At 59.5% G+C, this 54,628-nt stretch carries 64 protein-coding genes and 1 pseudogene; 31 read left to right on the top strand and 34 right to left on the bottom strand.

Annotation, left to right across the window (positions count from 1 at the left end; genetic code table 11):
• Positions 1-47 precede the first annotated feature (47 nt).
• The 4 genes and pseudogenes from LU671_RS25885 to merR all read right to left on the bottom strand — a co-directional run bounded on the left by LU671_RS25885 (position 48) and on the right by merR (position 2,154).
• On the bottom strand, positions 48-638 hold the full coding sequence (locus LU671_RS25885; protein ID WP_003465041.1) for a TetR/AcrR family transcriptional regulator: 591 nt from the start codon (positions 636-638) through the stop codon (positions 48-50).
• An 81-nt stretch (positions 639-719) separates the two neighbouring features.
• Positions 720-1,397, bottom strand: a complete 678-nt coding sequence (locus LU671_RS25880) for a GntR family transcriptional regulator (RefSeq protein ID WP_016487046.1) — start codon at positions 1,395-1,397, stop codon at positions 720-722.
• A gap of 69 nt (positions 1,398-1,466) precedes the next feature.
• Positions 1,467-1,664, bottom strand: a pseudogene (locus tag LU671_RS25875) (SDR family oxidoreductase); the annotation flags it as partial.
• Positions 1,665-1,755: 91 nt separating this feature from the next.
• A complete protein-coding gene (gene merR, locus LU671_RS25870; RefSeq protein WP_003089120.1) occupies positions 1,756-2,154 on the bottom strand; it encodes an Hg(II)-responsive transcriptional regulator in 399 nt (132 codons plus the stop codon).
• Positions 2,155-2,228: 74 nt separating this feature from the next.
• Here merR and LU671_RS25865 point away from each other — a divergent pair, with 74 nt between their 5' ends.
• The 3 genes from LU671_RS25865 to LU671_RS25855 are packed head-to-tail and all read left to right on the top strand — an operon-like array spanning position 2,229 to position 3,087.
• The gene (locus LU671_RS25865; protein WP_003089115.1) at positions 2,229-2,579 is read left to right on the top strand and encodes a mercuric transporter MerT family protein; all 351 of its coding nucleotides are present in this window, start codon (positions 2,229-2,231) and stop codon (positions 2,577-2,579) included.
• A gap of 12 nt (positions 2,580-2,591) precedes the next feature.
• Entirely contained in the window at positions 2,592-2,867 is a 276-nt protein-coding gene (gene merP / locus LU671_RS25860; RefSeq protein WP_003150552.1) for a mercury resistance system periplasmic binding protein MerP, read from the top strand.
• 7 nt (positions 2,868-2,874) lie between these two features.
• A complete protein-coding gene (locus LU671_RS25855) occupies positions 2,875-3,087 on the top strand; it encodes a GDCCVxC domain-containing (seleno)protein (RefSeq protein ID WP_003089113.1) in 213 nt (70 codons plus the stop codon).
• Between the two features lie 12 nt (positions 3,088-3,099).
• Here the strand turns inward: LU671_RS25855 and LU671_RS25850 are convergent, their stop codons facing one another.
• From LU671_RS25850 to LU671_RS25840, 3 genes are read right to left on the bottom strand one after another with little or no spacing between them, the layout of a single operon-like run.
• Positions 3,100-6,093 carry a Tn3 family transposase gene (locus LU671_RS25850; protein ID WP_003299771.1) on the bottom strand — a complete coding sequence of 998 codons (2,994 nt, stop codon included), beginning with the start codon at positions 6,091-6,093 and terminating at the stop codon, positions 3,100-3,102.
• A gap of 3 nt (positions 6,094-6,096) precedes the next feature.
• Positions 6,097-6,507: a putative toxin-antitoxin system toxin component, PIN family gene (locus LU671_RS25845; protein WP_003150546.1), complete on the bottom strand. Its 411-nt coding sequence runs from the start codon at positions 6,505-6,507 to the stop codon at positions 6,097-6,099.
• Positions 6,507-6,746 carry a ribbon-helix-helix domain-containing protein gene (locus LU671_RS25840; protein WP_003089107.1) on the bottom strand — a complete coding sequence of 80 codons (240 nt, stop codon included), beginning with the start codon at positions 6,744-6,746 and terminating at the stop codon, positions 6,507-6,509. Before LU671_RS25840 ends, LU671_RS25845 begins: the two co-directional genes overlap by 1 nt.
• Positions 6,747-6,994: 248 nt before the next feature.
• Between LU671_RS25840 and LU671_RS25835 the strand changes: the two genes are divergently transcribed.
• The 4 genes from LU671_RS25835 to LU671_RS25820 all read left to right on the top strand — a co-directional run bounded on the left by LU671_RS25835 (position 6,995) and on the right by LU671_RS25820 (position 11,478).
• On the top strand, positions 6,995-8,677 hold the full coding sequence (locus LU671_RS25835) for a Mu transposase C-terminal domain-containing protein (protein ID WP_011494284.1): 1,683 nt from the start codon (positions 6,995-6,997) through the stop codon (positions 8,675-8,677).
• A gap of 2 nt (positions 8,678-8,679) precedes the next feature.
• Positions 8,680-9,588: a TniB family NTP-binding protein gene (locus LU671_RS25830; protein WP_011494285.1), complete on the top strand. Its 909-nt coding sequence runs from the start codon at positions 8,680-8,682 to the stop codon at positions 9,586-9,588.
• A 20-nt stretch (positions 9,589-9,608) separates the two neighbouring features.
• Positions 9,609-10,802: a TniQ family protein gene (locus LU671_RS25825; RefSeq protein WP_205301790.1), complete on the top strand. Its 1,194-nt coding sequence runs from the start codon at positions 9,609-9,611 to the stop codon at positions 10,800-10,802.
• Positions 10,803-10,863: 61 nt separating this feature from the next.
• Positions 10,864-11,478, top strand: a complete 615-nt coding sequence (locus tag LU671_RS25820) for a recombinase family protein (RefSeq protein WP_047306878.1) — start codon at positions 10,864-10,866, stop codon at positions 11,476-11,478.
• A gap of 37 nt (positions 11,479-11,515) precedes the next feature.
• Here the strand turns inward: LU671_RS25820 and LU671_RS25815 are convergent.
• From LU671_RS25815 to LU671_RS25810, 3 genes are all read right to left on the bottom strand, one after another.
• Positions 11,516-12,324 (bottom strand): IS5 family transposase gene (locus LU671_RS25815; protein ID WP_099421609.1). Its coding sequence is split into 2 segments (ribosomal slippage): positions 11,516-11,994 and positions 11,994-12,324, totalling 810 coding nucleotides; the frame shifts between segments, so codons are not numbered across the junction.
• Between the two features lie 58 nt (positions 12,325-12,382).
• Positions 12,383-12,505, bottom strand: coding sequence for a hypothetical protein (locus tag LU671_RS29490; protein WP_256213827.1), 123 nt, complete (start codon positions 12,503-12,505; stop codon positions 12,383-12,385).
• A gap of 27 nt (positions 12,506-12,532) precedes the next feature.
• Positions 12,533-13,066 carry a carboxymuconolactone decarboxylase family protein gene (locus LU671_RS25810; RefSeq protein WP_020309197.1) on the bottom strand — a complete coding sequence of 178 codons (534 nt, stop codon included), beginning with the start codon at positions 13,064-13,066 and terminating at the stop codon, positions 12,533-12,535.
• A gap of 117 nt (positions 13,067-13,183) precedes the next feature.
• Here LU671_RS25810 and LU671_RS25805 point away from each other — a divergent pair, with 117 nt between their 5' ends.
• Together LU671_RS25805 and LU671_RS25800 are read left to right on the top strand one after the other, a co-directional pair.
• On the top strand, positions 13,184-14,026 hold the full coding sequence (locus LU671_RS25805; RefSeq protein ID WP_047306875.1) for a helix-turn-helix transcriptional regulator: 843 nt from the start codon (positions 13,184-13,186) through the stop codon (positions 14,024-14,026).
• A gap of 451 nt (positions 14,027-14,477) precedes the next feature.
• A complete protein-coding gene (locus tag LU671_RS25800; protein WP_003150544.1) occupies positions 14,478-15,407 on the top strand; it encodes a recombinase family protein in 930 nt (309 codons plus the stop codon).
• On the opposite strand, the gene stbB is transcribed toward LU671_RS25800, so the two are convergent.
• Positions 15,331-15,876, bottom strand: coding sequence for a StbB family protein (gene stbB / locus LU671_RS25795; RefSeq protein WP_232857345.1), 546 nt, complete (start codon positions 15,874-15,876; stop codon positions 15,331-15,333). The two genes, LU671_RS25800 and stbB, sit on opposite strands and share 77 nt — an antisense overlap.
• Entirely contained in the window at positions 15,873-16,328 is a 456-nt protein-coding gene (locus tag LU671_RS25790) for a hypothetical protein (RefSeq protein ID WP_028691949.1), read from the bottom strand. The genes stbB and LU671_RS25790 overlap by 4 nt, the downstream gene beginning before the upstream one ends.
• Positions 16,329-16,760: 432 nt before the next feature.
• Here LU671_RS25790 and LU671_RS25785 point away from each other — a divergent pair, with 432 nt between their 5' ends.
• The 3 genes from LU671_RS25785 to mobF are packed head-to-tail and all read left to right on the top strand — an operon-like array spanning position 16,761 to position 21,642.
• Positions 16,761-17,144 carry a hypothetical protein gene (locus tag LU671_RS25785; protein WP_028691948.1) on the top strand — a complete coding sequence of 128 codons (384 nt, stop codon included), beginning with the start codon at positions 16,761-16,763 and terminating at the stop codon, positions 17,142-17,144.
• Positions 17,144-18,694 (top strand): type IV secretion system DNA-binding domain-containing protein, encoded by a 1,551-nt coding sequence (locus LU671_RS25780; RefSeq protein WP_028691947.1) that lies wholly within the window; start codon positions 17,144-17,146, stop codon positions 18,692-18,694. Before LU671_RS25785 ends, LU671_RS25780 begins: the two co-directional genes overlap by 1 nt.
• Before the next feature lie 11 nt (positions 18,695-18,705).
• Positions 18,706-21,642: a MobF family relaxase gene (gene mobF / locus LU671_RS25775; protein ID WP_028691946.1), complete on the top strand. Its 2,937-nt coding sequence runs from the start codon at positions 18,706-18,708 to the stop codon at positions 21,640-21,642.
• 1 nt (position 21,643) lies between these two features.
• On the opposite strand, the gene LU671_RS25770 is transcribed toward mobF, so the two are convergent.
• The 16 genes from LU671_RS25770 to LU671_RS25700 form a co-directional block, all read right to left on the bottom strand.
• Positions 21,644-22,129, bottom strand: coding sequence for a hypothetical protein (locus tag LU671_RS25770; RefSeq protein ID WP_028691945.1), 486 nt, complete (start codon positions 22,127-22,129; stop codon positions 21,644-21,646).
• Positions 22,130-22,190: 61 nt separating this feature from the next.
• Positions 22,191-22,823 (bottom strand): KfrB domain-containing protein, encoded by a 633-nt coding sequence (locus LU671_RS25765; protein ID WP_028691944.1) that lies wholly within the window; start codon positions 22,821-22,823, stop codon positions 22,191-22,193.
• 12 nt (positions 22,824-22,835) lie between these two features.
• Positions 22,836-23,405, bottom strand: coding sequence for a phospholipase D family nuclease (locus tag LU671_RS25760; protein ID WP_231115633.1), 570 nt, complete (start codon positions 23,403-23,405; stop codon positions 22,836-22,838).
• A gap of 25 nt (positions 23,406-23,430) precedes the next feature.
• Positions 23,431-23,766: a TrbM/KikA/MpfK family conjugal transfer protein gene (locus LU671_RS25755; RefSeq protein ID WP_028691942.1), complete on the bottom strand. Its 336-nt coding sequence runs from the start codon at positions 23,764-23,766 to the stop codon at positions 23,431-23,433.
• 28 nt (positions 23,767-23,794) lie between these two features.
• Positions 23,795-24,712 (bottom strand): lytic transglycosylase domain-containing protein, encoded by a 918-nt coding sequence (locus LU671_RS25750; protein WP_028691941.1) that lies wholly within the window; start codon positions 24,710-24,712, stop codon positions 23,795-23,797.
• Complete coding sequence (gene virB11 / locus LU671_RS25745; RefSeq protein WP_028691940.1) at positions 24,696-25,730, bottom strand: P-type DNA transfer ATPase VirB11; 1,035 nt, start codon at positions 25,728-25,730, stop codon at positions 24,696-24,698. The genes LU671_RS25750 and virB11 overlap by 17 nt, the downstream gene beginning before the upstream one ends.
• Before the next feature lie 9 nt (positions 25,731-25,739).
• Entirely contained in the window at positions 25,740-27,002 is a 1,263-nt protein-coding gene (locus LU671_RS25740) for a TrbI/VirB10 family protein (protein WP_028691939.1), read from the bottom strand.
• 2 nt (positions 27,003-27,004) lie between these two features.
• Complete coding sequence (locus tag LU671_RS25735; protein WP_028691938.1) at positions 27,005-27,790, bottom strand: TrbG/VirB9 family P-type conjugative transfer protein; 786 nt, start codon at positions 27,788-27,790, stop codon at positions 27,005-27,007.
• Positions 27,791-27,817: 27 nt separating this feature from the next.
• Complete coding sequence (locus LU671_RS25730) at positions 27,818-28,492, bottom strand: type IV secretion system protein (protein ID WP_028691937.1); 675 nt, start codon at positions 28,490-28,492, stop codon at positions 27,818-27,820.
• Entirely contained in the window at positions 28,492-29,355 is an 864-nt protein-coding gene (locus LU671_RS25725) for a type IV secretion system protein (RefSeq protein WP_028691936.1), read from the bottom strand. Before LU671_RS25725 ends, LU671_RS25730 begins: the two co-directional genes overlap by 1 nt.
• The gene (locus LU671_RS25720) at positions 29,343-29,735 is read right to left on the bottom strand and encodes a hypothetical protein (protein WP_028691935.1); all 393 of its coding nucleotides are present in this window, start codon (positions 29,733-29,735) and stop codon (positions 29,343-29,345) included. The genes LU671_RS25725 and LU671_RS25720 overlap by 13 nt, the downstream gene beginning before the upstream one ends.
• Entirely contained in the window at positions 29,728-29,940 is a 213-nt protein-coding gene (locus LU671_RS25715; RefSeq protein ID WP_028691934.1) for a hypothetical protein, read from the bottom strand. The genes LU671_RS25720 and LU671_RS25715 overlap by 8 nt, the downstream gene beginning before the upstream one ends.
• Positions 29,941-29,967: 27 nt before the next feature.
• On the bottom strand, positions 29,968-30,660 hold the full coding sequence (locus LU671_RS25710) for a type IV secretion system protein (protein ID WP_036986392.1): 693 nt from the start codon (positions 30,658-30,660) through the stop codon (positions 29,968-29,970).
• Positions 30,657-33,341 carry a type VI secretion protein gene (locus LU671_RS25705; protein ID WP_054890149.1) on the bottom strand — a complete coding sequence of 895 codons (2,685 nt, stop codon included), beginning with the start codon at positions 33,339-33,341 and terminating at the stop codon, positions 30,657-30,659. Before LU671_RS25705 ends, LU671_RS25710 begins: the two co-directional genes overlap by 4 nt.
• On the bottom strand, positions 33,328-33,624 hold the full coding sequence (locus LU671_RS29825; RefSeq protein WP_011005967.1) for a VirB3 family type IV secretion system protein: 297 nt from the start codon (positions 33,622-33,624) through the stop codon (positions 33,328-33,330). The genes LU671_RS25705 and LU671_RS29825 overlap by 14 nt, the downstream gene beginning before the upstream one ends.
• Positions 33,625-33,632: 8 nt before the next feature.
• Complete coding sequence (locus LU671_RS25700) at positions 33,633-34,094, bottom strand: TrbC/VirB2 family protein (protein ID WP_047710201.1); 462 nt, start codon at positions 34,092-34,094, stop codon at positions 33,633-33,635.
• Positions 34,095-35,097: 1,003 nt separating this feature from the next.
• Here LU671_RS25700 and LU671_RS25695 point away from each other — a divergent pair.
• The 10 genes from LU671_RS25695 to LU671_RS25650 all read left to right on the top strand — a co-directional run bounded on the left by LU671_RS25695 (position 35,098) and on the right by LU671_RS25650 (position 42,497).
• A complete protein-coding gene (locus tag LU671_RS25695; RefSeq protein ID WP_028691931.1) occupies positions 35,098-35,865 on the top strand; it encodes a ParA family protein in 768 nt (255 codons plus the stop codon).
• Positions 35,866-35,875: 10 nt separating this feature from the next.
• Positions 35,876-36,820: a ParB/RepB/Spo0J family partition protein gene (locus LU671_RS25690; RefSeq protein ID WP_028691930.1), complete on the top strand. Its 945-nt coding sequence runs from the start codon at positions 35,876-35,878 to the stop codon at positions 36,818-36,820.
• Positions 36,817-37,167 carry a TrfB-related DNA-binding protein gene (locus LU671_RS25685; protein ID WP_028691929.1) on the top strand — a complete coding sequence of 117 codons (351 nt, stop codon included), beginning with the start codon at positions 36,817-36,819 and terminating at the stop codon, positions 37,165-37,167. The genes LU671_RS25690 and LU671_RS25685 overlap by 4 nt, the downstream gene beginning before the upstream one ends.
• Positions 37,164-37,571, top strand: a complete 408-nt coding sequence (locus LU671_RS25680) for a hypothetical protein (RefSeq protein WP_232857344.1) — start codon at positions 37,164-37,166, stop codon at positions 37,569-37,571. Before LU671_RS25685 ends, LU671_RS25680 begins: the two co-directional genes overlap by 4 nt.
• A 257-nt stretch (positions 37,572-37,828) precedes the next feature.
• Complete coding sequence (locus tag LU671_RS25675) at positions 37,829-38,464, top strand: recombinase family protein (protein WP_028691927.1); 636 nt, start codon at positions 37,829-37,831, stop codon at positions 38,462-38,464.
• Between the two features lie 456 nt (positions 38,465-38,920).
• Positions 38,921-39,478, top strand: coding sequence for a helix-turn-helix domain-containing protein (locus tag LU671_RS25670; RefSeq protein ID WP_051555726.1), 558 nt, complete (start codon positions 38,921-38,923; stop codon positions 39,476-39,478).
• 28 nt (positions 39,479-39,506) lie between these two features.
• Entirely contained in the window at positions 39,507-39,797 is a 291-nt protein-coding gene (locus tag LU671_RS25665) for a hypothetical protein (RefSeq protein WP_051555725.1), read from the top strand.
• Positions 39,790-40,335, top strand: coding sequence for a hypothetical protein (locus LU671_RS25660; RefSeq protein WP_036986388.1), 546 nt, complete (start codon positions 39,790-39,792; stop codon positions 40,333-40,335). The genes LU671_RS25665 and LU671_RS25660 overlap by 8 nt, the downstream gene beginning before the upstream one ends.
• Before the next feature lie 139 nt (positions 40,336-40,474).
• A complete protein-coding gene (locus LU671_RS25655) occupies positions 40,475-41,746 on the top strand; it encodes a DUF1173 family protein (protein ID WP_028691925.1) in 1,272 nt (423 codons plus the stop codon).
• Position 41,747: 1 nt separating this feature from the next.
• Positions 41,748-42,497, top strand: a complete 750-nt coding sequence (locus tag LU671_RS25650) for a hypothetical protein (RefSeq protein WP_226342966.1) — start codon at positions 41,748-41,750, stop codon at positions 42,495-42,497.
• Between the two features lie 16 nt (positions 42,498-42,513).
• Here LU671_RS25650 and LU671_RS25645 read toward each other — a convergent pair whose 3' ends face one another.
• From LU671_RS25645 to LU671_RS25620, 6 genes are all read right to left on the bottom strand, one after another.
• A complete protein-coding gene (locus LU671_RS25645; RefSeq protein ID WP_028691924.1) occupies positions 42,514-43,797 on the bottom strand; it encodes a Y-family DNA polymerase in 1,284 nt (427 codons plus the stop codon).
• Positions 43,787-44,215 carry a LexA family protein gene (locus LU671_RS25640; protein ID WP_028691923.1) on the bottom strand — a complete coding sequence of 143 codons (429 nt, stop codon included), beginning with the start codon at positions 44,213-44,215 and terminating at the stop codon, positions 43,787-43,789. The genes LU671_RS25645 and LU671_RS25640 overlap by 11 nt, the downstream gene beginning before the upstream one ends.
• Positions 44,216-46,283: 2,068 nt before the next feature.
• Entirely contained in the window at positions 46,284-46,607 is a 324-nt protein-coding gene (locus LU671_RS25635) for a hypothetical protein (RefSeq protein ID WP_028692297.1), read from the bottom strand.
• 294 nt (positions 46,608-46,901) lie between these two features.
• Positions 46,902-47,123 (bottom strand): hypothetical protein, encoded by a 222-nt coding sequence (locus LU671_RS25630; protein ID WP_028692296.1) that lies wholly within the window; start codon positions 47,121-47,123, stop codon positions 46,902-46,904.
• Between the two features lie 19 nt (positions 47,124-47,142).
• Positions 47,143-47,442: an addiction module antidote protein gene (locus LU671_RS25625; protein ID WP_028692295.1), complete on the bottom strand. Its 300-nt coding sequence runs from the start codon at positions 47,440-47,442 to the stop codon at positions 47,143-47,145.
• A complete protein-coding gene (locus LU671_RS25620) occupies positions 47,439-47,741 on the bottom strand; it encodes a type II toxin-antitoxin system RelE/ParE family toxin (RefSeq protein ID WP_028692294.1) in 303 nt (100 codons plus the stop codon). Before LU671_RS25620 ends, LU671_RS25625 begins: the two co-directional genes overlap by 4 nt.
• A 202-nt stretch (positions 47,742-47,943) precedes the next feature.
• On the opposite strand from LU671_RS25620, the gene LU671_RS25615 reads away from it, so the two are divergent.
• The 9 genes from LU671_RS25615 (at position 47,944) to LU671_RS25575 (ending at position 54,166) form a co-directional block, all read left to right on the top strand.
• Positions 47,944-48,723, top strand: a complete 780-nt coding sequence (locus LU671_RS25615) for a DUF4942 domain-containing protein (RefSeq protein WP_028692293.1) — start codon at positions 47,944-47,946, stop codon at positions 48,721-48,723.
• A 152-nt stretch (positions 48,724-48,875) separates the two neighbouring features.
• Positions 48,876-49,244, top strand: a complete 369-nt coding sequence (locus LU671_RS25610; RefSeq protein WP_028692292.1) for a hypothetical protein — start codon at positions 48,876-48,878, stop codon at positions 49,242-49,244.
• Positions 49,245-49,330: 86 nt separating this feature from the next.
• Positions 49,331-49,588, top strand: coding sequence for a theronine dehydrogenase (locus LU671_RS25605; RefSeq protein WP_258544309.1), 258 nt, complete (start codon positions 49,331-49,333; stop codon positions 49,586-49,588).
• 337 nt (positions 49,589-49,925) lie between these two features.
• A complete protein-coding gene (locus LU671_RS25600) occupies positions 49,926-51,017 on the top strand; it encodes a hypothetical protein (RefSeq protein WP_051555741.1) in 1,092 nt (363 codons plus the stop codon).
• A gap of 145 nt (positions 51,018-51,162) precedes the next feature.
• Complete coding sequence (locus LU671_RS25595) at positions 51,163-51,405, top strand: hypothetical protein (RefSeq protein WP_028692289.1); 243 nt, start codon at positions 51,163-51,165, stop codon at positions 51,403-51,405.
• A gap of 51 nt (positions 51,406-51,456) precedes the next feature.
• Entirely contained in the window at positions 51,457-53,139 is a 1,683-nt protein-coding gene (locus LU671_RS25590) for a DNA cytosine methyltransferase (protein WP_028692288.1), read from the top strand.
• Positions 53,140-53,225: 86 nt separating this feature from the next.
• On the top strand, positions 53,226-53,447 hold the full coding sequence (locus LU671_RS25585) for a hypothetical protein (protein ID WP_028692287.1): 222 nt from the start codon (positions 53,226-53,228) through the stop codon (positions 53,445-53,447).
• A 3-nt stretch (positions 53,448-53,450) separates the two neighbouring features.
• Positions 53,451-53,891: a hypothetical protein gene (locus LU671_RS25580; protein ID WP_028692286.1), complete on the top strand. Its 441-nt coding sequence runs from the start codon at positions 53,451-53,453 to the stop codon at positions 53,889-53,891.
• An 11-nt stretch (positions 53,892-53,902) separates the two neighbouring features.
• A complete protein-coding gene (locus LU671_RS25575) occupies positions 53,903-54,166 on the top strand; it encodes a hypothetical protein (RefSeq protein ID WP_134998160.1) in 264 nt (87 codons plus the stop codon).
• Positions 54,167-54,628: the final 462 nt, after the last annotated feature.

Below are 54,628 nucleotides of genomic sequence, written 5' to 3'. Positions count from 1 at the left end.
TTGCTTTATATAAATGACCAGTCGTCTTATTAATGAGGAAAAAAAACTCACTCCAATAGCCGAGGCAAGACCATCGATACGAAACGCTGCAGAGGTGCACCGTCGCGCAGGACCTTGCCGCGCATGACCGCACCTTCCCAGCCTTCGACGATGACACTGGCCAGCGCTTCGGCGTCGTGAGTTTCAGAGAGTTCGCGGCGCTGCTGCGCTTCACGCAGGCAGCTCGCGAGCAAACCTTCCCAGCGCGCCAGCACATCGGCCAGACGCTTGCGGGTTTGTTCGCTGCCATTGGACATTTCCAGGGACAGGTTGCCAATCAGGCAACCCAGGCTGTATTCATGCTCGCCGTGCTCGAGCACCAGGGCCTGGAAGAACTGGCCGATGCGCTCCAGCGGCTTGACCCGGGCGTCGTAGAAGATCGGCCCGTGGCGGGTTTCGATCGAGGTCCAGTATTCCTCGAGGATCTCTGCCGCGAAGTCTTCCTTGCTGGCGAAGTAGTTGTAGAAAGAGCCCTTGGGAATCTCGGCAGCGGCGGTGATGTCCTGGACGCCGCAGCCGTTGAAGCCACGGTTGTGAACCACCTGGCGGCCAATCGACAGCAAACGGGATCTGACTTCGAGGTTGACCGGGCGAGCCATGACAGAGACATCCAGTGATGAGAAAGTTTTAATAAACTAACTGGTCATCTATGTTTCGTCAACAGTCGAATTGACTGCCAATCAGTCCGCCTGCGCCATCTCGATGTACTCGAGCATCTTCTCGTTGCCATCGAGAATGTCACGGCAGATGGCCGCCCGTGCCGCCGCGCCATCGCGGCGCTTGAGTGCGTCGAGCACTTCCCAGTGATGGTCGATGGCCATGCGCTCGTTGAAGTTGCCATAGGCACGGGCGATCAGTGGGCCGGTGCGCATCCACAGGCTATCGAGCAAACCCGCCAGCACCGGCATGCGCGCGATGGTGGTCAGCGCGTAGTGAAATTGCTGATTGCACTTGAGAGCGGCTTGCAAGTCCTGGGCGTTGATCGCGGCGATGTTGTTTTCGATGCAGGCTTGCAGGTCTGCGAGTTCGCTGTCGGTCACCAGCGCGGCGGCCGTCTCCGCAGCCAGGCCTTCAAGCGCCAGGCGGATGCTGCGGATCTCGCCGTATTGCGCGGCGGTGAGGATGGGTACGCGGATGTCACGCGGGGTCTTGAGGATCAGCGCCTGTTCCTTGGCCAGTTGCAGGATCGCGTCGCGCACCGGTGTGACGCTGGTGCCCAGTTGTTCGGCCAGGTCGCGGATGCGCAGGCGGTCATCGGGCTGGAAACGCCCGGTGATCAGTGCCTCGCGCAGCAACTCGTAGATGCCACTGCCCAGGTAAGAGTGATTGAGGGTTTGAATAGGGTAGGGGTTGCTCATTGATCGCTCATCTGCGGCGGATGCCCGGCCCGAATGATGGAAGTTTCCGGCCGGGATTTCCAGATTATTTCAGACGTGCTGACCACCGTTGACATGAATCTCCGAACCGTTGATGTACGACGCGCCTCGGGTGCAGAGGAAATGCACCAGGGATGCGACTTCTTCCGGCTTGCCCAAGCGGTGCATGGGGATCTGCTGATCGACGATCAGTTCGGTCCCGGCAGACAGGATCGACGTCTCGATCTCACCCGGTGCAATCGCATTGACGGGGTTTGGGGAGCAATGGAACCAAAAACCAACGTAAGCTCTGAATCCCACCGTAAAGGGGCTTTCCGATCTCCAGCTCACCCGCCAGGCATTACTCTCTGATCAGTGCCTCGATGATCGGGCAGATCGTTCCGCCGTCTCCCGCATCACATTGCTGCACCAGTTCGCCTAACAGTTGCTGCATGACGACCAAGTCGGCCATCTTCTGCTCGATCAACGCGAGCTTGCGTGCAGCCCGTGCTCGCGTTTCGGCACAGGCGCACGACTCATCCAGCGTCAGCAGTCCACCGACTTCCGAGAGCGTGAAACCCAGCGCCTGAGCCCGCTTGATGAAACGCAGTCGCTTCACCATGTCCACCGGATAGCGCCGATGGCCACCCAAGGGTTTGGCTGGTTCATCCAGCAGCCCGCGTCGCTGGTAGTAGCGGATCGTCTCGACGTTCACCCCGGCGGCGTCTGCCAGCTTGCCAATGGTCAGCTCTGTGGCCATCACTTTCTCCTTGATTCCGTACTTTGGTACGGAGTTTAGAATAGCACCTAGGCAATCAGGCTCAGGAGATGGGAATGGGGATGCAACTCACCGGGAAAGGCTCGCTGGTCGCGAGTTCGCTGACCGCCATCGGTGCGTCGGTGTGCTGTGTCGGGCCACTGGTGCTGTTGGCACTCGGTGTCGGCGGTACGTGGGTGGGCGCTCTGACCATGATGGAGCCACTACGCCCCCTCTTCATCGGGTTGACTCTACTGTTCCTGGGATTGGCATTCCGCAAGCTCTACCTGGTGCCACAGGTTTGTACGCCAGGTACACCCTGCGCCGATCCGCGCACGCTCGTGCGACAGCGACTCGTGTTCTGGATCGTCAGCGTGCTGCTGCTCGGCCTATTGGCCGTGCCGTGGCTCGCCCCGCTGTTCTACTGAAGGAGATTAACCATGCGCAAACTGCTGATCGCCGTGCTTTTCGCCTTGCCCTTCGTGGCGCTGGCGGCTCCCCCGAAAACCGTCACGCTCGACGTGCAGAACATGACGTGCGGACTCTGTCCGATCACGGTCAAGAAGTCGCTGGAGAAGGTGTCCGGCGTGAGTGACGTCCAGGTCAATTTCGACCAGAAGACGGCGACCGTCACCTACGATCCCGATAAGGCCCAGCCCGAGGCACTGACTGAGGCGACCGCGAACGCGGGATACCCCTCCACAGTGCAGAAGTGAGGTCACGATGAGCGCCATTGTCCTTGAGTCCGTGCTGACTTGCCCGCGCTGCGGCTTCGCCAAGCCGGAAACCATGCCCACGGACGCCTGCCAGTTCTATTACGAGTGCAGCAACTGCAAGGCGCTGCTGCGCCCCAACCCAGGGGATTGCTGCGTTTTCTGTTCGTTCGGCTCGGTGAAGTGCCCGCCGATCCAGCAGCAGCTTGGGTGTTGCTCATAGCGTTTAGGGGGATCACAGGTCGTCGTCTGGATTACGCAGTGGCCGCAGCTCGCCGCGCGCAACTTCTTCCGGTACCGCAAAGGAATACCGCCCGAGCATGTTGATGTGCTCGTAGATCAGCGGCGATAGCCGGGCCAAATCCTCTTCCAGCACTGGATAGCCGTGCTGCTTGAGCCGTTCCACGGCCGCCGTCATGTAGAGGGTGTTCCACAGCACGATGATGTTCACCACCAGGCCCAGAGCACCGAGCTGGTCTTCCTGGCCTTCGCGGTAGCGCTGGCGGAGCTCGCCGCGTTTGCCGTGGAACACGGCGCGGGCCAGGCTGTGCCGGCCTTCGCCTCGGTTCAACTGGGTCAGGGTGGCGCGGCGCTTGGACTCGTCGTCGATATAGGTCAACGTGTGCAGAGTCTTTTCGATCCGCCCGAATTCGGCCAGCGCCTGGGCCAGCCGGGTGGGTCTATCTCCCGTTTGCAGCGTGCGCATGATGCCAGTCGCCGGCACCCGGCCGAGTTTGAGCGAGCCGGCCAGGCGCAGCAGGTCGTCCCAGTGCTCGGCGATCAGGTCGAGTTTGACCGACTGGCGGGCCAGCCCGTTGAGCTTGCCGTAGTCCGCGTCCGGGCGCGTGCGCCAGAAGCGGGTACCGCCGACATCGGCCAGCCGCGGACTGAAGTGGTAGCCAAGTAGGCGGAAGAGCCCGAACACCACATCGCTGTAGGCCCCGGTGTCGGTCATGATTTGCGTCGGCTGCAACTCGGTCTGCTGTTCCAGCACGACCGCCAGCAACACCAGGCTGTCGCGCAGCGTGCCGGGCACGGTGATGGCGTTGAGGCCGGAGAATTGGTCGGAAATCAGGTTGTACCAGGTGACACCCCGGCCGGTGCCGAAATACTTCGGATTGGGGCCGGCATGCACGGTGCGCACCGGTACGACGAAGCGCATGCCATCGGCGGAGGCGACCTCGCCGCCACCCCAGACTTGGGCCAGTTCCAGTTGGCTTTGCGCTCCGACCAGGATGGCGTTAGCCGCTGACAGGGTGTCGTCGCGGATATAATTCTGGCTGACCCAGGACAGCCGGTCACGGCGCAGCGCCGGGTTGTCGGTGCGGATCAAGGGCTCCAGGCCGGTGTTGCAGGCCCCGCCCAACAGCACCGCGCAGAGGCTGGTGACCAGGTTGTCGGCGCGTGCATTGCGTTCGGAGACATGGGTGAAGGCCTCGGAAAAGCCAGTGCGGGCGGCGATTTCCAAGAGGATTTCCGGCAGATCGACACGCGGCATCAGGTCAGACACGGCCGCCCGCAGTTGCAGCAACGAGCAGGGCTCGTCCAGCTTGTCCAGCGCCCCGAGCGACAGTTCGGTCTTGCCCTCGGTGTTCTCGCTCAGTTGAATCGCCGGGTTGTCGGGCAGGCGCGCGGCTACTGCCAGCCAGGTTGCATCCAGCTCGACGGACAAGGCGTCCAGGGTGGTTTTGGCGTCGATGGTCAGGCCCAGTGACCGGCAGATGATCGGTCGCGCCGCCAGCCATTCGGCACCGTCGAGCAGGCCAAGACGCGGGTCGGCATAGCGCCAACTGGGCGAGACGAAGACATCGCGGCGGCGCAGGGCCGTGCGCAGCGCATCGAGCGTGCAGAACACATAGGCACCCATGTCGAGGGAGCCATCTTCGCGGGTGATGTGCTTCTGCCAAGCCTTGGCCACGATCTCCTGCGGCGCGTCATCCTCTGGCTTCCGGCGCGGCAGGTTCAGTTGCAGCCACTCCAGACTAGCCGCCACGCCCTTGCCGGCCGGGCTGAAGCCGAAGCGGATGTGCTTGAGCAGGTCGGGCAGGAAGCGGCGCACGCTGCGGTAGCGCGCTTCCAATGCAAGAAAATAGACGTCATCTACCGGGCGGATCAGCGCGTTGACCTCTTCCAGGGCCTTTTCCAGGGTGGTCCTCGGCAGGTCGTTGAACAGCCGGGCGCGCACGTTGTCATCGCTGATCGAGCTGTCCAGCACGACCTTGCACGCGGCGGCGAGCGTCGCGGCCGACCGATCCAGGTCTTTCAGGCTGCGCATGCGGGCTTTCTTGTCGGCCTTCTCCGCGTTGCTGAACAGGTCGCGCAGCAAGGCCTCCAGGACTTCCAGTGCGTCGTCGTGCGCAGTCGCCTCCAGGCAGAGTGCGAAGGCCACCAGTGTCGCCATCCGCCGCGACGCCGGCAGCCGATTAATCGCGGTGACCTTGGCCGTGTTGGCGAAGCGGGCCAGGGCGGCGATACGGCTGGGAGGGATGTGCGCCGCCGCCGGCAAGGTGATGCCGATGCCGCGCACGTCATCGAGCCGGCGCAGTGCCCGAATCAACGCGGGGCCACTGACCATGACCGGGCCGGAGCGCAATTGATCCAGCCGGGAGCTGCGGTTGCCTTCGGCCACCGTCAGCAAGTCTTGCAGTTGCAATCGCTGTTCCTCAGTCACGCTGCGGCCCAGCGTAAACCAGAGGCGTTCTTCGACCCGACTGCGCAACTGGGCGATAAAGCGCTCTAGTTGAGACACACCAGGCAGGAGGACTTTCTGTGTGAACAGCCACGAGGTGGCTCGCTCAAACAGCACTCCCGGCCGGTCGGTGCCCGTCCAGCAGAGGGCATACAGCCAGCGGCTCAAGCGAAAGCCGATGCCCGGATCGGTGAAATGACGATAGCCAAAGCGGTTCTGAATATCGGTGGCATGTATCCAGCGGCGATGATCGCTATAGCGCTGGAGGCAGTCGGGGTCTGGAATCGCCAGTTGTCGGCAAAGCACCTGCAGGACTTCCACCGGCACGGCGGCGGGCTTGTCCGGCAGAACGCCAACGAAGCGGACGGTGGTCAGCAGAACGGCATAACCCAGACGGTTATGGTTACCCCGCAGCACCTGGATGGCTTCACGGTCTTCATCGCTCAGGTGGAAGTAACGTTCCAGCTCTTCACGGCTGGGCGAATCAACATAGCGGCCAAAACCGTCGCGTTGCTCTTGAGTCAGAAAACCGACCGGCATTGATCACAGCACCTCGACGCAGAACACGGCGGGCGTGACGATCCGCGTGCGTTCGATGTGCCCGCGTTGCAGCAGGCCGGCGCGGCGATCACCGGTTACCAGGTAGTCCGCATCGCCCGCCAAGGCCATGGCCAGCAAAAACGAGTCATCCGGATCATCGGCTTCGACCTCGATGGTCAGGCGCTCCAGTACCACAGCCCGTTGCAGGTTATTGATCATGGCGCCCACCTTGGCGGGCTGTAGGATGGCCTGAAGCTTGGGATAGCGGCTGGCTCGACGAATTTCATCGAGTTGCATCCGCGAGGTCACCACCTCGAAACGCGCCGCCCGCCAGGCACGGTAGATCGCATCGGGCGCGCCATGTGGCGAGATCAGGGCGCTGAACAGGATGTTGGTATCCAACACGACCCGCATCAGCGCTTACGTGCCCAGTCGAGCGCTTCGTCAACCGCGTTGGTCAATTCTGCCTCACTCAGATGGGCGTTAGCGGCCTTGGCCTGCTCAGCGCTCAGCTCCAGGATGTGTGCCCGTACCGCTTCTTCGATGAAGCGCGACAGGTCGCCCTTACGGCCGCCGCCCTGGCTGGCCAGAAACATCCGAAGCGACTGGTCGGTGTCGGCCGAGACGGCGACATTCCAGCGAATGGTATTCATAGCGTTCTCCGCTAATAGGTGTTTGTGTGTTTATACGCCAATCACAAAGGGCGATGCAATGGTTCGACAAAACGAAGGTTTTGCCGAACTCTATCGAGGAATGGCTCTGTCATTTTCAGAAGACGACTGCACCAATCAACGAGACATGAAGCCTGCTGTGCATACGGCTCCTGACAGCCCGATATCAGGACTCCTCTGCACGAAACTCGTCTATGCTCAATACTCGTGTGCACCAAAGCGAGGCGAGCATGGCGACCGATACCGTACCGATTGCCGAGCGCGGCGTAGCCACCCTGTCAGAACAGGCATGGGAGCGTGCTCGCTGCCGCGCGGAGATCATTGGGCCGTTGGCGCAGTCGGAGACGGTCGGGCATGAAGCGGCCGACGCAGCAGCCCAGGCGCTGGGTCTGTCCCGGCGGCAGGTCTACGTCCTGATCCGCCGTGCCCGGCAAGGTTCGGGGCTGGTCACTGATTTGGCTCTTGGACAGTCGAGCGGTGGCAAAGGTAAAGGCCGCTTGCCGGAGTCGGTCGAACGAATCATCCGCGAGCTACTGCAAAAGCGCTTCCTGACCAAGCAGAAGCGCAGCTTGGCGGCGTTCCACCGTGAAGTTGCGCGGGTGTGCAAGCTGCAAAAGCTGCGGATGCCGGCGCGCAACACGGTCGCGTTGCGGATCGCCAGCCTTGATCCACTCAAGACCACTCGACTTCGGGAAGGCCAGGATGCGTCCCGCATCCTGCAAGGTGTTGGCGGTGTTCCTCCGCCAGTCTCCGCACCGCTGGAGCAGGTACAGATCGACCACACAGTCATCGACCTGATCGTGGTGGACGAGCGCGACCGGCAACCGATTGGCCGTCCGTACCTGACCCTCGCCATCGACGTGTTCACCCGCTGCGTGGTTGGCATGGTGGTCACGTTAGAAGCGCCATCTGCCGTCTCGGTCGGCCTGTGCCTCGCACACGCCGGTTGCGACAAGCGCCCTTGGTTGGAAAGGTTGGACGTGGAAATGGACTGGCCGATGAGCGGCAAGCCCGCGCTGCTCTACCTGGACAACGCGGCCGAATTCAAGAGCGAGGCGCTACGCCGTGGCTGCGAGCAGCATGGCATCCGGTTGGACTATCGGCCTCTCGGGCAGCCGCACTATGGCGGCATCGTGGAACGGATCATCGGCACGGCGATGCAAATGATCCACGACGAATTGCCGGGGACGACCTTCTCCAACCCTGACCAGCGCGGGGAATACGCCTCCGAGAAGATGGCCGCCCTGACACTGCGCGAGCTGGAACGCTGGCTCGCATTGGCGGTTGGCACCTATCACGGCTCCGTGCACAACGGCCTGCTCCAACCGCCGGCCGCACGCTGGGCCGAAGCTGTCGCGCGTACCGGCGTTCCAACCGTCATCACTCGCACCACGGCTTTTCTGGTCGATTTCCTGCCCGTCCTCCGCCGCACCCTGACCCGCACTGGCTTCGTCATCGACCACATCCACTACTACGCCGATGCGCTCAAGCCGTGGATAGCTCGGCGCGACCGCCTGCCTGCGTTCCTGATCCGGCGCGACCCACGCGACATCAGCCGCATTTGGGTGCTGGAGCCGGAGGGGCAGCACTATCTGGAAATTCCATACCGTACCTTGTCGCACCCGGCTGTCACCCTCTGGGAACAACGGCAGGCGCTGGCGAAATTGCGGCAGCAAGGGCGCGAACAGGTGGATGAGTCGGCGCTGTTCCGCATGATCGGGCAGATGCGCGAAATCGTGACCACTGCGCAGAAAGCCACGCGCAAGGCGCGGCGCGACGCGGATCGACGCCAGCATCTCAAGTCAACGGAACAACCTGTCAAAACCACGCCACCAGCGGACACGGACATGGCAGACCCGCAGGCGGACAACCAGCCACCTGCCAAACCGTTCGACCAGATTGAGGAGTGGTAGCCGTGGACGAATATCCCATCATCGACCTGTCCCACCTGCTGCCGGCGGCCCAGGGCTTGGCCCGTCTCCCGGCGGACGAGCGCATCCATCGCCTTCGCGCCGACCGCTGGATCGGCTATCCGCGAGCAGTCGAGGCGTTGAACCGGCTGGAAGCCCTGTATACGTGGCCAAACAAACAACGCATGCCCAACCTGCTGTTGGTCGGTCCAACCAACAACGGCAAGTCGATGATCGTCGAGAAGTTCCGCCGCGCCCACCCGGCCAGCTCCGACGCCGACCAGGAGCACATCCCGGTATTGGTCGTGCAGATGCCGTCCGAGCCATCGGTGATCCGCTTCTACGTCGCGCTGCTCGCGGCGATGGGAGCACCATTGCGACCGCGCCCACGGCTGCCGGAAATAGAGCAACTGGCGCTGACACTGCTGCGCAAGCTCGGTGTGCGTTTGCTGGTGATCGACGAGCTGCACAACGTCCTGGCCGGCAACAGCGTCAACCGCCGGGAATTCCTCAACCTGCTGCGCTTCCTCGGCAACGAATTGCGCATCCCGCTGGTCGGTGTGGGCACACGCGACGCCTACCTGGCCATCCGCTCGGATGACCAGTTGGAAAATCGCTTCGAGCCGATGATGCTGCCGGTGTGGGAGGCCAACGACGATTGCTGTTCACTGCTGGCCAGCTTCGCGGCTTCGCTCCCGCTGCGGCGACCTTCGTCGATTGCCACGCTGGACATGGCTCGCTACCTGCTCACGCGCAGCGAGGGCACTATTGGCGAGCTGGCGCACCTATTGATGGCGGCGGCCGTGGCCGCCGTGGAGAGTAGTGAGGAAGCGATCAACCACCGCACGCTCAGCATGGCCGATTACACCGGTCCCAGCGAGCGGCGGCGGCAATTCGAGCGGGAACTGATGTGAAGCCAGCGCCACGCTGGCCACTGCATCCGGCACCCAGGGAAGCCGAAGCCCTGTCTTCGTGGCTCAACCGCGTGGCCCTTTGCTATCACATGGAAGTGTCCGAGCTGCTGGAGCACGATCTTGGTCACGGCCAGGTTGATGACCTGGACACCGCGCCACCACTGGCGCTGCTGGCGATGCTCTCCCAGCGGAGCGGTATCGAGCTGGATCGGCTGCGCTGCATGAGTTTCGCCGGCTGGGTGCCTTGGCTACTGGACAGCCTTGATGATCAGATTCCAGCCGCATTGGAAACCTATGCGTTCCAGCTCTCGGTACTGCTGCCGAGACTCCGCCGTAAGACGCGATCCATCACGAGCTGGCGTGCCTGGCTGCCCACCCAACCGATACACCGCGCCTGTCCGCTCTGCCTGAACGATCCGGAGAACCAAGCCGTACTGCTCGCGTGGAAGCTGCCCCTGATGCTGAGCTGCCCACTGCATGGCTGCTGGCTGGAATCCTATTGGGGCGTGCCAGGGCGGTTTCTCGGCTGGGAGAACGCCGACGCCGAACCGCGCACTGCCAGCGACGCGATTGCGGCGATGGACCAGCGTACCTGGCAGGCACTGACGACCGGCCACGTGGAGTTGCCGCGCCGACGCATCCACGCCGGATTGTGGTTTAGGCTGCTACGCACGCTGCCCGATGAGCTGAACACCCCGCTTTCGACGTGCGGCACCTACGCGGGGTATCTCCGCCAAATCTGGGAATGCTGCGGGCATCCGCTGCGTGCTGGGCAAAGTCTGTGGCGACCGTATGAAACCCTGAACCCGGCAGTACGGTTGCAGATGCTGGAGGCGGCGGCAACGGCAATCAGCTTGATTGAGGTGAGGGATATAAGCCCGCCAGGCGAGCACGCAAAGCTATTCTGGTCCGAGCCCCAAACCGGGTTCACCAGTGGCCTGCCGGCGAAAGCGCCGAAGCCCGAACCCGTCGATCACTGGCAGCGTGCAATCCAGGCCATTGATGAGGCCATCATTGAAGCACGACACAACCCCGAGACGGCACGCTCGCTGTTCGCGTTGGCTTCCTATGGTCGGCGCGACCCCGCTTCCTTGGAACAGTTGCGCGCCACCTTCGCGAAGGAAGGCATCCCCCCGGAATTTCTGTCACATTATGAGCCTAGCCTACCCTTTGCATGCCTTAGACAGAATGACGGGTTAAGTGACAAATTTTGACGTGCAGAGCTTCCCGATGCAAACTGTCACATAATCGAACGTATATGTGACAGGACAAAATATGCAAATTGGCTACATGCGGGTATCCAAGGCTGACGGCACCCAGGGGACGGACTTGCAGCGCGATGCGCTGGTTGCTGCCGGCGTCGATCCGGCCCACCTCTATGATGATCAGGTGTCCGGCAAGCGCGAGGACCGCCCCGGTCTGGTCGCATGCCTCAAAGCGCTACGGCCAGGTGACACGCTGGTGGTCTGGAAGCTCGACCGGCTGGGTCGGGACCTGCGTCACCTCATCAACACCGTGCACGATATGACCGGGCGCGGTGTCGGGCTAAAAGTGCTGACCGGACATGGCGCTGCCATCGACACCACGACGGCAGCTGGCAAGCTGGTCTTTGGCATCTTTGCGGCACTAGCCGAGTTCGAGCGCGAACTGATTGCCGAGCGCACCATTGCCGGCCTGGCGTCGGCGCGGGCGCGCGGTCGAAAGGGCGGGCGTCCGTTCAAGATGACCGCAGCCAAGCTGCGGCTGGCCATGGCCGCGATGGGCCAGCCAGAAACCAAGGTGGGTGACCTGTGTCTGGAGCTTGGAATCACACGGCAGACCCTGTACCGGCACATTTCGCCCAAGGGCGAGTTGCGCCCCGATGGCGAGAAGCTGCTTGCCCGCACGTGACACGATGAGTGCCACCTACGCCATCGGCTTAGAGCCGCTAACACCACCTATCCACGAAGCGTGCGCAGATGATCGCGGCTGCCAACTTCAAAAGCGCTTCGTGGATGTCAAGGCGCCTTTCAAAGCGGATTCGCAGTTTGCCAAAGCCAGCAAACCATCCGTGCGTCCTCTCCACTACCCAGCGATGTTTGCCCAGCCTTTCGCTGCTTTCAATGCCGCGCCTGGCAATGCGGCTGGATATGCCTCGCTGCCTCAGATGGGCACGGCAGCGTTTGTAGTCATAGCCTTTGTCAGCATGCAGCTTCGCTGGTCGCTTGCGAGGTCGACCCTGCAGGCCTGCAACGCCAGGGATCGCATCCAAGCACCGCTCGAACATCATGGAGTCATGTCTGTTCGCCCCGCTGACAAGAACCACCAGCGGGATGCCTCTGGCGTCTACGACGATGTGCCGCTTGGAGCCGAGTTTTCCTCTGTCGGTGGGGTTCGGGCCTGTTTCCTGGCCCCCCGGGGGCTTGGTACCGAAGAGCCATCAATACTGGCCCGGCTCCAATCGATCTGGTCGTGTTCACGCAAACGCATCAGCATGGCCTGGTGCAACCTCTGCCAAACCCCTGCTGCGCTCCAATTCCGAAGTCGCCGCCAGCAAGTCATGCCGCTGCCATAGCCAAGGGATTGTGGGAGGTCTTCCCATGGAATGCCGGTATGCAACACGAACAAGATGCCGTTGAGGGCGGCCTCATCGCTCACTGCGAGCTTGCGTGCGCCACCTTTGGCGGAGGGAGTGAAGGTGGGGATCAGGGGCTGCAACTGCAGCCACAGTTCTTTGCTAACGGGTTGTCTTGCCATGAGGGCATGAAGCATAACTGCTTCATGCGGGTCTCTTGGGCAGTGGTGTTAGCGACTCTTAGAGTGCTTTATTTTCCGTTTTCTGAGACGACCCCACATAGGGCGAAAAGTCGCCGGCCGTGACGGCCAGTGGCAGGACGAGGGCGCTGGCGAGCAGAGCGCCGGTGAGTGCGATTTTCATCGTGTTCTCCTTATATGCCTATGGAGATCAGACGGCGACCACGGGGAAATCCACCGTGGTGTCGGCGATGTGGTTGGTGTAGTTGGTGAGCGTGTTCAGCGCGACGTTGGCGATCACTTCCAGTATCAGGCCGTCGTCGAGCCCCGCGCGGCGGTAGTTGGCCATGGCGTCGGCCGACACCACGCCGCGTTGCTCGACCAGCGCGCGGGCAAAGCCGGCGATTGCATCGTCAAGTGCGTTGGCCGCCTGGCCGGTGCGGGCCGCGGCGATGGCCTCTGCCGACAGTCCGGCACCTTTGCCGATCAGGGTGTGTGCGCTCAGGCAATACTGGCAGCGATTGGCTTGACCGGCAGCGAGCGCAACGATCTCGCGCTGGGAGGCATTCAGGCGGCCGGTGCCCAGCGTTTCGGACAAGCCGAGGTAGCCATTGAGCGCCGCCGGCGCGTGGGCCAGCGTGGCGAACAGGTTCGGCACCATGCCAAGCTTGGCTTTGACGGCCTTGAGTGTGGCAGCGGTAGCGGCGTCAGCGGTGTCGATGGTCAGGGGGGCGATTTGGGTCATGTCTATCTCCGTAGTGGGTGAGGTGCAAGAGCACGTGGGCATGATCGCCCTTTGTTTGGTACGATATGGCACGTAAAGTATCAAATACGTAACCTATCGTCTTATATGGAGAGTGGAATGGCGGATCGACTGGCCGGCTTGCTCCGGCACTACTCGCTTTCGGCGCGCGTTTTTCACAGCGGCGCCTTCTGTGGGCAGCATCATTACGCGGCGCCGCATGGCTATATCCATCTGGTGCGGCGCGGCCCGATTACGGCGCGTTCGCCCGTGCATGAAGATCTGCTGGTTACCGAGCCGAGCCTGCTGTTTTATCCGCGCGTGGCGTCGCATCGTTTTGTCGCCGCCCCCGGCGATACCGCTGAGCTGTTGTGTGCGGAGGTCGACCTGGGCGCTTCGACGGGCAATCCGTTGGCCATGGCCTTGCCGTCGATGCTGCTGATTCCGTTGGCGGACTTGCCCGGCCTCGGGCCGACGCTAGAGTTGCTGTTTGCCGAAGCCGAGCGCGACCAGTGCGGTCGGCAGGCCGCCATCGACCGCTTGTACGAGTTGCTACTGATCCAGTTGCTGCGTTATCTGATGGATGGGCGGCTTGGCGCCACCGGACTGCTGGCGGGCCTGGCCGACCCGAAACTCGCGCGCGCCATAACCGCCATGCACGATGCGCCGCAGACCGCGTGGTCGCTCGAGGCGCTGGCGGCGAAGGCGGGCATGTCACGCGCGCGCTTCGCCGCCGCGTTCAAGGACGCGGTGGGCGTCACGCCGGGCGACTATCTGGCCGACTGGCGGATGAACGTCAGTTGCACCCTGCTCAAGCAGGGGCGGCCGGTGGCGGTGGTGGCCGACCGCGTCGGCTACGGCAGCCCGAACGCTCTGGCGCGCGCCTTCCGCGTGCGCATGGGCTGCGCCCCGCGCGACTGGCTGGCGCAGCAGCGCGGTGACGCGGCGCTCAGCGGTTCGTGAGTTTGAGTTCGATTCGCCGGTTCTTGGCGTAGGCGGCGCCGGTGTTGCGCTCGTCGAGCGGGTGAAATTCGCATCACGCCGGAACAACTGGCGGAACTCCAGGTGGCGATCCGTCAACGGCTGGTCAGTCTGTTCGTGCGGCGCGGCCGGCTGGACAAGGCTGAGTCAGTGGCGCAGGTAGCTGGATGACGCTGTCCCGCCCTGAGCCGACGCTCACAGGCGGGGATTTCCAGTGTCGTCATTGTCGGCTATTGGCCGGCAGCAGCCCGTCGTTGCCTGATGGATCCAACCCCTCCGCTGCTATAGTGCAGTCGGCTTCTGACGTTCAGTGCAGCCGTCTTCTGAAAACGACAGCTCGGTTCGTTAAGCTCCCCGCGCTACGGTTCAAATAACTGGTACGCTTAATCAAAGTTCAACTATTACTAACGTAGTCGAGTAAACAGTACTTTTGATGAAGATCGGTTATGCGCGAGTGAGCACTCGGGATCAGAAAGCCGACCTACAAGTCGATGCCCTGAAACAGGCCGGGTGCGAACGCATCTACCAAGACATCGCCAGCGGCGCGAAAAGCGCCCGGCCGGAGTTGGACAAACTGCTGGCCAACGTGCGGCCGGGTGATGCCGTGGTGATCTGGAAGCTGGATCGCCTTGGGCGTTCCCTCAAGCACCTGGTCGAGTTGGTCGGCGAGCTGGCAGAGCGCAAGGTCGGCTTACAGAGCCTGAATGACCCCATCGACACCACCCACGCCCAAGGCCGCCTGGTGTTCAACCTGTTCGCCTCGCTGGCGGAGTTCGAGCGCGAGCTGATCCGCGAGCGGACTCAGGCGGGTCTGTCGGCCGCACGGGCGCGTGGCCGGATCGGTGGCCGTCCCAAGGGCCTGCCAGCCAAGGCTGAGGCCACCGCCATGGCGGCCGAAACCCTCTACCGCGAAGGTCGCCTGAGCGTCAGCGCGATCGGCGAGAAGCTGCACATCTCCAAGAGCACGCTGTACAGCTACCTGCGCCACCGTGGTGTCGAGATCGGCGCGTACCAGAAGAGCGCCAGGTCACGCGACCAGCAGCCTTCGGCCGCGTCGCCGGCAGAGCCGCCCGCCGCCGAGCGGGTGGCCACCGTCACCCTGCGCCTCGCGGTGGTGAATAACAGCAAGTTCGTGCGCGGCCGGAAGCGGGCCACGGAGAACATTGAGCGCTACTGCCTGGAGCCCTATGGCATGAAGCGGCTGGATGCCGGCCACTATGAGTTGACCATTCCGTATCGGAGCGACGATGAGCTGGACAAGAGCGTGCATGACCTGCTGACCGAGATCAGCCAGGAGGCCGACATGCGCAACTGTTTTGTCGAGATGGGCGCCTGGGAAGAAGACACCGAAAAGCGTTGGTAGGGCTTACGTTGGTTTTCGGTTCCATTGCTCCCCAAACCCCGATATCGTCGGCATCATCGATCTGGACTTTGTTGAAGACGACCAAGATCTTTTTCGCCGGCACGCCGAGCGCGGCCAGGGTCTTGATGGTGTTGATGGTATCGACCTGCTGCTTTTTCTCCGGCACTGCCGGCACCAGGAAGTAATCGATATCTTCGTGGGAGCCGTCGTACTGGCCCATGAACTTGAAGAAGTCTTCAACGTTGGATGCGCCAACGTCGACCACAACCTTGTCCTCGGTCAGCAGTACCTCGGACAGTTCGCCAAACTGTTTGCCCTTGAGGCGTTCAATTTCGGCTGCGGTGTCCGACGCACCGGCGTTGATGGTTTCAATTGCAAACCGCAGACCGCCGATACGGGGCCAAAGCAGGTTATCGGAGAGTGTGGTTTTTCCGGAGTTGCCGGTGAAATTCACGGTGACGGTTCTCATGTGCGTTTCCTTCTGCTGCGCGCTGCGCTTTCATATCGATCCAAGTCCGAGGCGTTTTGATCGTCCCCGGGATTCATGAGCCTGCTCAACTCAGCCGGCCCCAAATGGGGCCGTTCGTCCGCGTCATGGCTCGGTTCTGTATCGTACGATACACCTCCTTCCTGTTCCGGCTCGACCTGCCGCGCTGGTTCCTCAAAATGTTGCGGCACTGGTGCTGGGCTTGCAGTCTTTGCCTGGTTTCCACGTTGGGCCTTGCGGTATCGGTACAGGTAGCTCTTGAGCGTATCCATACTGACCTCGATACCTTGCTCCTTGAGCACATCCAGAATCGCCTGGCGTCGTACACCTGCCCTCAGCTGCTTCTCGATCACTGGCATGACCTTGCGTATTTTCGCTGCCTTTGTCACTGGCTCAACCGCCATCAGTGCCTTCTCGATATCCTTGCCTGCCATTTTGCACCCTACCTGCACCCATATTGCATTTACCCTGTATCCTACTCACCCCCTACCTGTAGTCAAGCTATACCCCTTCTGCACTCAATCTACAGCCATACAGCACCCTTTCTGCCTACCCTTGTCCTCCGCTCGCTACGGCCTTCGGCCTAGGCACTAAAAACGCCCTTAACAAGAGCATCAATTTCGACCCTTAACAGGGTCAAAATCTCAATACACAACACGCACCTCCCTGGCGGGAGGTGGAAGCCGCGTCAGCCTTGAGCCTGAGCCGCTTTTCCAGAATTTACTACGTGATACGTTTGTATTACAAAGTATGCTTGCAGTGCAGATAAATCAAGGTTTTTGTGTGATACATTTGCATTACAGCGAATGTGCGTTACCTTTGGGCATGTCAAACCCCAATTTTCAAGGTGCATTTGAGGGAGCAACGTGGGCAAAACAGTACCCATTCGATTCAACGACGAGCAGCTGTCCAGGGTTGAAGAAGCGGCGGCACTCGCTGGCTATAAGCACCTATCGAGCTACATCCGCGACCGGGTGCTGGCCACAGACAAAGGTGGCCGGCAGGTGGATATGGACAGCTGGGCCGAGCAGCAACAGATCCTTGGCTTGCTCGAAACCATCACCCAGGAACAGGCACGGAGCAGAACCATTCAGGCCATCGTGGTCTATCTGCTGCGTCAAGGAACGGCACAGGGCAAGGTCAATGAGCTGCGCGCTCATCTCAAGCACCTGGTCAGCAGCGAGGATGCACTCGCAGCACTTTTGCCCGACCTGGCCGAGGACATTGAACGTCTATCAGGAGAGGACTGATGCACAAACAAGAGGTTGATTCCGCCGCTATGACAGCGGGCTTTGGTTTGCCGATCGCTGGCTGGTTGGCCGGCACCCAGCTGGCTCAGCTGCCACTGGCGCCGTTCCCTGCAGCGTTCAAAGAAACACTGCACAACGGCTGGCACGAACCTCTAGTGCTGGGTGCCACCATTGCCACCTCGGTTGTTGCTGCAGGCTTGTGTTACTACCTGTACGAATACTGCGACGACGGGTTCAGAGGCGAACGGTTCCAGCAATGGCTGCGTGGTTCTCGGATTCGTAACTGGCATTTCGTGGAGCGCAAGGTCAACGCTCGCAATGCCAAGACCAACCGTGAGCGCCGCAAAAAGGGGTTGGAGAATGCCAAGCCAATCATGGTCGGCAAGCTGCCGATGCCGCTGCACCTAGAAGACCGCAACACCATGATCTGCGCGTCCATCGGTGCCGGTAAGTCCGTGACCATGGAAGGCATGATCGCATCGGCATTACGGCGCAACGACCGCATGGCCGTGGTCGATCCCAACGGGACCTTTTACTCCAAGTTCAGTTTCAAGGGCGACTACATTCTCAATCCCTTTGATGCGCGCTCTGCAGGCTGGACCATCTTCAACGAGATCCGTGGCGTTCACGATTTCAACCGCATGGCTAAATCGATCATTCCGCCGCAGGTAGACCCCAGCGACGAGCAGTGGTGTGCCTACGCTCGGGACGTACTGTCCGACACCATGCGCAAGCTGATGGAAACGAACAACGCCAACCAAGATACGCTGGTCAACCTTCTGGTTCGCGAAGATGGCGACACCATCCGGGCGTTCTTGGCGAACACCGACTCCGAAGGCTATTTCCGTGACAACGCGGAGAAAGCCATCGCAAGCATCCAGTTCATGATGAACAAGTACATCCGCCCTCTTCGCTACATGGGTAAAGGTGACTTTTCGATTTATCGCTGGGTGAATGATCCCGACGCCGGCAACCTGTTCATTACCTGGCGGGAGGATATGCGCGACACCATGCGCCCGCTGGTGGCCACCTGGATCGATACCATCTGCGCAACCATCCTCAGCTCCGAGCCAATGACCGGTAAACGTCTGTGGCTGTTTCTCGATGAGCTGCAATCGCTCGGTAAATTGGAGAGTTTCGTTCCCGCTGCGACCAAGGGCCGGAAACATGGCCTGCGCATGGTCGGCAGTCTGCAAGACTGGTCCCAGCTCAACGCAAGTTATGGCCGGGACGACGCGGACACGCTGCTGTCGTGCTTTCGTAACTACGTCATTCTGGCGGCGGCAAACGCCAAGAACGCCGAAATGGCCAAGGAAATCTTGGGCAATCAGGAGGTCAAGCGCTTCCGCAAGTCTTGGACTGCAGGGCGCATGACGAGGGCCGAGGAAATCAAGCTGGAACCGGTCGTGATGGATTCGGAGATCTCGAACCTCAATGACTTGGAAGCCTACGTCAAGTTTGCCGAGGACTTCCCCATTACCAAGATCAAGACGCCTTACGTCGATTACAAAGAGCGGGCGCCGGCAATCGTCATTGGCCAAGCAGCTTGACGAGGTAAGCGATGTTCAACGTGACGCTGATCAAGGGTGACAACCAGTACGCGGCGGCAGGCTACTTTTCCAACGCCGATGACTACTACGCCAAGGAAGCCCCCGGCGAGTGGCAAGGTATCGGTGCCGAGTTGCTGGGTTTGGAGGGGCCTATCGACCAGAAGGAGCTGGCCCGTCTGTTCGATGGAAAGCTCCCGAATGGCGAACGAATGGCTAAGACCTTCGACAAGGAAACAGGCTCCCGTCGCATGGGCTTAGACCTAACGTTCTCGGCTCCTAAGTCCGTCTCAATGCAGGCGCTGATCGCCGGCGACAAGGATGTGATGGCAGCACACGACCGCGCAGTGACCAAGAGCATGGAGGAAGTCGAGCGCCTGGCCCAAACACGATTGAAGGTGAACGGCAAAACCATGCTCGAGCGCTCGGGCAACTTGGTGATAGGCAAGTTTCGTCATGAAATGAGCCGGGCCAAGGATCCGCAGATGCACACGCATGCCGTGGTCATGAACATGACCAGGCGGTCGGATGGCAAATGGCGCGCTTTGCGCAACGACGATATCTACAAGATCCAGCCGCAAGTCGATGCCATGTACAAGGGCATCCTTGCCCAGGAACTGCGTGCGCTGGGATATGAGATCCGGGTTCTGGATAACCAGGGCAACTTCGAGCTGGCCCACATATCGCGTGACCAGATCGAGGCGTTTTCCAGTCGTTCCAAAGTGATCGAGGACGCGCTGGCCAAGGACGGAAAAACCCGCGCCGATGCCACCCCGCTCGAAAAGCAGATCATTGCGATGGCCACACGGCCACGCAAGGACGAGCGCGACCGCCACCTGGTCAAAGAATATTGGGTAACCAAAGCTCGCGAGCTGGGCATTGATTTTGGCGCTCGCAGCCACCTGGACAATCGCGAATACGCGCCTCGCAAGGGCAGCCCTGCAGAATACAGCCTGCCCGAGGGCATCACGCCAGGGCAGGCCGTTGTCCAGTACGCCATCAATCACCTGACCGAACGTGAGCAAGTGGTAGGGGAAAATGACCTGCGCACCGTCGCCTTGCGACGTGCGGTCGGCCTTGCTACCCCTGATCAGGTAAACGAGGAAATCAAGCGCCTGGTCAAGCAAGGGACGCTTATCGAATCTCCGCCGACCTACCGCATGCCCAACGGCGACTTAGATTCGCCGGTACTGTCGCCTGCTGGCTGGCGGGCACACCTGCAGGAGCTGAAAGGCTGGAGTGAGAAACAGGCCCGTCAGTATGTAGACAAGGCTATCAAGCGCGGTTCGCTAGAGCCTGCAGAAAAGCGCTATACGACGCAGAAGGCCTTGAAGCGCGAGAAAGCCATTCTGGCTATCGAGCGGACAGGCCGTGGCCAGGTCACCCCGTTGATGACCAAGGAACAGGTGGCCAAGGCGCTGGAAGGGTCCACCTTGTCGGCTGGCCAATACCAAGCCGTTGAGGTGATCGTCAGCACCAACAATCGATTTGTAGGCATCCAGGGTGATGCCGGTACCGGCAAAACCTACTCGGTAGACCGTGCCGTCAAACTGATCGATTCCGTGAACGCCGCGATGGCCAGCCGGGATTCCCAACCGGGATCAGGGTACAGAGTTGTTGCCCTGGCACCGTACGGCAACCAGGTCACCGCCTTGAAGAACGAAGGGTTGGATGCGCACACGCTGGCCAGCTTCTTCCACACCAAGAACAAGGGATTGGATGCCAAGACCATCGTTATTCTCGATGAGGCCGGCGTGGTGGGCGCCCGCCAGATGGAACGGCTGATGCGGGAGATCGAGCAATCCGGCGCCCGCTTGATCCAGCTGGGTGACACCAAGCAAACCGAGGCCATCGAGGCAGGCAAGCCATTTGCTCAGCTGCAGCAAAACGGCATGCAGACCGCACGTATCAAGGAGATCCAGCGGCAGAAGGATCCCGAGTTGAAACTGGCAGTGCAGCATGCGGCCGAGGGGAAGCCCACCAAGTCCCTGGATCACCTGAAACACGTTGAAGAATTGCGAACGGCCACTGAGCGGCACCAGGCCATTGTCCGCGACTACATGGCACTGACGCCCGACCAACGCAAAGAGGTATTGATCGTTGCCGGCACCAACAAGGACCGGAAGGAAATCAACCAGATGGCCCGCCAGGCACTCGGGCTGCTGGGGAAGGGTAAACAGTTCGAAACGTTGAACCGTGTCGATTCCACCGACGCAGAACGTCGGTACGCCCCCAGCTACAAGCAGGGCATGATCATTCAGCCGGAAAAGGACTATAAACGGGCTGGCCTGGTACGAGGTGAGCTGTATGTGGTCGACCAGGCGCTGCCGGGTAATGTGCTTGTGGTCAAGGACCGTAGCGGCAACCGATACGAGTTCAACCCGAGACAGGCCACCAAGCTCAGTGTCTACAAGCTGGAGAAACCCGAGCTGTCTGTGGGTGACCTCATTCGCATCAACCGCCAGGATCCCAAGCTGGACCTCACCAACGGCGACCGCATGCGCGTAGTCAGCATCGAGGGCGGCGTGGTGCAGCTGGCTTCGCTCAAGGAGATCAACGGCCAGCCCGAACGCACCGTGAGCTTGCCGACCAACAAGCCGTTGCACCTGGAACATGCCTATTCCGCGACCGTCCACAGCGCTCAGGGTCTGACCAATGATCGCGTCATGATCTCGCTCAACACCAAGAGCCGCACCACCTCGCAGAACCTTTGGTATGTGGCCATCAGCCGGGCACGGCATGAAGCCCGCGTCTATGCAGACTCAATCAAAGGTCTGCCGGCAGCAATCGCCAAGCGCTACGACAAAACCACGGCGTTGTCGCTGCAGCAGGAACGCGAGCGGCAGCGTAGGGAGTCGATTCAACCGCGGAATGTTGCGGACGGCCAGGCGCTGGAGCGCAAGCAACGTACTCGCTTGGAAGGCCCGAGCAGCGGGCATCCCAGGATGTGAGTCAAACGCTTTTGGTGGTGCTGGCCAGCTTCCCACTATGCCCCGCCTTGTGCGGGGTTTTCAGTGGCGGGGTATCGGAACGTGGACGGTACGTGGTGATTCCAAGTTTACGCCGGCGCTTGAGGACTGCACTTGGACTTCTGCCGGCGAGTTGAGCAATCGCTGCATCGCTCAACACCCCTAGCAGGGGATCGAACACTTCGAGCGGATTGGTCTGCTGGTCACGGTGCGACGGAATGCCCAGGGATGACCGCCTGACCGTTATCGTTTGCTTGGCCACCCCTGCCAGCTGGGCCACATGCTCATCCGTGAACAGACCCAAGATGGAGTCATAGGCCTGCAGATGGCTCCCAATGCCAAGGCGTCGGCGCCGTCCTGCCACCGCGTGGATGCTAACACCCGCTGCAGTGGCGATCTGTGCGTCCGACCAGCGACCGAATAGCGGCTCGAATGGCCACAGCAGCTGATCGATTTCGTCATGAGTCATATCGAATATCGGGCAAAAAGAAAGGAGCCTACCGGCTCCTTTCTCCTTTTTCAGCTACTACTCAAAAACCTTTGCCGCCGTAGCCTTTCGGTTGGTGTGAGGGGGTTTTTAGTTCGTGCTGCAGCTGGCGTTCTTGCACGATGCCAACGCCCGAGAACGGGTAACGGATCGACAGATCCTTGCCCTGGTGCAACAACCCAGCCTTGGCACTGCTCAAGGCCGCTCGCTCATGGGCAATATGGATAGTCTTCTGTCCGTCACTGACGGCCTGAATCACCTGGTTATTGTGGAAGGCGACTATCTTGCCGTCGTAGGTCTTGCCCTGCTCAGCTGCCTTGATGGCCGGCATATCCATTGGCTTGGCCATTGCCATCGCTTCACCGGGTTTACCAGAGGCCGCGCCGGATTGCTCAGCCTTGCGCAGCTCCAGCGCATCCTTGAACGAGGCTTTGAAGTCTGCAGCGCCTGGCATATTGTCGAACGGCAGATCCTTGTAATACTGCGTGCCCTCCTTGCCAACCTGCGCAAAGACACGAGCGGCTTGCCCGCCCTGTTGAACAGTCATCACGGATTTGTCGGAAAGCTCGGCCTTGAACCAGGCTGCGCCCGCCAGCTTTGCGTCGGTGAACGTTTCCGGTTCCCTGCCCTTTTGGAACAGCTGGTAAGTGGTGGTCTGATCAGTTTGCTTGTCCATGTGCGTGCCCTCTCAGTAGCTTGGTTTGAATGCTTGGCCCTTCTCCCACCGGCTCTGCCAGTGGTTCAGGTACTGCTCAGCGAGATCGGCGTCGTTCCAGACGACCAGTGCGTTCTCACTATTGTTTCTGGCAGCTGCAGCGGTGTAGTTGTAGCTGCCGGTTTCAACTGCCTTGCCGTCAATCACCATGAACTTGTCATGGTGGATCGCGTAGGCCTTCACCGTACGGGTTGGGATGCCGGCACGGGCCAGCAATGTCAGCGCATGTTGGCCAGCGCGGGCAGCGCCACCTTGCAGATTGCCTTGATGGTCAGCCACCACCGCCACATCGACACCGCGCTGTTTGGCCGAGATCAAGGCCTTGGTCACATCGGGGCTGGTCAGCATGTACGCCGAAAGGCGAATCGAGCTTTTGGCCGCGCCAATGGTGCGCAGTACTAGATCCTGTGCCGAGCCTTCTGGCGAGAAGCCGACTTCAATGCGGCGCGCGCCATCGACCAATAGCGGTGCGGCTGCAGGCTCCGACGAAGCAGGCGCCTGGTCAGCCCAAACCAGGGAGCTGGCCACCATCGCTACGGCCAAGGAAAGGGACCTTACTGCAGTGAACTTAGAAGCCACGTTGTACGGTCCCCCATTTGTCATTGGCCGCTTTAGCACGGTCCTGGTCCTCAGCGCACTGGGCAACAAAGTCACCCCGAGCTTCGGCAGTTCTGGACGGGCTGAATTTTCCTTTTTTCGTTCGAATGATGCTGAAGTACTTGGTGACGTACTTGTCACAATCACCGTCGCGGATCATGCCCAGCAGACACAGGGTGGCCCCACAAGCTTCTGAATCGCTTTTAGAGCCGTAGTCGTAATTAGTTGGTGGCTGCGGCAATTCATTCGCCTGCACGGTACCGGCAAATGCCAGCGCAGCGAGGAAAGTCATGATTGGGGTGCGCATACGAACTCCTTTTCTCGCGTGCGAGAAATCAATTGATGATCTGGACAAATGACGGGGTGGCTTGCTGCTGTTCGGCAACAGGCTGCGCCTCGGCTTGTTCAAAGTGTTGTGGCGCAGGCTGATCGAAGCGCTTGAATTCCCGCTTCGGAATATCAGCCTCGGCATCGGTGTTGAGGTGGACTTGGATCTGCGGCTTGCTGGCAGTCTCAGTCTTCGCGGCAGCAACGGCTTGGCCATTGTCGTCAGTGAAGGTCAGCCATGGACCTTCCTGCTGTTCAGAGGCCCTACGAGCGCGCTGCGGCGCTTTTCGGGCAGGGGAGCTAGCTGCAACCACGGAAATCGGCTCAGCGCCTTCTGCACCCTCTACAGCCGGCACAATCGGATCCTCAGCAGTGGGGTTCAGGGCGCGGTGAACCACTTTCTCGACGTAAGACATTTCGCCAGGTCGATCCGGGCGGAAGCCACGCAGCTCGTTGCCGCTGTAGTACATCGAAAAGGCCTTCAACAGCGCCTCTTGCTTGTCACTACTGGTCGTAAGCGCCTGCTTGTAATACTCCACCAGCAAGTTGCTGATGGCCTGCAGGTTGCGGCATGGCTCGAACACATCCTGATAGCTCAGCCCGCGTGCACGCATGTTGGTGACTAGCAACTGGCCAAGGCCCATGGCATAACGCTTGCCGTCCCGTTCCAACTGCTCGGCAGTGGCGATGGCTTCGCTCAAGGACTGAGGTTGCCGCTGCAGGTGAGTGCCAACCACGCCGATTGCGTAAGGGTTGAAGGTAGACTCGTTGCCGATCAACGCCTTGAGCGTGGACGGGTGAACGGTCGGCGCGCACTTGGCGGCAAGTTCGGAAAACCGGGTCGGCTGTGCATCTTCGGCATGAACCATGGCAGACGCGCAGACACTGGCCAGCAGCGCCAGGGTGAACTTAGGCAGCTTTCGCATAGTGAACCTCCGTGATGATGCGTCGGCCATCGAAGCCGTATTCCCACTGGATAACGACATCGATCAGATGCCGGGAGAACTCGATCAGCTGGTTTTTGCTCATGTCAGCACCGCCACGCGATGCCATTGATGCCAGGCGGTCGAACATGAGATCCGGCGAGTCGGCGTGGATAGAACTCATCGTGCCGCTGTGACCGGTGTTCATCAGTTCAAGGAAGGGGAACGCCTCGCCGCCACGCAGCTCGCCCATAATTGCCCGGTCAGGGGTCAGACGAAGAATCGATTCCAGGTGATCGAATGGCGTGACACGGGCCTTGCCCTGGCCACCTCGCGAATAGATCAGGTTCACCACGTTCCCGCCCGCTGGGCGCAGTTCGCGGGTGTCCTCAATGGTGATTACTCGCTCGCCATTGTTGCCGTCCACATGCTGCAGCAACTCGTTGAGGAAAGTGGTTTTGCCGGCATTGGTACCGGCAGAAACCATGATGTTCTTGCGCGCCTTGACGATGCCCTTGAAGAACTCTTTCCAGCGCTTGGCCCGATACAGTTCAACCAGGTGATCATCGCTGTACTGGCCATGATCACGTGGCTGGTTGATGAAGTCGAAAGCACCGGAAGCCTCGTATTGATCGAGGGTAATTTGCTTCCGCCCTGGTTTACGGATACAGACGATACCGCCGATGTGCTGCTCAACAGCCGGGGCCAGGACGATCTGGACGCGGTAGTCGCCCCGCTCGTTGTCCGGGACGTTGTCGTCCAGATTGATTGGGATACGCCCCGACAGGATTGGCGTGTAGGCGCTCACTTCCTGGTCAGTGTGGGCGGCAATCAGGCTGGCCAGCGATTTGATCAGGGGGAGCGTTACACCTTGAACCGGAACCGGACGCATGAACCGGCTACTGCGGTAGCCGGCCCATACGTTGTCTGGACCGTTGATAGCGATCTCTGTCACTTCCGGGTCATCCAACATGCCAGCAAGCGGACCCAGTTTTGTGCGAAAGGATGCAATCTCAGACATATCCGGTCCTCAGTTGATGAAGGTAACGCCGCCGCTTTCGGCGCGTTCGGCCTGCTTGGCGAATGCCTTGGTAAAGTCCAGGTCGCGCTGCAGATAAATCACGACACGCGAGCCATGCGGGACAGTCACGGTCGGCTGAATGTTGGCGTAGCGGCCCAAAATGGTCTGTGCCGAATCGGCGGCGGCTTCCTGTACTTCGCTGCGGTAGCGGGACGAGGAATTCTCCTGATCGCTCGACGAAACACCGCTGTTCGAGGCCCCGGCGCCGATGATCGATACCGCAGCCGCGACACCGAAAATCTGCGCCCAGTGGTTGTCGACCACGCCACCCTGGCCAGCGGTACCCAACTGGTCGGTACCGGCACTGTTGAGCGGGATTTCCATCGGAGGGCGCCCGTCCAGGCGCGGGATTCGCACAAAGTTCCAGATGGTAAACAAGCGCTCTTGGCCCGGCTTCAAGCTGGCGTTGTAGCTCCCACACACCAAGGAACCCCACGGGAGCATTACCCGGCGCCCTTCGGCGGCGTATACATCCTGTGCAATCGACGCGCAGATTTGACCAGGCAGTTGGCTTTGAGCGCGGGGCTGCAGGGTTGCCTCGATGACAGCCCCCTGCAGCACTTTGTATCCCAGGTTCTCCATCACACGGGCTTCGGTGAACGGCACGCTATCGCTGTAGGTAGACGCGGCGAAAGCATCGTTTGCATTCATCGGGCCTTGTGAAGAACGACCACCGCCACCCAGTAGAGAGCCACCGTTGGCCTGCTGGCCATCGGCGCCCTGCCCTGCCCCTTGGTCAAAACCTTCGTCTTTGGCCGTCGCGAAAATGGCCGAGCGCTGCCGTGCCGCGAGCATTTTCTCCCGCTCCAGTTGGGCCTGCATTTCCAGCTGCTGCCGGCGTCGTTCTTCATCGCTCACGGCGCCTTGCTGCTGCCGGTCAACGACCGAACGTGGCGTATCTGCCGGCGCGCCCGGCTCATTGCTCACCGGCGCGACCTTCGCAGCCTCCCGACGAGGTGGCGGATCCATCACTTTGCGCGGGCTGGCCGCGACCAGTTCTTCTTTTTTCAGCGTGTCTTTATTTTCGGTTTCGTCATCGCCATGGGTAACCATGTACGCGAAGCCACAGGCGACCACTGCGGCTACCGCAATGGCAATACCACTGCGCTTGCTGTTGCCTGCCTTGCCCTTGAGCATCGAGTTGGACTCGTTCCACTCGCGGATCTCTTCGTCACGGGTCTTTTCTTGAGGTTGAGTAGGTTCGGTGGCCATCTTTATGCCCCCCCGCCGTCACGGGCACCACGGGTTACGGTGCGCTTGTAGGGATTGGCCAGGTTTTCAACGCAGACGTAGGCATTACCACTGCGCAAGACGAACATGCTGGCCAGGCGCTTGACGACCATGTACTCACCTTCACGGCGAGCATCGACCATCGCCTCGGTACCATCCGGCAGTACGCGGTAGAACTGCGGCAGATCGGCGCCTTTCTTGATCAGGAACTTGGTGAACTGACCGTCGTCCATCACGCCCTGCACGCCGATGGCTTCCTTGTCCCCCGAGTAGCCGTAATTGATGTTCGGCGATGCCGGAGTGCCCGAGCTGGTGACCGGGGTACTGCCAGCAGGGGTTTCCCCCTCGGGGTTGTACGAGGTGATGCGAGCGTTCGGGTAAACGAATCGCACCAGGTACGACTGGCCCGACTTGACCTTGGTGCTGTTCAGCTGGAAGTAGTAGGTACGCTTGGAGGTGATCACCGTCATGTTGGTGTCGGCGTTGTCTTCTACCGGCTTGAGAAACACACGGTTGCGAAATGGCATGCTCTGCCAGGCGATGGTGTCGCCCAGGGCCACGACCTTCACCATTTCATCAGCTTCAAACTCGATGGAAGTCTGGTAGCCATAAGTGCCCACCAACTCATAAACCTGGTTGGGATCGTACGGCACTTGTTTTACGCGATTATCACTGGAAAGCGGCTTCGGCAACTTTGCGGCATGGGTGCTAAATGCGCAAAGAGACAAACTCAAAGCAATAGCAGTCGGCAAAACAAACTGTTTTTTCATGATTAGTTTCCTTGTCAGTTCAGCGAATTACCGGCGGCTCAGTTCTTCGCTCTTGCGATACACAGTGGCCAGCGTGCCAAAAGGGTTTTCCCAGCGATCCCCAAGGGCACGGGGTACCAAAGTATGCGCAATCTTGATGGTTGCAAGGTAACGACGTTCAACCGGTTCCTTGTCACCCCATTTATGGGTAATTGACTTGAAGGAAACTTGGTATTCATCGCCAACTTTATTCATCAAGTACGGCTGCCCTTCGATCCAATCGTTTTCACCCAGCAGAACATAGGGGTTCTGCGGGTTTTCCGGGTTGGTGACTTCCTCATACTCCCGGGCAACTTGCTGCGTCTGGTAGGTATGGCAGGTATCGGACAACTGCTGCTTACGTTTGGGGTCAAAGGTTTCACATGCGCGGATCATGTCGAATAGGGTTTTCTCGATGATCGCTTGTTCCTGATCAACGTTGTCCTGGTCGATGACGCGCTGTTTCAGGACCTCGCCGTCAGCTCCTAGTACCGTGACGACCGGAATGTAGGTCTTGGAATTCGCCAAGCTTGCCACGGCGAATCCAAGGCCCAAGATCACAGCTGCCTGCACCCCCTGGAAAAACAGCGAACGGTTACGCTCTTGGCGAGTCTTGTTGCCCTCGACTTCACGCTTACGACGGGCTTTTTCAGCCTTATCAAATTGCTTGTCTTGTTTGTCCATTATTTACGAACCCCTAAAGTACGCAGTGCCATCAGCACCAGCGATGAACCACCAACAGCCGCGCCCGATGACAATGCTGCTGCCCAACCGCGCACCTGCAGCATGCAAATGATCATGACACCCTCAACAATCACCAACTGGCCCCATTGCTGCGCAGTGATCAGGGCGGCATCTGTAACAGTTGCCGTTGCGGCCACTTCTTTGATTGCATCCCCGAACACGGAATAACCAAAACGGACAACAGCAATCGACAGGATGTAGATCAATGAGAAGTTCAGCATCTTGCTAAACCAGTTCATTGCCCACTGGCGCACCGCATCAAAGAAGATAAAGCCAATCATGATCGGTAGTATCGCCATGACGATTGCTGCACCAAACTTGGCAATCAGCATGTTCAGCACAGCCGCGATAAACAGGATGCAGTTCAGCACAAACAGGCCGGTCCCCATCAAGATCATCGCTGCCTGCCGCCAGCTGACATTCATCAGCGTACTGGCGACCTTGCCAATATCGACGTAAAGCGCATCGAGCATGGAGTTCGTGCTTACGCCGCCGCTCATGATCTTTGACGCGATACTTTCGGTCCAAGCGCCCCAGGCCTGATAAAGAACCGTCCCGCCTGCGGACCAGTTCAGGCAGGTAAACACCAGGGCGGTCAACATGGCCCGCTTGACGATATCCCAGCCTTTGACTGAAACATGGCCGTTGTACATCTGCAGACCCAAAGCGACCCAGTAGCCCACCGCCAGAGTCCATACCAGCGGCTCTACCATGCTGGCCAGGTTGGGGAAGACCTCACTGACAAAGGAAGTGGTTACTTCATCAGTGGCCCCAACCAGGCCTTGTAACGTCAGCTGCGCCATGGATTCCCGGCCCCGTATACGGTCTTGAAGTGGGAGATCACTTCGGGCGACCGGAAGTCCTCAGCACTCAAGGCAGCTCCGGTTTGGGCCTTGATCTCCTGCGCGGTTTTGTCGATGCAGCCTTTCACCAGACCGCCGTTGTACGACGGGTTTTGCATGTAGATCTCGGCAAAGCAGGTGCCAGGGAACCAGCCTGCTACATCGTCTTTGGTTGCTTTCAGCAAAGGATTGCCGGTTTGCACCTCGACTACCGGCGCCGCTTCGTCCTCCGGCGTAGAGCTGAAATTGATGTTGGTGACATTGACGTAGATGATCGACGCCGCCGCAAAGCCGACCACGCCCACGCAGATGATGTTGGTCAGGGTGAAGAACTTACGCATTGCGGGACTCCTTGTGCTGGATGACAAATGGGGTGAATTCACAGGCGCATGGCGACTTGTCGATGGTGCCGCTGTTGGTAACGCAACCCGAGGCGGCAGACACCAGCACCAGGACCAGCAGGAACTTGCCAAGCTTCCAGGTCAGCCAGAGCGGCCCCCAAGCCGGGAAGGTGATTACCTTGAGGATCAGCCAGAGCGCATTCATAGGGTTCTCCTTTCTCGCATGCGAGAATCAGTTTTCGTCTTTCCAGCGGAAGAACTGTTCGTTCTGTGCCGTAGCCTGGTTTTCCTGGTTGGCCAGGTTCGCTTGCAGGTTCATGTTCAGGGCCTGCAGCTTCGATTGGGCCGAGGTCAACATGCCGTTTTCAGTGGCGATGCGGTTCTGCAGGTCGGCAGCATCCTTGGCGTTGGTCGTCAGGTCCACTTGCTGGGACAGGGTGGCCAAGTTGTTCAGATGGACCTGCACTTCGCTGTAAAGCGCATCACCTGCGGACAGCGCAGCCACAACCGAGTTAGAACTGAGCTGGTAGTCCTTGGCACGATTGCTTTCCGGTGCGGTGAACAGCTCCTGCGGCAACGTGTTGATCAACTGCTCGTAGTAGCTCTGCTTGCTTCCGTAAGCGCCGCTGTTCTGCCGAGACACCACCTCTTGCCAAGAGCCAGGTACGACCGAGGCCGAGTTAATCGACTCGTTCAGGCCAATCGCGCCACGACCGTAAGCACCCTGCAGGTTGTTCAGGATGTTGCCCTGCGTCTCGTACTGGTCTTTCAGCGTCTGGTACTGCTGCTGCAGCACAGCCAGGTTCTGCGCCAGAGCCGCCCAGGTGCCGGCGTCACCAGTCGGCACACCGACTGCGTGCGCTTGGCCACTAATGGCCATGGATACGGCGACTGCCAAGCCGAGTTTCTTGATAGTTGTCATCATCGAACCGCCTTCAAGTTGTGGGTGTTTTTGGCCTTGGCTTCCTGCATGAACACAGGTACCCAGACCGCTGGATCGTCGGTGCCAAGGCGCTCGATGATCTGATCCATCAGGGCGACACCAACGTCATTCGAGGACAGGACCGGGATAAAGTCGGACAGGTCCTCATCAGGGTTATCCGACGAGAGATCGAAACAAGCCCGCACCGATTCCCGACCACGACGGATCAAGAATTTGTGTTCCTTCGGGTTGAGCTTGCGTAGCCATTCCCGCTCGGCCACCGTCAGGTTTTCATGGTCTTCATCTTTCACCTGGTCGCTGGCCAGGTAGATCTTGGTGACGGTCTGCTTATCGATGGAGTCCGTTTCGCTGCGGAAATACTTGGCATCCGGCGTCACGAAGATAATCAGCCCGTTCTTACGGCGGATCTGCATGATGAAGTTGTCGATTTTCTTGCGCCAAAACTCGTTCTTGACCAGGTTCTGGCCTTCTTCCAGCACCAGGATGAACGGGCGGCCATTCATGGCCTGCTCGATCCGATGCAGCGGGTAGCTCATCACGACAGGCAGCTCGGGACGGGCTTCCCCCCCCTTGAGCAGCTCCATCATTTCAAAGCAGTAGTGCCGCGCTTGCGAGAAGTCGATGGAGTCCTCGGCATTGTCGAACACACCCGCATTAGCGCCGGTAACACCTTTGGCGCCATGCCAGATGGCCATAATGTCGGCCAGCTCGCCCTGGCCGTAGGTCCAGACCACATTACGCAGGCGGCGATCAGCAAGCGGCAGACCGTAGTTCTCCTCCACTGCTGCCTTGAACCGGGTAATGTCTTCGGCACTGGTCGGCGTCGAGGCGTAGCACTCGCGCATCTGTACTTGCCAATCAACCAGGTACGCACGGTTCTCCGGCGTATCGGGCAGCTTGAGCGGGTTCCAGCGCATGTTGCTGTGCGGGGAAAGTGTGGTGTGAACGCCGCCCATAGCCTTCATGAACACCTTTGCCCCAAAGCGGTTGTCGAACCAGAACACCAGCGGCTCAGCCTTGTCTGCCTCGGAAACCAGCAGGGTCAGCAGCGTGGTTTTACCCATGCCGGTATCAGCCGCCATGCCTAAGTGGCCCGCTACCATGCCTTCCATTTCACGGTGGAAATTGAAGTTGTATTGCGTGTAGCTCTCCGTCTCAAAGGCGGTGATCGCAGGCCCCCACAGGTTGCCATCGCGACGGCCCCGGGCGTAGTTGTGCAAGGATGCAAACCCGGCGAAGTTGCTGGACTTGATCTTGCCGCGTCGACCGATCAGCGCTTCTTTCTGGCCCGGTAGTTGCGACCAGAAGAAGGTTTCCAGAGCGAACCATTCACGCACTGGCTTGACCAGCATTTCAACGAAGCAACCTTCCACCAGGCCAACCGCATGATCCAGGCGCTTGCGGTTGATCTCCCGGTTTGCCTCGGTAGTCATCGGCAGCGATGGCACATGCACGAAAATGGTCAGGTGATGCGCACCATTGACCGCATTGCCACGGCGGAGGTCGCTGATACCTTGTTTCAGTTCCTTCTGGTCGTCCTCAGAAATGTTGTGCTTGTCGTCCACGGTCATGCGACGGGTTTCATCCAGCATCCCCTGCTCAGCCTCAATCCGGTTCTGGAAGGTGAACGACTGGGTGATGATGAACTCCACCGGCTGCTGCAGGAACTTGTCGAGCATGCGCGACGGTGTACGGCGCGGCCATTCGCCCATGCTTAGCATCGCGCCGATTTTCGACTCGGTGCTGCCACGGATCTCGCACATGTTGGCCAGGACCCGGAAATTCAGCCGGGCGTATGGCAGCGACTCTCTGATCAGCAGGTCCGATACGGGCACCTTGCGGTTGTCGAGGTTGATCAGGTAGTTGAAGAAACTGCTCAGCTCGCAGAATTCCTCACCCAGGAAGTCATGCACGGCTTCCGCTTCGTAGACTTCGTGATCACCAACCGTTGCCTTGAAGTCATGCCACTGCAGCTGGAAACGCTGCACGGCGTTGAACGCAGTTTCACGATCAATACGGCCCATACGCGGCTCAGGATGACGCTGCACCCGTAGCCGGCGAGTACCGTAGTCAGCCAGGCTACGCAGCACCAGGTTGGAGGCCTTGTAGAGCGAGTCGGCCATCGCATCCAGCGATTCCGCTTCATTCTTAGTGGCCTCGGTACCGGTCATCAGCGCGATAGCCCGATCCATCAGACCTGGCATACCCGCACGAAAACGCCTTCTTACCAACGAAATGTAGATGTCGTTGATGTAGAAACCACGGCTCTCGTAGCGCTGGCGAAGACGCTTGTTGAACTGCTGGGAGAACCAGGTACCGCCTACGCCATCAGGAAAGTCGGTCACCTTGCGGCGCACGAACGTGACGTAGACAGTCAGGTCACTGCTTGCGATGGTGCGGAACACAGTGTTGCGCTGCTGCTCGAAGCGCTTGATCTGCTCGGCGGAAAGCGAGTCGAACAAGAGGCCGTCCACTTTGATGACTTGAACCAGCGCTTCCTCGCTGGTGATAACGGTTTCGTCATCGTAGTGAACGTCATACGGCACCATTGCGCTCACCAGCATTTCATCATCATCCAATGCCGCAGCTTCTGGATGCTGAACGCCAAGCGAAAGATCCATATTTCGCGTCAGCTTTTTGAATGCTTTATCAACGAGGCGCATAACTGCGATACCCCCAAAGTTTGCGTAACCGCGATGCCTTCAAGTTACTTGCTGCCTGTAGAACTCCGAATAGATATACGTCTTTACTGCATATCCAATACGAAATGACAAACAAGACTGGGATAAGACCCAACGGGTACAGTGATCGAATCAACAGTGCTAACAGCACGGGTGCTATCAGACTTATAAGAATGCTCGACAATGTGAATGGTCCGACCATTGAAGGCCGGGCCATTGCCAATACGAGCACTTCACCTTCTTCAAGGTCGTCGTACTCGGCCATCGCTTACCTCACTTCAGTGCGGTTTGCGCACCGGTTTTGATGGTATCGACCAGGTTTGGCGAGAAGAACACCAGGAACACGCCGGCAACAGCCCAGCCGAACTGGCCCCACGACATGCGCCCCGACTTGGCCTGGAAGCCGCAGAACGCAATGGCTGCGATGCCCAGGTAGTAGCCGATATCAAAGATGAGGAAGGACACTACGTCCTTGGCCAGGTTTTTCAGGCCGCTGAAATCCATTGCCGCGTTGGCGATTTCAGGGAGGATTGCGAAGGAGAACAGCGACCCCAACACTGCGATCTTGGTGGCCTTGGCCATCCAGTCATCGCGCATCAATGCCTTGTGCGATGGAGTCTTTTGCGAGAGAACTTGTTTCAGAGTTGCAGTGGCTTTGTCCTTGAGCCAGGTCCGCCAGGTTTGTTTGTCGTTGATACCTACGTTGCGTTGAGTTTTGCGAGCAGAGAGTTGCATACCATTGCCTCTTTGATCATGACGGGGAACCCCCGTACGTTACGGTTATTGCCTTATTAGGATTGTTAGGGCAGGTATCCTTTATGAAGTCGATAGCAGTATCGGCATTCTTAAATAACCGTGTTTTCCCTAACGAGGTTACTACGTTGAAGCGTTGTCCCGTTGAAGGGCTCTCAATGATTAATTCCCATTTCCGACCGTCGCTATCCTGCCTTTCATTAAGGATCACTCGGTAATCCGGCTGGGCGACGGCGAAAACCGCCAGATCTTTCTTCTCTAGGCTCTGCATCTCTTCCCCTGGGCAGCTCTTGGCCAAATACAGGGGCGATACTGGAGTCCTCTTCGATTTTGTTCTAGATCCCACCTCGCATTTCTTCCCTCTTTCGAGTTTTGATCCATGAAATCCGTGTTTCGTGGTTTAAGATATGCCTTTCATTTCACGAAATCAAGGTTTCACTGTGAGAAATATCGGATCCATCACATTCGGCGACGAACGGCCAAGCCCCTGGCTAACGCCTGGTAAGGGTGTGATTTGAATAGGTCTTTGATTTGAAAAGGAAATATCCATATTTCTGGCATCTGCAATGCACGGACGCCGGCTTCGTGCCGGGTAACAAGGTGTTTCGGGGATGAGACACCTCGCGCAGAAGACAACGAGAAATAGGTTTTGCTCAGATTGCCCGACGAACGGTCTAGGACGAGCTTTGGAGGGTGGTCAGGTGGCAGCTGGGAGCCGCCCCGAACTGCCACCCTGGCCAACAGGATCTGTACGCAAGGAAACCATCCCGTACGACACATGTTGACGTGCGCGCAGTGTAGCAACTCCCTTCCCTACCTTTCTCGCATGCGAGAAAGCCACAGCGCTGATCCGTGACCCTTATCAATTTCCCGCATGCGAGAAAATCTAGTAAACCCTTTTTAGGGGTTGACTATGGGGTTTACTGATGCAAGCATGATCCCACGTTCAATCCACTGCTCCACCGGAGATCATAGGAAGGTCACCATGAAACGCACTGCCGTTGCGAACCAAAAGGGTGGCGTTGGCAAAACCACCCTTGAAGCCCACCTGGCCTGCTATGCAGCAGAACAAGGTAAACGTGTGCTTGTACTCGACCTGGACGAAAGCGACCTGTCGCAGTTCTTCCCCCCTATCGAGGATGGCGACGATACGCCCTACCTCATGGCCAGTCAGCTTTTCACTGACGAGCACGCCGGCTTCGTCCCCCGCCAGGTTGCGCCCAACATCTGGCTTATCGAGGCCGACGTAGCGCTGCTGGATGTGGATGATATGGAGCTGGACGTTGTAACCAATCTCGCCAAGGCTCTGGACCGCTTCAATGACGAGTTCGACCTTTGCTTGATCGATACTCCGCCGAACCTGCAGCGCCGCATGATTGCCGCCCTAGCGGCTTCTGATTCAGTTGTCACTCCGTTCAACATCAGCGCATTCACCCTGGCTCGCATGCCGAAGCTGATGGCCACAATTGAAACTGTGCAGGATCAATACAACCCGGGCCTGCGTTTCCTAGGTTTCTTGCCGAACCTCATCAATAGCCGCTCAAGCGAAGAACTGGAGATCTTGCCGAGCCTTCGCGAGGAACACGGCGAGGCCATGTTCAACGAACAAATCACCCACCGCCCCTGCATCAACAAATCTCTGGCAGCCGGCAACCCTGTGTGGCGTAAAGCTCGCAGCGGGAGTCAGCGGGATGCGGGTAAAGAAATGAAACGGGCCTGCGCAGCGGTGCTTAGCAAGGTCTTTGCGGAGTGAGGATTGAATCATGACGGAGAAGAAAAACTCCTTTGGTCGTGCAGTTGCGGCGACGGCCAAAAAGCTTTCTGACTTTCAAAAGCGCCCGGCCAATGAAGGTGCGCTGATTGAAAAGGTCAACCCTGGCGAAATCGAGTGTGTGAAGCAGATCCGTAGCCAAGACAACCCAGGATTCTCTGACGAATCGCTACGGGAACTGGCGGACGACATTCTGGTAAACGGCCAGATCGAACCCTGCGTAATACGACCGCACCCAAACCCTGAGTCAGGCTTCAAGTACCTGATGGTTGCCGGTGAACGCCGTTATAGGGCGTGCATCATTGCGGGTGTGCTGGTCGAAGTGACGGTGAAAGACCTTACCGATGCTCAAGCGAAGCGCATTCAGCGGTCCGAAAACGTTCACAGCGAAAACCTCACTCAGCTGGAACTGGCACTTGCCCTGCAGGAAGACAAGGACAGGCTCGGCACCCTGGAGAAGGTCGCTGCTGAATGGTCCAAAGGGATCAACTGGGTGGCTGAACGCCTTTCCTATCTGGTGAACGTCACCAAGGAAGGCGCAGGCCGCGAGGCGGTCGCTCGTGGCATCACTGCGGATATCTCGACGGTCAACGATATCAGCCGCCTCGATAAACTGGACCCGCAAGCTGCTGCGGATCTATTGGAGCGCGCAGAGGGCAATGAAGACCTGAATCTCCGCCAGGAGGTCCGCACCACATTGCGCAACACCAAAGCCCTCCGCGTACATAACGGCGGATCCAAGAAAGGATCCGAAAAAGGCGCACCGGGGAACTCGACCCAGCAAACCCTGCTCGATGACCAGTTGGGCAAACTGCGCGAGGCAAACGCTGTGCTTTCAGCACAGGTGGAAACGCTCACCTCGGAAAACACCTACCTCAAGGCCGAGTTGGAGAAAGCCCGTGCGCAGCTGGCCGAGCGATGGAAAGGCTCTGAATGACCGCCCGGCATCCTGACCAGGACCTGCGGATCCCCCGAGAGGAATTCGAGCGGATCCGCACCAAGTCGAAAATGCACTCACGCAGCCTCGACGTAGCCTTCGAGATCCTGGTCGAAGGCAAGGGCCTTGTCGCGGTCGCCAATGCGCACGGACTTACCAAGCAGCGCGCCTTGGCCATCCGCGACAAGATCTATTCCAGTTACCTGACACAGACCCCGGAGGGCTGGCGGTGCGCGCAGATCTGCGCACCTGCCGAAATGATTGATCGCTTCGTGCTGGAGGCCGACGCCGAACGGCTTCGGTACTGGCAGACACATTCCATGACCACCAAGGACGTTGAACCATGACCACCCCAACCGATAAGGATCTCGCCCAGCTGCTGCAGCCATTGCAGGAAAGCTTGGCGGGTATCAACCGTTCACTGCGTACGTTGGCCGATACCCGGCTGCTCGAAATCTTCGGCCCTGAGCTGTCAGACCGAAAGAAATGGACTGAGCAGTTGAAGCACGCGCACCAAGAGGATGACCAGGCGCTGTTTGATCTGCGTCAGGCCGGAGAACAGGGCCGATACCCAGGCGGATATGACCAATGGGTCAAAGACTTCGGCGAGGAAGAAGCCAAGAAGCTGGCAGCACCCGTGGTAAGCGCTTTGGAACATCGAAAAGTTACCTCGGCAGAACTGGCCGAGTTGGAAGCCGCTCAACCTCTCTTGGCGCAGTTGTATCGCGAATTCAGCAAACTGCAAGGCTGATCCAGGTCCCTGGAGTGACGAATGGACCGGTCCCTAAAGTGACGAATTGACTGACATTGCGCCCACGGGCTAGGCGGCTGGCCAGGCGCCCAACCCTCGCATTCGTCACTTCGGGGACCGGGAAACTATATCGTCACAAATGGGTATACCCCATATGGCACAGATATGCCCTGCCCTACCCCTTCGGCGCAGAAACAAAAAAAACACCCATTCTGATACACTGATTTGAGTACACCCATACTGATACGGTATCCCCAATGTTCATCCGCGCTTACCTACGAGCTTCGACCGATGATCAAGACGCTAGCCGCGCCCGTGATCAGCTGGAAGCATTCGTCGCCGGCTTCGGCCTCGCCATTGCAGCCAGTTACATGGAGAACGCCAGCGGCTCGCATGCCAACCGACCCGAGCTGATCCGGCTATTGAAAGATTCAAGGCGGGGCGATGTGTTGCTGGTGGAGAGTATCGATCGACTATCGCGCATGGGTGATCAGGATTGGCGGGAACTCAAGGGCGCGATAGACCAGCGAGGTTTGCGTATCGTCGCCATCGATCTGCCGACCAGCCATCAGGGCATGACATTGCCCACCAACGATGAATTCACAGATCGCATGCTGTCGGCCATCAACTACATGATGATCGACATGATGGCGGCAATTGCCCGTAAGGACTATCAGCAGCGCCGGGAGCGACAGCACCAGGGCATCGTCAAAGCAAAGGCGGCAGGTGTGTACAAGGGCCGGCCCGTGGACGAGGATCTGCGTAAGCGTGTGCGCGAGCTGCTGGGTGCCAACCTCGGGATCCGCGCCACGGCCCGCCATGCCAACTGTTCAACCACAACTGTCATGCGTATTCGTGACGAGCTTTCAGTCGAGCCGGTCGGGAATGGTTGACTAGCGCAGGCGAAGCCGGAGTCTGTCAGCCATTCACGACTGGCCGCCGCCGGCCAGGCGACTTTGAGGCCCTAACAGCCAATGCAAATGGAGCAAGCGTTAGGAGATCATAAGAACCACGACTACAAGCCCTTGTAATACGCGGCCTGCAGGGCAGCACCTCGCTCATAGTATGCACGAACCTCCGATCATGATCCGTGAGCGACCATCGCTCACTATCTATGACCTACCCCTAGCTCATTATCCGTGAGCTAGGTTAGCTCACCGTATGAGCTACCCCCCCTCCATGAGCTACCCCTAGCTCATTGGTGAGAGATATCGCACAAGATTTGAGAGATAACGTGCAAGTATGAGCTACCCATCGCTCACCATATGAGCTAGGGTATGCGTGACTCATGAACGATATCTGACAAATTTGCTCGATATCGATCAAGCAACAGCACTGTAGGAGGCCCAATGGCCAGTGACAATAACGAGATCCGCGCCTATGCGCAGCCTGCCCAGCGCGGCACTTGGGTGCAGACTGAACGCGCTGGCCACGAAGCATGGGCCGCGTTGACAGCGCAGGCGCCCCGCGCCGCCCAGTTGATGCACATCCTGGTGCAGCACATGGACAAGCAAGGCGCGCTCATTATCAGCCAGGCCACGCTGGCCAAACTGATGGAAACATCGGTGGCCACCACAAAACGCGCTATCGCCATTCTGACCAAGCACAACTGGATCCAGACCATCAGCGTAGGTGGCCAACGGGGTGGCACGCTCGCTTATGTGGTGAACAGCCGCATCGCTTGGGCCGACAAGCGGGACAATCTGCAGTACGCCCTATTCAACGCACGGGTGCTGGTTTCGACAGAGGACCAGGCCGATTTGGGCGATGCCAAGCTCAAGCAGCTGCCAACGATGGAAGACGGCGACATTCAATTGCCTGCAGGCCCTGGCATGGACCCACCCGCCCAGGAATCGCTGGACGGCATGTTGCCTGATATGCCGTCGATTCCACACAGCAACAGCTAACCGCGATCATCATTCAGGGAGATTCACGATGCCACAGCCAAGCAACAGGACTTTCGAAGAACAGGAGCTGCACGCCAAGGCCCAATGCTTCGACTGGAACAGCGATTACCCACATGGCGCCTTGGTCAGCTACGAAGAACTGTATGGCCAGGGTGAAACGCACCGCGACGAAACGCGAGGCAAAGCGTGGGTGATGTGTGGCCAAGCCGTGATTTTTGTTGCCGGTTTGTCCGGTGCGGTATCGCTCGACCACTGCACCGTCGTTGCGGCCCTGGAGGCCAAGCAAGAACCGGCAGCTGGGGAAGTCGATCATGTCTGACGAGCGCTATGCACAGCTGCAGCGGACGCTGATCGAATCCGCCAAGCAGCACCTGGTCGAGCTGACCGGTGCCTTGGCGCTGCCCAACGGCGTGGACCGCAATGAGGGTGTTTCTTCGGCCTGGTGGCAACTGACCGCCCTCACCCAGCTGACCAACTTCGACAGCGGACTGGACGAGGCGACCAAGCATGAACTGCGTGCCATCGATCAGTTAGCCATCCAGGCGACAACTCAGCCGGTAGACAAGGCACTGGTGGCCAGCGAGGCAGACAGTGAAATTGCAGCTGCGTTGGCTGATCCCACCAGCTCGCACTGGTTTAGGCACAGCTTGCAGCAAGCGTTACCGCGTGATCCGGTGGATGCGGTCAATGATGCCGAGTGGCTTTTCGAGTTGTTGAACAAGCGCTGCGTGGCCCAGCTGCAGGACGATCCTGCACCGCCAATGAACATGGCGTTTCGTACGGCTGATGGTCGCACCACGCAGATCGACATTGCACAGGCTACGCCAGTCATCGAGCTTGGCGACTTCAAGGCCTGATTTAGCCAGGCCCCAAAAAGACGAAACCCGCAGCACGGCAATGCTTGCGGGTTTCTAGGTTTTTGCGAAGGAGCAAAAATCCACCTGCTCATTGTACATCGAGCACGGGAGATTTCACAGCGACACGGAGGAAGCAGCTATGGCAGATCAACGGTATGCGGTAAGCATCGGGCTTGGCGAAAAGGCCGAGCAGTATTCGGAGGCTTACCAGACCCAGCCAAGCTATGCGGTGCAGTGGAAAGGCGTGCTGCAGAAGGCACACGGCCATGCCCTGGTCCGCTGCCTGTGCCCAGGCAAAGGCACGCGGAGGTTGGCCGTACGGCACAGGTCAGATAAGGATTCTTTCCACCTATCCCGCTATCCCCACACCGGCGCCGAGCATGCGCTTGATTGCCTGTACTACTCGCCCGACCCCGACAAGTCGGGCTTAGGCGCCTACAGCAAAGGCGTGGTCGAGGAAACCAAGGACGGTGACCTCAAGGTCAAACTCACCCTATCGCTGCGCAAGAAGGATCCGGCAGAAGTTCAGCCGATGGAGGGCACCGCCCCTGCCCCATCAAGCGGAAAGCCCACGAAGCCGGCGATGACCTTGGGTGGCCTGCTGCATCTGCTATGGAGCGAAGCGGGCCTCAATCAGTGGGTGCCAGGCATGGCCGGCAAGCGCGGCCTCGGGCTGATTCACAGTCGGCTGCAGCAAGCTGCCGACCGCATGCTGGCTTCGCGCATGAGGATTGGCGATGCCCTGGTCATTGCGACGAACTCAGCTGGCCAGCAGGCCGACGCCAACAGCCTCAAGGTGGCCAGCGCAATGAGGAACAGCCGCCGCTTGGTCGTCATTGCCCCGCTGGCCGGCTACTCCGAGGAACGCGAGCAGACCATGGACCGGTACATCACCATCACCGGCTTCAACGGCATTCCGCGTCTGTTCACTGACGGCGATCTTTGGCAGAGAACCGCCCGGAGCTACGAGGCTGCGTTGCGCGGTTGGCGTGAAGGGCGGCGCGTCATCGCTATTGTTCAGACCGATCAGCCCACCTCAGCCAGCAAAGCCCAAGCGCTCAACGTCGCCCTGATGGTCGTCAGTGATGAATGGATCCCCATTGAATCTGGCTACGAGGGTGTGATCGAGGCGCTGTTGCGCGAGCAAGGGCGCCGGTTCATCAAGCCCATGCGTTTCGATGCTGGGCAGGAGCAGGTCTTTCCCGATTTCTGGCTGATGGACGTCGGCGCCGGCAGAGAGGTGCCGATGGAAGTGTATGGCCGTCAGGATCCGAAGTACCTGGCCCGCAAGCAGGTCAAGTGCGCCTACTACGCCCAGCACTACGGGCCGACCGGGTGGTGGTCTTGGGATGCCAGTTCAGACCCGCGTGGCCTGAACATTCCAGCCTTCCCACCAGCTCGGCATCCGTAGCATGGCGACCGTCGACTGGGAGCTTGTGGGGCAAGCCCGGTGGTACGACTGCAAACTGGGCAAGCTCAAGGATGTTGAGCTTGCCCGTTTGATCGGGTCCACCCCGCACAGGATCCGGCGCCGCCGTGAGCAACTTGGGATTGCGCCCTGGTCGGTCGGCCAGATGATAGAACCCTACAAGAATCTGCTGGGATTTGCCCCCGACAGTGCAATCGCTGCGCGTTGTGGCGTCACCAACAAAAGTGTCAAAGCCTACCGCGAGTCGCTGGGCATTCTGCCGGTGTTCCGGCCCGCACCCCGCAAACAGGTGTTGCCGCTCAGTCATGACCTGCGGCCCTACAAATCGCTCTTTGGCTATGTCAGTGACCAGGAGATTGCCCGGTTGGCCAGCGTCGATCTGGCCATGGTTCAGGAAGTCCGCGAAGGACTGGGCTTTGAACCTGTGCAACCAATACCTGGTGACAGCCCCCCTACTCCCATTCCCGACTACCACGGCCCCTGGTTGGGTTATGAGTCACTGTTGGCGACCATGACCCCGACTGAAATTTGCCGGCAGGTTGGCGTGCCGTACCCAGTGATTGTGCAGCGCTGCGCTTTCTTGGGTATTCAACCCTATAAGCGTGTGTCTGTAGCGTCCCGCTACGACCACCTGTTAGGGAAGGTGCCAGATGCGTTGGTGGCCAAGCTTGCCGGAGTATCCCGTGCGAGCATTGGCGTACGCCGCAAGCGGCTGGCCAGCCGCAAAAGCTGATTCTCGCACGCGAGAATTACCGGCATTGTACCTTCCACAGCTGGTCCCAGCTGGTCATGTAACTGGGGCTTAGCAATGCTCGCCGCATGCCCCAATCCGGCGTCAGCGGGACAGCGGCAGTCCGCAAACAGTCGTGGCCCCATCGGCGGTTGATCTTGTCCATGGTAGCCATCAGAGCGTCCGAGCGCTCGGGTTGGCTCGGGCTGAACAGGTCCTGCGTGTACTCCCCCCGCTTGCGCAGATCCATCAGCAGCACCTCGGCCTTGCTGTAAGCAAAGCCGGGCCGATAGATCTCCCCTACCGCCTGCAGCGCGTATTTGGTCAGCTGCCGAACGTCATCCGTTGGGTATGCGGGTATGCAGGAGGCCGCGTTGGCGTACTTCGGCCCGTCGCCATGGAATGAAGTCTGGATGCCGATGCGCAGGGCACCGCACAGCGAGCGCTGCCGGCGCAGCTTCTCCGCGGCGCGGTGAATGTAGGTCGCCAGCGCCTCCTGCAGGCCCTGGAGCGTATGCACACGCTGGCCAAACATCCTGCTTGAGCAGATCGATTGCTTGGCAGGCGTGGACTGTTCAAGGTCCATGCAGGATTCGCCCTGCAGCTCCCTGATGGTCCGTTCAAGCACAACGCTGTACTTGCGGCCCATCGCTCGCGCTTCGGCCTGCGACAGCTCCCAGGCCGTGCTTATTCCGTCGCGGGCCAGGTTGTCACGCATACGGCGACCGATCCCCCACACTTCATCAACCGGCATTCGCCGGAGCAGCCATTCGACCGCCTCGGGCTTGCGCAGGTCGACCACGCCGCCTGTTTTCTCTCGCCACACTTTCGAGGCGTGCTGCGCCGCCTTTGCCAGGGTCTTCGTGTGGCCGATGCCTACTCCTACCGGTAGGGCAGTCCACTGCAGCACTCGGGCTTGAATCGCCCGGCCTACATCAATGATCGGCTCAGGTAGCCCGTCGAGTCGCACGAACAGTTCGTCAATCGAATACCGTTCCCAGTCCGGTACCAGGGATTCGATGGCCACACCCACGCGATGACTCAGCTCGCCATACAAGGTGTAATTGCTGCTGAAAACGGCGACGCCGTTCTGCTCCAAGAAGCCGCGCACCTTGAAGTAGGGGTCCCCCATCTTCAACCCAAGGGCTTTCGCCTCGTTCGTACGAGCCACGATGCAACCGTCCGAGTTGCTCAAAACAACGACTGGGCGTTGCCGCAGCTCCGGTCTGAAAATGCGCTCACAGCTGCAGTAGAACGAGTTCACATCCACCAGGCCGAAGACGGGCCGAGGTTCACTGTGCATGCTGCGTGAGATCCCAAGTCACGACCCCGAACACCTCGATGGTGCCGTACTCGCTGGGCGCGATGCTCTTGTACGCGGGGTTAGCCGATTCAAGAATCCAGCCTGCCGGCGACCTGGCCAGCCGCTTCACCAGCGGCTGGTTGTCGACGTAGGCCAGCACGATATGCCCAGCGCTGGGCGTGATCGAGCGGTCGACCACCAGGCGGCTCCCGTCGAAGATGCCGGCATCGCGCATGCTGTCGCCTTCTACCTGGACGATCCAGACATGCGGGGCGCGGATGTTCATCAGTTCATCCAGGGAAAGTGGTGGCTCGTAATAGTCAGCTGCTGGACTCGGAAAGCCGCCTGCAGCACAGCCGGCAAGCACCTGCAGCAGCTGATCGGAAGCCGCGAGGGGGAGGGGAGTAAGCGCGTTCATAAGGCACCGTGAATTACTGTATCCATATACAGTAATTCAGGTCGAGCGATGCGGCTAGAGCCGCTGGTATAAAAGGCTCAGCCCGCACCAGCGAAGGTATAGTCGTTCTCGGTCATGGTGTTCGTGCAAACCTGGTAACGAACTGCCTATGATAGGCGCTGCTACGCACCGAACGCCGAATTCACCGGCGAAGTCGGCGGCGAATTTCGGGCACAAAAAAACCGCCTGGACGGGCGGTTCGTTTGTGCGAATCGAATGGACGTTCGTTTCGCGGTTCGCTGATAGCGTCAACAAGGCCGATAGTAAATACAGTGGTACTGGTTGCGCAATAGCCGAACAGCGACCGGCGCAATGATCAAAATTGATCATCGGAAGATTCACCGAAGCGCCGAGTAAAGCGATCATCATTTTGGCTAACGCAATTTTTTTGGGAGTTTGAGCGAATATGCCCAGTTTATCAGCCTGTTGCCGCCACCTAGCGGCATTGCTGGGCATCGTCAAGCCCCCGTCGTCATTCGGAAAAATAAACTTCACAAACGCGTAAAAAGGCTTTTTTCGGTCATGGTTTTTGCGGTATGAAGTAGAGCACCGGGCGGCTTGCTGCCTTGGGGGGCCTTTCCACCGCGTCTGGACAACGCGCCGGGAATGGAGAGGGCCGATGAACACTCTGGTTCGCTGATAGCGTCAACACCCTTACGGGGCTGATCAGTGAAACCGTTGCACTGTCCGGTAAGTGCGGCGGGCCAGGGACCTACCTTTTTGGGGGTTCTATGAAAACGCTAAAGCGTCTCATAGAGGTGGTCAACGTGGCTGATTTCCTGGCCAAGCTGACAAACGTGTACAGGGCCTGGCTCTGGATTCGTGACCACCTTGATTGATTAGTAACACAGCTGTAGGCCCCGCTACTCGATGGCGGGGCTTTTTTTTGCCCGCTGGGGGGCCGATGCCGGCGAGCGAGCCGGATCACAGGCAAAAGAAAACCCGCGTTGGCCAGGCCGCAGCGGGTTCCTCCGTCAGTCAGGTGTTAGCCGTTCCAACTATCGCGGATCCACTCAACCAGGAGCTTTGCAACAACCTGGATGGTGAGATCTTTAAGGAATTTATGCATTCCAAGGACCCTCACGGTGCGGGCCTCTGTCTCTATCGCAGCTTTTCCGGAACACAGGCCGACGACGAGATAGCAAGTCAGATGATCTCTGCGAGACGCGGGCGGGGCTGATGTTAACCAGGGATCAAATCCGCGCGGATTCCTAGGCCCGCGTCCCCAGCAGTGTTTTGAATCTTTAGAACGGGGGCACCCCACCCGGTACAAACATGCCACAAACGACTGCCCGCGATATTACCGGCTCCGCTGTCGCTGTGCCATCACAAAAGGGGGCTGACCAGGCTTTTTTTGGGCGAAAAAAAACCGCCGTAGGAGGGCGGTTTTCTTCGGCATCGCGGTTAGGAGCCGCTTTGCCAGGTCTCGCAAAGATCATCTGACTGGGTTAATAGTCGCAAGAGTTGACAGGTATGGCAACTATTTTTTGAGCAATCCACCAGTAAACGCTGGGGGAAACGAGCCAGCGCGCCACGGGCGTGCCCCCATCCGGGGGGCGGCTGTCGTGAACCAAGCCCCGGCCAGAAGCACGCCGGGTCTTGGCCCTTCGGGCTTCCATCCTCACGCCTCCGGCCTTCGGCCTGCGCGCTCCGCTTGCCGGTCGTTCCATGGCAACCACTGCGGCTAGCTCAGCAACCATCGGTAGGAAGCGGACGCCCCAATGGCCTATCCGCCACCAGGCCTTGCCTGCAAGGGGCTTTCGCGGCATATCCTCGCTCGCTGCGCTCCCTGCGGTATTCCACGGTCCCCTTGCACGCGGCCTGGCTCTGGATAGTCCGGGCTTACCGCGTCCTACCGAAGGCTGCCGAGCAGATCCACCCAGCGGTGGCGCGCTTCCATTCCCAAAGAGCAGGGCGGCATCCGCTTCGCGGCTGCTGCTTTGAAAAGCGTTTGTTTCCCGCGCCCAAACGCTCGGCATTAAAGCAGATCTGCAAGAGCGCCTGCGGTCAAGCGCTCTGGACAGTTGATTCAGCCGATGAATACACGCACCAGGGGGCTGTCGAGAATGGAGACGTGCCGTGACAGCAAGCAGGCAAAAAGCCCCAGCGTGATCAGCGTATAGACGTAGCGGCGTTTTCTCTCCGGCGTCAGATCATCAGGGCTATCCGTCAACGCGGGGAACTCGCCATTTATGCCCTTGGGCACCATGACCAGGAACGCGAATAACACATAGTCCCAGCCAGTGAATCCAGGGTAGGGGGAATGTAGCGATGCCCACGCGGCGACGCCCACCCATACCGCCCAAGCGAGGGCGTAACGCGGCCTTTTGGTCATGCAAGCGATGTTTTCCATGTGCGTATTACTCCTTGTGTGGATGGTGCCTATTTCACGTAATAGCAGGGGTCTTGGGCACGGGCAGCTTTGGTTTTACCAGGTAGCTTGGCCATTGCCTCAGCCAGATCTCGCCAAGGAAACTGATGGTTTGGGGTTTGAAGGCTGCACCCGTATCCATGCACAAATATTCTGTCCGGCTCACTGGCTCGGGTTGCCATTCCGCATTCCTGGCAGGAAATGTCATCGCCAGAAAGTACCCATAGACGCGACCAGTCACGCAGTCTGTTGCTAAGGCTAATTCTCGGCATGGGCCTAACCTTTCCGCGTGGCCGAGCGACCATCTTTCCAGGTCATCCAGTAAAAAATGGCGATGCCCACAATGGCGCCGATAGGCCCAGCGCGCTCTATCCATGGGACTGAAACGGTAGGTAAGGCCAGGTTAAGGCCGATCACAATCATGGTGGCAACGAGCCACCCAAAGCCAGCTGCCACGGGTGTGAGCAAAATCCTTTTGACGATCAGATCCGTGTTCATAGCGACTCCTTTTGGGTTGTTAGTGTGCCGGTTCAACGTGCTTGCGTGTTGTCAGGTCCAGGCCAACGGCACGCATCACGGCCAGCAGGGTTTTCAAGGTCGGATTGCCCTTGTCCGAGAACGACCGGTAAAGGTGTTCGCGGGAAAGGCCAGATTCATTGGCAAGGGCGGTCATCCCTTTGGCGCGGGCCACGACACCCAGGCATTTTGCGATATAGGCCGCATCGCCTGTTTCGAATGCGTCCTCCATGAATACTGCGATGGACTCAGCATCGGTCAGCGCATCAGCGGGATCGTAGTCGTAAAATTGTTCTTTCATTCATCGTCACTCCACTGGCTGGCCAAGGACTTGGCGGTTTCGATATCCCGCGCTTGGCTGCTCTTGTCCCCACCACACAGCAACAGGACCAGCTGGTTACCGCGCTGCTGGAAATACACGCGGTAGCCGGGGCCGTGGTGGATACGCAGTTCGCTGATCCCTTGGCCCACTGGTTGAACGTCTCCAAGCAGACCATGCGCAACGCGGAAGACTCGCGCAGCGATGATGGCTTTGGCCTGCTTGTCTCGCAGCTTGCGTTCCCAGTTCCTGTACGTGGCGGTTTGTTTAATTGTCTTCATGGGATTGATTGTAGCTTATAAATCACGATTGAACAAGGTTCTCGCATGCGAGAAAGTCAATTTATGGTAAATATAGATTTGACCTAGAGTTGACGCAAGCAATTTCTTTTGGGATACTGAATCCGTCGAAGCAATCCCGCTTAGACAAGCCTGGAACCAGCGGCGGCAACCGCTCCGGGCACGTTGCGAAGGAGTCAGAACAATGTCTATTTTCAAAGAGTTGGCGCTACCTACTACGCTGGACGATCTGCTAACTGCCCGCGAGGAAGCGCTGCGCCTGATGGCAGATGCACGCCGCACACTTGAGATGGCCGAGGAAGTCCTAGCGCCTCATGGTCGCTATCTGATGCCTCACGCCGGGAAAATCAGGGAAGACCAGGACAGGGTGCGCCGCGAACTGGACACCTCCCTATGGCGCCGGGCGTTCGATATGACCGGCTTTAAACAGCTCATGGACGCGGAGGCCGTCGCGGAGTTTGAGAAAAGCCTTTGCCCATCCCCGCCTGAATTCACCGCATCGACAATTAGCGCGACGTTCATTGACCTGCGCATAAACGCCGAATCGATGTTCCAGCGTGGGGTTTTCAATGTGTTCCGGTATCTATCTGACGACTACCGCACAAACGCTAAAGAGCCGTTCCGCATCGGCCCGAAAGTCATCATGGAAGGCATGGTCGAATCTTCGTTCACAAGTGGTCTTTGCATCCGGTACGGTTCGTGGGCAAAAGACAAGCTGAATGACCTTGATAGGGTATTTCAAACGCTCGATGGCAAGCCCTTCCAGCCTCACGCATTGACCTCAGCTATGGATGCTGCCTTTCAGGCTGGGGAAGTGTTCGAGAACGAGATCTACCGGGCTAAAGCCTTCAAGAAAGGCACGCTCCATCTGGAGTTCCTGCGCCTGGATCTGCTGGATAAGGTGAACGAGCAGATAGCTGAATACTATGCCGGCAACGTCCTTCCAGACGCTCGGGCTGCGTAGCAAGTGGAATATACTATCAGTCAAATTAGATTTGACTGATAGTTGACTTATGCAAGCCCCTTTGCGATACTAACCAGGTCGAAGCAATACCGCTTCAACAGCCCGGAACCAGCGGCGGCAACCGCTCCGGGCACGTTGCGAAGGAGATTTCCATGAGCGCCTATATCGTCGACCGTTTCCATATTTCCGCCATCCTCATGTTCGGCTGCACCGGCAAGCCCGATGCGACGACCTACCAAATCCTGGCCGACCAGGGCCAGCAACTGCTGGACGAAAACCTGCGCTCGGTTCGTGCGCGCTATCCGGGCGAAACCTTCAGGGCCGAACTGTTCGGGCTGGATGAAACCGTGCGCAAACCCACCCCCCTTGAAGCCCTCAAGCTCATTCAATGCCTGGAGTACCAGTCGAACCAAAATCGCGACTACTACGCGACCGAGGCATTCCGCACCCTGCACAGCATCCGCCAAGCGGCCCAGCGCAAGCTGCCGGGTTGGGATCAGGCACAGTGGGACTTTGCGTGATGGCCACCCAGCAGGTAGCGCCGCCCATGTGGCGCTACTCCCTACGCTGGTGTATGCCTCACCTGCCTTGCCCTGGCGCCTTTGAGTTGCTGGTGATCGAGGCGCCGGCAGGGCAGAAGCTCCCCGAGGAAATGCGCAAGGCGTGGGAGGCCCGCCCAGCAGGCTATGGCGTCTGCCTGGACTTCCCAGCCTCGCAAGCGGTGAGGCGCTGGAGCGACGAGGCCAAGGGCAAGGTACGGCGCAAGAACCTTGAGCGGCGGATAGAGAAACAAGCGCCATTGTTCGCGGATGAATTGATTGCCCGCGAGCTGGCCCAGCGACCCACCTATTTCGAAGGCAAGTAACCCTAGCCGGTACACGCGGCGGCAACCGCTCCGGCACTGCGAAGGAGAAACCCCAATGCCTAGCTATCGAGTTGTATGGACTGTTGATGTTGACGTTGAAGGCGACCACCGGGCGGCAGCACAGGCGTGTGCCCGCCACTACTTCCAATCGCGTATTGCAGATGGTGATCCCGACAGCGCCTGCGTGTTTGAGGTGACAGGACCGAACAACAGGGCGGCCATAGTCGATCTGGCCCCCAGCTTGTGCGACCTGATAGGCGACGACACCGAGTAATCACCCCCACAGTGCCCGGATCCAGCGGCGGCAACCGCTCCGGGCACTTGCGAAGGAGCACGCATGAACGCGATCAGCCGCGGCTGTCCACTGGACAGCGCTCAGCCCATTTTATCCCTGGCCCAGGTCGAGGCCCTGCGCACTGCGTTGGCAGGGCGGCTGCTGGCCGTCTGTTTCGGATCTGGCGTGGACTCCACGGCCATGCTGGTAGCTCTGCACGCGGCAGGGTTGCGCCCGGATATCATCACCTTTGCCGACACTGGCGCAGAGAAGCCCGAGACGCTGGCCCACATCGAGGCGATGGATTCCGTACTGCGGGCGTGGGGCTGGCCGACTGTCAGCGTGTGCCGGAAAAAGCCCAAGCCGACCACTGAATACCAGGATCTGTACGGCAACTGCATGGCCAACGAAACGTTGCCTAGCCTGGCCTTTGGCATGAAGTCCTGTTCGGTGAAGTGGAAGCAGGTGCCCCAGGATCAGTTTCTCAAGGGCGCTCGCTCCGGCCCCAACGCCAGGTCCCCCCACCCACTTTGGAAGCATGCCCAGGCAACCGGGCAGCGCATCGTCAAGCTGATCGGGTATGACTGCGGCAAAGCCGACCTGCGCCGGTCTAAGGCGATCAAACCAGCCGACGCCGACTTCGATTATGTCTATCCCTTGCAACTGGTCCGCTGGACCCGGCGCGATTGCGTACGGTCGATCACCCAGGCCCTCGGTGCGGACCTGGTGCCGATCAAATCGGCCTGCTTTTTCTGCCCAGCTTCCAAGCACTGGGAGCTGTATTGGCTTGCCGCGAATCACCCGGATCTGCTGGAGCGTGCCCTGTTGCTGGAACGCAACGCGCTCACCGGCAAGCACAGTCGTTTCGACGCGGTGCAGTTCGGTGCCTCATGGGAAGACCTGGTGCGCAATGCCGATGGATTCCCCAGCACGACGACCACGGTAGGGCTGGGCCGTAGCTTCGCCTGGAATCAGTGGGCACGGGTCAACGACGTTGTGGACGAGGGTTTCAACGTCAAGCGCACCGCTACTGATCGAGCACGGTTCGCCAAGCTATCCGACACCCTGCGAGATCCTGACAACGCCTTGGACTCACGCACACCAGGAATACCCGTGGTCGACATCACCGCCGAGCAGATGGAGCTATGGCAGTAATCAACTTACGGTCACATTAGATTTGACCAATAGTTGACAGTAGGTTTTGCTTTTGCGATACTGGGTACGTCGAAGCAATCCTGCTTCGACAGCCTGGAACCAGCGGCGGCAACCGCTCCGGGCACACAGCGAAGGAGATTCACCAATGGCTATCGAAACCCACCTGTTCTATTTCAGCTCAGCCGCGCAGCTGCGCGAGTTCGCCGGCTTCACCGTCGAGCCATCCCACCAGGCCCGCCCAGGGCAAGACCCCGCCACCGTCACCATGTACACCGTCGTCGCTCAGCGTTCCGGCATCGGCCAGCGCGAAGTCATCGCGGAGTTCCCGCTGGAACTGCACGCCGAGATCTTCCGCGATATGGCCGAGGCAACTGCCCGCGCCCTCTGACCACAGCCCCGCCCGGACCTGGTGTCCGGGCATTCGTGACGGATGACGAACATGCTTACAAGGTATGTGCTCAAGCACTTTCATTTCTGCTGCGGGCTTGGCGGCGGCGCCAAGGGTTTCAACCAGAACAAAGAGGTAGTTGGCCACCTGCAGGCAGAATGGCGCTGCATTGGCGGCGTCGATGTGGACGCCGGCGCGCTGCGCGACTTCGACCGCTTGGCCGGCGTACCAGGTACACAAATGGACCTGTTCACCCGCGAGCAGTACACCGCCTTTCATGGCAAGGAGCCGCCCGCCGAATGGCGAGAGGCTACGCCGGCAGACATACGCCGCGCTGCGGGCTTCCAGGATCCCGATGTGGTGTTCATCAGCAGCCCCTGCAAGGGGGCTTCTGGCTTGTTGTCCGAGGCTTTGAGCCTCACCCCCAAATATCAGGCCCTCAATGAACTGACGTTGCGCTGCGTGTGGCTCATGTGCGAAGCCTGGCAGCACAACCCGGTGAGCCTGATCGTGTTCGAGAATGTGCCACGCCTGGCCACCCGTGGTCGCCACCTGCTCGATCAGATCGTCCAGGTGCTGAACTTCTTCGGCTATGCCGTGAATGAGACAACCCACGACTGCGGGGAGCTGGGCGGGTTGGCCCAAAGCCGCAAGCGCTTCCTGTTGGTGGCCCGGCACGTCGAGAAGGTGCCGCCGTTCCTCTATGAGCCGGAGAAAAAGTCCCTGCAATCGGTCGGTGCTGTTCTTGGCCGCATGCCGCTGCCGGGCGATATCGAGCGCGCCGGCCCGATGCACCGCGTTCCTGCACTGCAATGGAAAACGTGGGTACGCCTTGCCCTGGTCGAGGCCGGTAAGGACTGGCGCAGCCTCGATCAGTTGGCCATCGAAGATGGCTACCTGCGCGACTTTGTGATTGTGCCGGAAGCATTCTCCGGTTATCTCGGCGTGCGCGGCTGGGGTGATTCAGTGGGCACGGTCGCCGGTCAAACTGGCCCCACCAATGGCGCATTTTCCGTCGCAGATCCGCGCAGCCCAGCCAGTGCCGCGCAGTACCAACAATATGGCGTACGGCGCTGGGAGGACCCGAGCGGCGCAATCATCGGCATCAAGTCGCCAGGGCAGGGCACGTTTAGCGTGGCAGATCCGCGTGGTGCAGCTGGTGGCCATGGCAAATACAACGTGACCCGCTGGGATGGTGCCGCACGTACGGTCATTGCAGGCAGCACGACAGGGCAGGGCGCCTTTGCAGTACAAGACCCACGCCCAGGATTACGGCGAGTGAAAGGCGATGCCTACCTCACCGGGGGGCATTATGGCGTGGTGCCGTGGGAGGGCCTGGCCGGCGCTGTTTCCGCCAGTGCGCGCTTGGACAATGGCCGGTGGAGCGTGGCAGATCCGCGTATGCCAGCCGCGAATGATCGGTTGACCTGCGTGATTCAGAGCCTCGACGGAACCTGGCACCGGCCATTCACCACCCTGGAAATGGCCGCGCTGCAAAGCCTGGTCGACCCGGAGGAAATGCTTGAGCTGGACGGCTTGAGCGATCAGGCGTGGCGCGAGCGGATCGGTAATGCCGTGCCGCCAAAAGCCGCCGAGGCTATTGCAGGCGTCATGGCCCAAACCCTCCTGCTGGCAAAGCAGGGCGAAACCTTCTTGCTCAGCCACATGCCGGTGTGGGTACGACCTGTTGCGGTCGGCCTATCGCTGGCCAGCAACCTCGACAAGGCAGCATAACGACTGGCGCCCCGCCCGGGGCGCCTCACCTTCCCGGTCAAGACGGCGGCAACCGTCCCCGGGAAACCACGCGAAGGAGATACACCATGTTCCGCGATCTCACCATGAGCAAAGCCCAACGTTCCAGCCAGGCCCTGCATACCGCTGCGCGCTTGGCAGAGCATCGGAAGAAGTGGTATTCAGCCGCCGAGCTGTACGAAGCCGCCGCGTCACTCTGGCCAGGTAAGGGCATCAGTTTGATGCGTCGTGCCGAACAGTGCCGCTCCCTGGTTGTCGATGCCAGCGATGAAATGGATTTTGAGGATTGAGCCATGGACGAACGAACGGAACAGGAATTGACCGCGTACCTCGATGTGCTGCTGTGGCTGGAGACGGCTTCGGTTGCCGAGATCGAGGGGGCTTTGTCGGTGGCCACCGCTCCCGCCCGCGAGGATCTGGAGCTGGGTATTCAGTGCCTGATGGACTCGGATCGGCCCGGCCTGGCCAACTACTTCCCGAACCTGGTAAACCGGCCCACCTCCCTCAATGAGATCCGCCAAAAGTTCTCAGCGATGGCCCAGTCCATGGATCAGTTGGAGGATTCGTTGCGTCGGCGGCGAACCGATCCGACCTATCCCCTCATGGGTTACGGCGCTGTACTCGGTACATTGGCCAAGCTGCAGTACCTCAACAAAATCACACCGTCGCAGCGCGAGCTGCTGCTCAGCGAGCTGGCCAGCCTCAAAGGCGGCGGGCTGCGCCTGGACAACTGACGAGGCTCGCCATGAAACGCAAGACCAAACGGCGCAACTGGCTACCCGTGGTTCTCTGTGCGATTGCCGGTGTAGGTCTTTTGACGGTTGAAATGCTCGCTTCGCGGCATATGCTTCAACGCCGGCTTGATCAGAAGTACCAGGAAAAAGTGCGTTATCTGCAGGAGCATCCACCGACCACCACTCGCATCGAAATATTGGTGCCGGATGCTGCATCCTCCATGACGCCGAAACGCATTGATGAAGCGCTGCATCCGGCTGGACGGACCCAGTAAGGTGCAGTCCTGTGCGTGCCCCCTCCGGGGGGCGGCTGTCGTGAACCAAGCCCCGGCCAGAAGCACGCCGGGTCTTGGCCCTTCGGGCTTCCATCCTCACGCCTCCGGCCTTCGGCCTGCGCGCTCCGCTTGCCGGTCGTTCCATGGCAACCACTGCGGCTAGCTCAGCAACCATCGGTAGGAAGCGGACGCCCCAATGGCCTATCCGCCACCAGGCCTTGCCTGCAAGGGGCTTTCGCGGCATATCCTCACTCGCTGCGCTCCCTGCGGTATTCCACGGTCCCCTTGCACGCGGCCTGGCTCTGGATAGTCCTGGCTTACCGCGTCCTACCGAAGGCTGCCGAGCAGATCCACCCAGCGGTGGCGCGCTTCCATTCCCAAAGAGCAGGGCGGCATCCGCTTCGCGGCTGCTGCTTTGAAAAGCGTTTGTTTCCCGCGCCCAAACGCTCGGCATTAAAGCAG

The organism is Pseudomonas sp. NMI760_13 (assembly GCF_021283245.1).
Lineage (GTDB): Bacteria > Pseudomonadota > Gammaproteobacteria > Pseudomonadales > Pseudomonadaceae > Aquipseudomonas > Aquipseudomonas peradeniyensis.
Note: the sequence above shows the minus strand (reverse complement) of the source record. Positions and strands in the feature narration are given on the sequence as shown.

Bases quoted from the DNA above. Each gene is read 5' to 3' on its own strand.
- LU671_RS25670 (WP_051555726.1), top strand. From the start codon at position 38,921: ATGGCCAGTGACAATAACGAGATCCGCGCCTATGCGCAGCCTGCCCAG.
- merP (WP_003150552.1), top strand. From the start codon at position 2,592: ATGCGCAAACTGCTGATCGCCGTGCTTTTCGCCTTGCCCTTCGTGGCG.
- LU671_RS25835 (WP_011494284.1), top strand. From the start codon at position 6,995: ATGGCGACCGATACCGTACCGATTGCCGAGCGCGGCGTAGCCACCCTG.
- LU671_RS29490 (WP_256213827.1), bottom strand. From the start codon at position 12,505: ATGAAAATCGCACTCACCGGCGCTCTGCTCGCCAGCGCCCTCGTCCTG.
- LU671_RS25595 (WP_028692289.1), top strand. From the start codon at position 51,163: ATGGCTATCGAAACCCACCTGTTCTATTTCAGCTCAGCCGCGCAGCTG.
- LU671_RS25810 (WP_020309197.1), bottom strand. From the start codon at position 13,066: ATGACCCAAATCGCCCCCCTGACCATCGACACCGCTGACGCCGCTACC.
- LU671_RS25845 (WP_003150546.1), bottom strand. From the start codon at position 6,507: ATGCGGGTCGTGTTGGATACCAACATCCTGTTCAGCGCCCTGATCTCG.
- LU671_RS25625 (WP_028692295.1), bottom strand. From the start codon at position 47,442: ATGAAAGAACAATTTTACGACTACGATCCCGCTGATGCGCTGACCGAT.
- LU671_RS25755 (WP_028691942.1), bottom strand. From the start codon at position 23,766: ATGCGCACCCCAATCATGACTTTCCTCGCTGCGCTGGCATTTGCCGGT.
- LU671_RS25820 (WP_047306878.1), top strand. From the start codon at position 10,864: ATGCAAATTGGCTACATGCGGGTATCCAAGGCTGACGGCACCCAGGGG.
- LU671_RS25690 (WP_028691930.1), top strand. From the start codon at position 35,876: ATGACGGAGAAGAAAAACTCCTTTGGTCGTGCAGTTGCGGCGACGGCC.
- LU671_RS25730 (WP_028691937.1), bottom strand. From the start codon at position 28,492: ATGGACAAACAAGACAAGCAATTTGATAAGGCTGAAAAAGCCCGTCGT.
- LU671_RS29825 (WP_011005967.1), bottom strand. From the start codon at position 33,624: ATGGCCGAGTACGACGACCTTGAAGAAGGTGAAGTGCTCGTATTGGCA.
- LU671_RS25805 (WP_047306875.1), top strand. From the start codon at position 13,184: ATGGCGGATCGACTGGCCGGCTTGCTCCGGCACTACTCGCTTTCGGCG.
- LU671_RS25885 (WP_003465041.1), bottom strand. From the start codon at position 638: ATGGCTCGCCCGGTCAACCTCGAAGTCAGATCCCGTTTGCTGTCGATT.
- LU671_RS25720 (WP_028691935.1), bottom strand. From the start codon at position 29,735: ATGCGTAAGTTCTTCACCCTGACCAACATCATCTGCGTGGGCGTGGTC.
- LU671_RS25640 (WP_028691923.1), bottom strand. From the start codon at position 44,215: ATGAACGCGCTTACTCCCCTCCCCCTCGCGGCTTCCGATCAGCTGCTG.
- LU671_RS25780 (WP_028691947.1), top strand. From the start codon at position 17,144: ATGCACAAACAAGAGGTTGATTCCGCCGCTATGACAGCGGGCTTTGGT.
- LU671_RS25600 (WP_051555741.1), top strand. From the start codon at position 49,926: ATGAACGCGATCAGCCGCGGCTGTCCACTGGACAGCGCTCAGCCCATT.
- LU671_RS25580 (WP_028692286.1), top strand. From the start codon at position 53,451: ATGGACGAACGAACGGAACAGGAATTGACCGCGTACCTCGATGTGCTG.
- LU671_RS25635 (WP_028692297.1), bottom strand. From the start codon at position 46,607: ATGGAAAACATCGCTTGCATGACCAAAAGGCCGCGTTACGCCCTCGCT.
- LU671_RS25740 (WP_028691939.1), bottom strand. From the start codon at position 27,002: ATGGCCACCGAACCTACTCAACCTCAAGAAAAGACCCGTGACGAAGAG.
- LU671_RS25840 (WP_003089107.1), bottom strand. From the start codon at position 6,746: ATGAATACCATTCGCTGGAATGTCGCCGTCTCGGCCGACACCGACCAG.
- LU671_RS25725 (WP_028691936.1), bottom strand. From the start codon at position 29,355: ATGGCGCAGCTGACGTTACAAGGCCTGGTTGGGGCCACTGATGAAGTA.
- LU671_RS25735 (WP_028691938.1), bottom strand. From the start codon at position 27,790: ATGAAAAAACAGTTTGTTTTGCCGACTGCTATTGCTTTGAGTTTGTCT.
- LU671_RS25700 (WP_047710201.1), bottom strand. From the start codon at position 34,094: ATGCAACTCTCTGCTCGCAAAACTCAACGCAACGTAGGTATCAACGAC.
- LU671_RS25710 (WP_036986392.1), bottom strand. From the start codon at position 30,660: ATGATGACAACTATCAAGAAACTCGGCTTGGCAGTCGCCGTATCCATG.
- LU671_RS25590 (WP_028692288.1), top strand. From the start codon at position 51,457: ATGCTTACAAGGTATGTGCTCAAGCACTTTCATTTCTGCTGCGGGCTT.
- LU671_RS25630 (WP_028692296.1), bottom strand. From the start codon at position 47,123: ATGAACACGGATCTGATCGTCAAAAGGATTTTGCTCACACCCGTGGCA.
- LU671_RS25680 (WP_232857344.1), top strand. From the start codon at position 37,164: ATGACCACCCCAACCGATAAGGATCTCGCCCAGCTGCTGCAGCCATTG.
- LU671_RS25715 (WP_028691934.1), bottom strand. From the start codon at position 29,940: ATGAATGCGCTCTGGCTGATCCTCAAGGTAATCACCTTCCCGGCTTGG.
- LU671_RS25770 (WP_028691945.1), bottom strand. From the start codon at position 22,129: ATGACTCATGACGAAATCGATCAGCTGCTGTGGCCATTCGAGCCGCTA.
- LU671_RS25800 (WP_003150544.1), top strand. From the start codon at position 14,478: ATGAAGATCGGTTATGCGCGAGTGAGCACTCGGGATCAGAAAGCCGAC.
- stbB (WP_232857345.1), bottom strand. From the start codon at position 15,876: ATGAGAACCGTCACCGTGAATTTCACCGGCAACTCCGGAAAAACCACA.
- LU671_RS25655 (WP_028691925.1), top strand. From the start codon at position 40,475: ATGGCAGATCAACGGTATGCGGTAAGCATCGGGCTTGGCGAAAAGGCC.
- LU671_RS25585 (WP_028692287.1), top strand. From the start codon at position 53,226: ATGTTCCGCGATCTCACCATGAGCAAAGCCCAACGTTCCAGCCAGGCC.
- mobF (WP_028691946.1), top strand. From the start codon at position 18,706: ATGTTCAACGTGACGCTGATCAAGGGTGACAACCAGTACGCGGCGGCA.
- LU671_RS25575 (WP_134998160.1), top strand. From the start codon at position 53,903: ATGAAACGCAAGACCAAACGGCGCAACTGGCTACCCGTGGTTCTCTGT.
- LU671_RS25705 (WP_054890149.1), bottom strand. From the start codon at position 33,341: ATGCGCCTCGTTGATAAAGCATTCAAAAAGCTGACGCGAAATATGGAT.
- LU671_RS25650 (WP_226342966.1), top strand. From the start codon at position 41,748: ATGGCGACCGTCGACTGGGAGCTTGTGGGGCAAGCCCGGTGGTACGAC.
- LU671_RS25645 (WP_028691924.1), bottom strand. From the start codon at position 43,797: ATGCACAGTGAACCTCGGCCCGTCTTCGGCCTGGTGGATGTGAACTCG.
- LU671_RS25620 (WP_028692294.1), bottom strand. From the start codon at position 47,741: ATGAAGACAATTAAACAAACCGCCACGTACAGGAACTGGGAACGCAAG.
- LU671_RS25660 (WP_036986388.1), top strand. From the start codon at position 39,790: ATGTCTGACGAGCGCTATGCACAGCTGCAGCGGACGCTGATCGAATCC.
- LU671_RS25695 (WP_028691931.1), top strand. From the start codon at position 35,098: ATGAAACGCACTGCCGTTGCGAACCAAAAGGGTGGCGTTGGCAAAACC.
- LU671_RS25765 (WP_028691944.1), bottom strand. From the start codon at position 22,823: ATGGACAAGCAAACTGATCAGACCACCACTTACCAGCTGTTCCAAAAG.
- LU671_RS25615 (WP_028692293.1), top strand. From the start codon at position 47,944: ATGTCTATTTTCAAAGAGTTGGCGCTACCTACTACGCTGGACGATCTG.
- LU671_RS25865 (WP_003089115.1), top strand. From the start codon at position 2,229: ATGGGGATGCAACTCACCGGGAAAGGCTCGCTGGTCGCGAGTTCGCTG.
- merR (WP_003089120.1), bottom strand. From the start codon at position 2,154: ATGGCCACAGAGCTGACCATTGGCAAGCTGGCAGACGCCGCCGGGGTG.
- LU671_RS25850 (WP_003299771.1), bottom strand. From the start codon at position 6,093: ATGCCGGTCGGTTTTCTGACTCAAGAGCAACGCGACGGTTTTGGCCGC.
- LU671_RS25685 (WP_028691929.1), top strand. From the start codon at position 36,817: ATGACCGCCCGGCATCCTGACCAGGACCTGCGGATCCCCCGAGAGGAA.
- LU671_RS25665 (WP_051555725.1), top strand. From the start codon at position 39,507: ATGCCACAGCCAAGCAACAGGACTTTCGAAGAACAGGAGCTGCACGCC.
- LU671_RS25675 (WP_028691927.1), top strand. From the start codon at position 37,829: ATGTTCATCCGCGCTTACCTACGAGCTTCGACCGATGATCAAGACGCT.
- LU671_RS25790 (WP_028691949.1), bottom strand. From the start codon at position 16,328: ATGGCAGGCAAGGATATCGAGAAGGCACTGATGGCGGTTGAGCCAGTG.
- LU671_RS25855 (WP_003089113.1), top strand. From the start codon at position 2,875: ATGAGCGCCATTGTCCTTGAGTCCGTGCTGACTTGCCCGCGCTGCGGC.
- LU671_RS25610 (WP_028692292.1), top strand. From the start codon at position 48,876: ATGAGCGCCTATATCGTCGACCGTTTCCATATTTCCGCCATCCTCATG.
- LU671_RS25750 (WP_028691941.1), bottom strand. From the start codon at position 24,712: ATGCGAAAGCTGCCTAAGTTCACCCTGGCGCTGCTGGCCAGTGTCTGC.
- virB11 (WP_028691940.1), bottom strand. From the start codon at position 25,730: ATGTCTGAGATTGCATCCTTTCGCACAAAACTGGGTCCGCTTGCTGGC.
- LU671_RS25880 (WP_016487046.1), bottom strand. From the start codon at position 1,397: ATGAGCAACCCCTACCCTATTCAAACCCTCAATCACTCTTACCTGGGC.